The following is a 43434-nucleotide window of genomic DNA, read 5'->3' as shown; positions in this document are numbered from 1 at the left end:
TGCAGGAGTCGAAGCTGGAGAACCTGGGACACCTGGGTGACCGCAACGATCACGACTCGCAGGGCCTGTTCCAGCAGCGCCCGTCGTCCGGTTGGGGCACGGTGGAACAGATCACCGACCCCGAATACTCCACCACCGCGTTCCTGGACGGGCTGAAGCAGGTCGAGGGCTGGCAGGACATGCCCCTGACCGAAGCCGCCCAGACGGTACAGGTGTCGGCCTACCCGTTCCACTACGCCCAGTGGGAGACCCAGGCCGCCGACCTGGTCGCCGAGCACTGGACCAGCTGACCCACCGACACCCACAAATAGCCAAGCCCCCACCCACAGACCTAACCCACAAGGGGGAAGAAGCTGTTGGCCGGCACCCGAACCAGGGTGCCGGCCAACAGCGCTTTCGGCAGTTTCTGACCCGATTCTGCCTCAGCGGCGCCGGTCAGCATCGGCTAGCGTTCCGGCATGCCCATCGCGGTTGTCACCGACTCCACCGCCTACCTTCCCCCTGGGTTGCTCGCCATTCACCAGCTAACGGTGGTTCCCCTGACCGTCGTGCTCAACGGCATGGAAGGGCGGGAAGGGGTGGAGACCCTTCCCGCCGACGCTACCCAGGCATTGAGCGGGCGGCGGGTGTCAGTCAGCACCTCCCGACCGGCCCCCACGCAGTTTGTGCACACGTATCGCCGGCTTCTTGACGGCGGCGCCGATGGCATCGTCTCGGTGCACCTGTCCGCGGGGCTCTCCGGCACTGTCGAGTCCGCGCGCCTGGCCGCCGCGGAGTTCGGTGACCGAGTGGCGGTGGTGGACAGCCGCTCCTGCGGCATGGGCATCGGATTCCCCGCGCTGGCCGCTGCCGAGGCTGCGGCAGCCGGTGCCGACCTGACCGCGGCTCACGCTGCCGCCGAGCGGGCCATAGCGCGGACCACCGTCTACTTCTACGTCGACACGCTGGAGTTCCTTCGCCGGGGTGGCCGGATCAACGCGGCCTCGGCGTTGCTCGGTACTGCTCTGTCGGTGAAGCCGATCATGCATATGCCGGATGGCGTGATCGTTCTCCGGGACCGGGTGCGTACCGCCAGCCGGGGCGTCGCGCGGCTGGTAGACCTCGCTGTCGAAGCCGCCGGGGAAGCCGACGTTGACCTGGCTCTGCATCATCTCGCCGCGCCGCAGCGCGTCGAGGCACTCCAGGTGGCGTTGGCCGCGCGGTTCGGTGACCGTCTGCGGAGCACGTACGTCTCTGAAGCCGGTGCGGTGGTCGGCGCGCATGCGGGTCCCGGCTTGGCCTGCGTTGTCGTGCATCGCCGTCCGCCCACCGACGGCTGACCCAGCTGCTGTCCGCTCCGGCGGCAGGGCTGTCGGAGTCGCGATCGGTAGCACATCGAGAGCATGGTCAGGGGGCTGTCCACAGGCGCGCTCTCATCCACAGCGAAGCCTTGTGCGGAGGGCGTGCACCCCGTCCGTCGGCCTAGCGTCGCGCCGTGTCATACGACGAGGAGAGGGCGGTCCGGGACCGCCTGCACCGAGTGCTGCCAGCTGGTGAGCTGTCCGCCGTCGGCCAGCCGATGGGGGAGGCCCCGGTGGTGGTAACGCGGCCGGAGGTGCCGGACGGTCCACGACGCACCCCATCGGACGGATCGGAGGGGGCGCCGGCGTCCTCCGCCCAACTGGACGGAGAACCGTCGAGCCGAGTCTTGGCGGGGCCGGGTGCTTTCGATCCGGGTCGGCGTGGGGTGCGGGCATTGGCTCTCGTCGCCGTGCTGGTGGTGCTCGGAGCGGGCTTCTGGGCGTGGCAGTCCCGGCCTCAGGTCGAGCCGGTTGAGCGGATCGCCGCGGTGACACCGGTCGCTCCGTCCGCCTCCGTTGACCCGACGGAAGCGGGCGGTGAGCTGGTGGTGGCGGTCGCCGGTAAGGTCCGCCGACCGGGACTTGTCCGGGTGCCGGCCGGTGCCCGGGTCGCTGACGCGGTGCAGGCGGCCGGTGGGGCGCTGCCCGGCGTCGATGTCGCCCTGTTCAATCCAGCCCGGAAGGTAGCCGACGGGGAGCTCATCCTGATCGGTGTGACCGCGCCGCCGGGGGTGGTGGCCCCCGCCGGTGGGGAGGCGGGAGCGGTGCCCGGCGGCAAGGTCAACCTCAATACGGCCACCCTGGCGCAGCTCGACACGCTGCCCGGAGTCGGCCCGGTGCTCGCGCAGCGCATCCTCGACCACCGTCAAAAGCATGGCGGCTTCCGGTCGGTGGGCGACCTGCGCCAGGTCGGCGGCATCGGCGACACCCGGTACGAGCAGCTCAAGGACCTGGTGACGGTGTGAGAAGCCACCGCGGTGAGCAGCGCCCTGGTCCCGCTCGGTGGGCAGCTCCGCCGATCGATTCCGACCCGCCAGACCTGCGGCTGGCTGGCTTGGCCGTCGCCGCGTGGCTGGCCGCGTTGGCCGGCCTGTACCTGCCGGCCAGGGCGTCGCTGCTCGTCGCCGCGATCGCCGCTGTGGTGGCTGGCGGGGGTGGGGTCTACCTGTCCGGACTTCTCGGCCGGCCACCTGCGTCCGTCCGCCGGTACGGCTGGACGGCCATCGCCGTCTTGCTCGGGGTGGTGTGCGGAGCGGGCGTCACTGCCGCCCGGGTAGCCGTGCGGGACGCTACCCCGGTGCGTGCCCTCGTCGAGGAGCGGGCCACCGTAACCGTCGACCTGGTCGTCCGGGACGATCCCCGGCTGGTCCGGTCCGGTTCTGGGCGCCCCGCGACGTTCTTGGTGGCAGCGGAGTCGACCCGCATCAGCGGTCTCGACGGGCATCGGGTCGAGGCGCGGGTTCGGATGCTGGTCCTCGCTACCGAGTCGGCCTGGCAAGCGCTGCTGCCGGGGCAGCGGCTGACCGCCGAGGGTCGGCTTGCTGCTCCGCGGGGCGGCGATCTGACCGCGGCGGTCCTCTGGTCGACCCGGCCCCCGGTCCCGCACGGGTCGCCGCCGGGCTTGCAGCGTGCCGCCGGCACGCTCCGCGCCGGCCTCCAGGAAGCCTGCGAGCCGCTACCGGACGAGCGGGGCGGCCTGCTGCCCGGCCTGGTGGTTGGCGACACGAGTCAGCTCCCCGATTCAGTGCGGGAGGACTTTCTCGACACCGGGATGACCCATCTGACAGCGGTCTCCGGATCCAACGTCGCGATCGTTGTTGGTGCGGTGTTGCTGCTCGCTCGTTGGGGGCGGGCCGGTCCCTGGCTCGCTGCGGGGCTCTGTGTGGTCGCGTTGGTGGGGTTTGTGATCTTGGTGCGTCCGTCGCCGAGTGTGGTGCGGGCGGCTGCGATGGGTGCGATCGGGCTGGCTGCGCTTGCCGTGGGTCGTCCGCGGGCGGCGTTGCCGGCCTTGGCCGCGGCGGTCACTGTGCTGGTGCTTGTCGATCCTGAGCTGGCGGGGGATTTCGGCTTCGCACTCTCTGTGCTCGCTACCGGTGGATTGCTGTTGTTGGCGCCGCGGTGGCGCGATGCGTTGCGTCGTCGTCGGGTGCCGGTGGGGGTTGCTGAGGCGCTGGCGGTGCCGGCTGCCGCGCAGGTGGCCTGCGCGCCGGTGGTCGCGGGGATTTCGGGCACGGTCAGTTTGGTTGCGGTGCCGGCGAATCTGTTGGTGGCGCCGGCCATTGCGCCGGCCACGGTGCTTGGTGTTGTGGCGGCAGCGCTGTCGCCGCTCTGGCCGGCGGTTGCCGAGTTTTTGGCCTGGCTGGCCAGTTGGCCGGCGTGGTGGCTGGTCACCGTGGCGCACTACGGGGCGCGGGCGCCGGCGGGGGCGTTGCCCTGGCCGGCGGGGGTCGGGGGTGCGCTACTGCTGGCGGGGTTGACTGTGGCGTTGCTGGTGGCGGTCCGTCGTCGGGTGGTGCGGCGGCTGGTGGCGGTGACCGCGGTTGCGGCCGTGCTCGGTGCGTTGCCGGTGCGGCTGGTAGCTGCTGGTTGGCCGCCGCCGGGTTGGGTGGTCGTGGCATGCGCGGTCGGTCAGGGTGATGCGCTGGTCCTGTCGGCTGGTCCGGGGCGGGGCGTGGTGGTGGACGCCGGGGCGGAGCCGGGGTTGGTGGATCGCTGCCTACGTCGGGTCGGTGTCCGGGAAGTGCCGCTGTTGGTGATCAGCCACTTCCACCACGATCATGTGGGTGGGGTGGCCGGTGTCTTCCGGGGGCGGCGGGTCGCGGCCGTGCTTGCTCCGTCGTGGCCGGAGCCGGCGTTCGGCCGAGACTTGGTCCAGGTTGCGGCGGGTTCCACCGAGATGTTTTCCGCTCCAGCTGGTTGGGGCTACCGGGCTGGCGCGGTGGAGTTGACTGTTATCGGTCCACCGGCTCCGATGCGGGGCACCCGTTCAGATCCGAACAACAACTCGCTTGTCCTGCTGGCCACTGTCAACGGGGTGCGGATCCTGTTGACCGGAGATGCCGAGATCGAGGAGCAGCAGGCCCTGCTCGACCGTGCGCCGACCGGTGGGCTCCGCGCGCATGTGTTGAAGGTCGCCCATCACGGTTCGGCGTACCAGGACCCGGCCTTTCTTGACGCGGTCCGTCCGTTGGTGGCGGTGGTCCCGGTCGGCCAGGAAAACACCTATGGGCATCCGGATGCGTCGGTGCTGGATCGCCTTACCCGCGGCGGAGCCCGGATCCTCCGCACCGACCTTGATGGGGACGTTGCTGTGGTGACCCGACCGTCCGGGTTGGCCGTCGTCACCCGCGGCGCCGAGGATCCGACCAGGCGTTAGTTACGTGGGCAGTGTGGTGTTGGCGCCGCTGTGTTGGATGGTCTGGGCGGCGATGTGGGTGGCGGTGGTGATGGCGTCGGGTAGTGGGGTCTGTCGGGTGAGGTCGAGGGCGAGGGCGCCGAGGAAGGCGTCGCCAGCACCGGTGGTGTCGATGACGGACACGGTGGGGGCGGGGATGATTCCGGATTCGCGGGGGTAGATGTAGGCGGCGCCGTCGGGGCCGGCGGTGACGACGACGGCGCGGGGTCCGAGTTGCTGTAGGGCGGTGGCTGCGTGGAGGGGGTAGGTGGTGTTGGTACGCAGGATGGTGGTGGCTTCGTGGTGGTTGACCACGAGGAGATCGAGGTGGCGTAGCAGGTTGGGGTGGAGGTTGGTGTGGGGGACGAGGTTGCTGGCCTCGGGTCGAACAGGAGCACGGTGTGAGGGCTGTTCTGATTGGTGGTGTGCTGGCAGCCTCTGCCCGCGCGATCGTCGTGTGCAACGCCGCGGTACTGCTGTCCTCCGGGAGCTGAGAGCCCACCAGACGCTCGTTATGTCAGATTTCAAGATGAAACAGACGTAAAAGTCGGGATTTGCGCTGAGTGCGGGCTCTGACATCGGAGGGCGGATGACCGGGCTGGCGCGCTCGGCTGACCATGCGAATATGGGCGGCGTGACCGCCGCCAGCCTCGCTCCGATTCTGCTCGTCCTCGGTGACGAGGAACTTCTCGCTACTCGCGCGGTCACCGAGGCGGTCGCCCAGAGCCGGAGTGTGGATCCGGAGGTGGACGTCCGCGAGTATCAAGCCGGCTCCCTCACCGTCGGTGAGATTGCGGAGATGCTTAGTCCGTCGCTCTTCGGCGGACGGCGGTTGCTGATCCTGCGGTCCGGCCAGGATGCGCGTAAGGATCTGGCGGCGGCCCTCCTCGACTACGCGAAGCACCCCGACCCCGAGGTGCAGTTGGTCGTGCTTCACCTCGGTGCGGCCAAGGGCAAGGCGTTCGCGGACGGGCTGAAGGCGGCCGGTGCGACCGTGGTCCCGGCTGCTCGGCTGAGGGGGCACCGGGAGCGGGTGGCGTTCGTCCGCGACGAGTTTCGGCGGGCGGGTGGCCGGTGTACCGATGCCGCCGCCGAGGCGCTCATCGCGGCGGTCGGTAATGATCTGCGCGAACTCGCCGCCGCCTGCTCGCAGTTGATGGCCGACACCGACGGGAAGGTCAGCCCGGAGACGGTGGCCCGGTACTACCGGGGGCGGGTCGAGGTGTCTGGCTTCACCGTCGCCGATGCGACGATGGTAGGCGATGTGCCGGCTGCGTTGGAGGCACTGCGGTGGGCGCTGCATGTCGGTGTGGACCCGGTGCCGATCGCTGATGCGCTCGCCGATGGTGTGCGTACCGTGGCCCGGGTCGCCTCCGCCGGGCGGGGGAGCCCTTACCAGCTGGCCAGTACCCTCGGCATGCCGGCCTGGAAGATCGAACGGGCCCAGCGGCAGAGCCGCGGTTGGACGCCGGAGGGGCTGGTGCAGGCCATGCGGGCCGCGGCCGAGTGCAACGCGGCCGTGAAGGGGGGCTCGGACGACCGGGCGTACGCGCTGGAGCGGGCCGTCTTCTCGGTGGCAGCGGCGCGGCAGGGCGGCGCCCGGTGACCGGACCGAGGTCATGGGTCACCCTGGTGGCGGAGGAGGAGCGCTACCGGCCGTTGTACGCGCGCCTGCTGGGGCTGAGGTTCGTCAACCCCGGTGGGGTGCTCTGTTTCGTCTTCTTCGAGGGGGCCGTCGCACTGGCGGCACTACTGGCGCTCGCTGAACTGGTCAGCTGGTGGTCGGTGCTGGTGCTGCCGGCGATGGTCGCGGTGATGGTGAAAATCAACGACGTCGTGGCGGCGCAGGTCGTCCGCTCTGCGGCGCTCGTGCCCGACCAGGAGCGGGACCGTTTCCGCCACCAGATGGAGCCGGTGGTCGGCACCGCGCGGGTTGGCTGGATCTGGCACAGCGTGCCCGGCGTCGTCGTCTCGTCCGACCCTCCGGAGCGTCCCGGGAAGACGGCTTCAGCCGCAGCACGGGAGTTGCCCTCGACCGGAGTGCCCTCGGCCGAGCGCTGAGCTTCGGCAGCGCGACCGCTGCCCCGGATCCGCATCAGTAACGTACGGCGGGCAGCACGAAACCCCGGACCGGATCGGACCGGGGTTTCGTCCTAACCTGTTATGGCTGGGTCAGGCGGAGAACGACGCCACGCGCTTGGCGATAGCCGACTTGCGGTTCGCAGCCTGGTTGGCGTGGATAACGCCCTTGCTGGCGGCCTTGTCCAGCTTGCGGGCGGCATCGCGCATGAGAACCGTCGCCTTCTCCACGTCGCCGGTCTCGGCGGCCTCGTGGAACTTGCGGATGGCGGTCTTCAGCGACGACTTGACCGACTTGTTACGCAGCCGGCGCTTCTCGTTCTGCCGGTTGCGCTTGATCTGGGACTTGATGTTCGCCACGCGACAGCCTCGTCTGATAGCTCGGGTTGGTCTGCATCCGCGCGGCGAGCATGCGTCATCGTCGCGCGAAGTGCCAGGCTACCAGGTCGCTCGGGTAGCGCCAAAGTTGCCTCCTGGGTCACCCGACGGGCGCGGTGCGAGTGGTGGCGGGGCTCCGGCGGGCTCAGCTCCAGCCCTGGCGGCGGGCGAGCCAGTCGAGCGCGTACTCGCCGCTGCGGCGTTGGTGGGCCGCGAGCTGCGCGGTCGCGGTCTCCGGAACCGTGGCCGCGGTGGTGAGGAAGTAGCCGGCCAGCGCCGCCAGCGTGACATCCAGGGCGTCCGACGGGGCATCGGCGGCAGCCGGATGGGCCGCGAAGGCGGCGTCCAGCCAATCGGTGGTCAGGGCGGGCGTCGGTCCGGCGATGGCCTCCGGGAAGGGGGAGCTCGCTGGCTCGGCTGGGGATCCTGCGCCGCCGGTCCCGGCCAGCGCGGCGACAGTGACCTCCTGCTGCTCCACGGCAAGCCCCCCGAGGAGGAGCGTTACCAGGTCAAACCAGGCCGGACCGCGGCATAGCCAGGTCCAGTCACAGAAACACACCTGCCCGTGTGCGGTGAGTAGTACGTTGTCCGGCCGCAGGTCGCCATGGATCAGCCCGGTCGCCGGGGCGAGGTACCCCGGGAGTCGGGACTCGAGTCCGACCAGTTCGGGCAGCCGCTGCGTGACCCCGGCCGGCAGCGGCGGAGGGGCCTCCCGACCTGCTGCCACGTCATGCCAGCGGAGAATGTCGGCCTGGGCCAGGTCGGCCAGGTGCGGCGGATTGAGCGCGGCGAGGTCGCTCGGCGGTGGGTCCAGGGCGGCGGCTACCCCCGCGTACGCGGTCAGGGTGGTGGCCAGCTCCGACGGCTCCCACGGGTGTCCGGGTGGATAGCCGTCAACCGCGTCGAGGGCGACGGCGAACCAGCCAGACTCCGCCAGGGTCCAGCGGGTTCGGGGCGCCGGCAGCCCGGGCGGGAGCCGGTCGAGGACCGTCGCCTCTCGCCAGTACCAGTTGGCCAGGTGAGAATCGCGGGGGGCGGCCTTGACGAAGACCCGACCGCCATCGGCGGCGGACAGCACCCCGGCGAAGCCACGGGTGAAGCCGGCGGTCGCAGCGCGGGTGGCGACCACGGGGGCGCCGAGGCGGTCGGCGAGGGCTGCCCGCATACCCACTGGCAGGTCGGACCAGCCGGGCCGGCGGGTGGTCACGGGGCGCGGGGGTGAACTCGGCATCTTTCCAGTGTCGTACGGATTTGCTAGTCCACCGGGTAAAGCAGGCGATGTGTCGACGGCAAACCGGGCAATTTGCCGATGCAGGAACGACGGGTGTCGCCGGTCAGCCGTGATCGGCGAGTTCGGGAAGGTCGTCGGATGCTTCTGGTCGGGGGTTCGGGAAGGTCGTCGGACGTTTCCGGTCGGCGGGTTCTGGAAGACTGGCGGGTCATGCGGACCGACGACTTCTGGCAGCTGATTGACCAGGCCCGAGTAGGGGGTGGGGGCGAGCCGGACGCGGTCGCCATTCGGGCCGTGGCCTTGCTTGCGGCGCGGGAGCCGGAGGAGATCCTTGGGTACACGCGCCATCAGGCCCGGGTGCTGGCCGCCTCGCACCGAGTGGACCTCTGGGGTGCGGCGTACCTGATCAACGGCGGTATCTCCGATGACGGCTTCCAGCACTTCCGTGGCTGGCTGATGACCCAGGGACGCGAAGTGTTCGCGCGTGCCGTCGCCGAGCCGGACTCGCTGGCCGACCTGTCGCCGGTACGGACCGCGTCGTTGTCGGGTGAGGAGTTCGCCTGTGCCCCAATGCTGGCGGTGCCGTGGGAGGCGTACCGGAAGGCGACCGCGGCCGAGCTGCCGGCGCACCGGGATCTGGTTCCGGCGCCGGACTTGAACGACTTCTGGGACTTCGACGACGCGGATGAGGCTCGCCGCCGGCTCCCGAAGCTCGCCGCCCTCTTCGTCGAGCCGCCGGGCGAATAGTCGGGGCTCGTCCAGTTGCCGGTGTTTCGCCGGGCTGCCGGGCGAACAGTCCGGCTTGCCGCTGAGTAGGCCGGCCCAGTGACCGAGTCGCCAGGGCAGACGACCGGTTCATCGGCCGGGTGCGCTCGGGTTTGCCCGCGCAGCGGGCCCGCGAGCGTGGCGTGGGAGCATAGAGGGGGCCGGTGCCGCGCCGGCCCGCTCAACGTCAGTCGACCAGAACGGACCGCTGTGCCACCGACGCTCGATTCCGGCGCGAACACTCCTGGTGCCACCGAACCGGCGCGCATCCGGAACTTCTGCATCATCGCCCACATCGATCATGGGAAGTCGACCCTGGCCGACCGGATGCTGCAGCTCACCGGTGTGGTCGACCCCCGACAGATGCGGGCGCAATACCTCGATCGGATGGACATCGAGCGGGAGCGCGGGATCACCATCAAGAGTCAGGCCGTCCGGATGCCGTGGGCGATTCGGGAGGGGAAGCGGGCCGGCGAGAGTGCCGTGCTCAACATGATCGATACCCCTGGGCACGTTGACTTCAGCTACGAGGTCTCCCGTTCCCTGGCGGCCTGCGAGGGCGCAATCCTGCTGGTTGACGCCGCGCAGGGCATCGAGGCGCAGACCCTGGCCAACCTCTACCTGGCGCTCGAGAACGATCTGCACATCATCCCGGTGCTCAACAAGATCGACCTGCCGGCGGCGCAGCCGGAGAAGTACGCCGAGGAACTGGCCCACCTGATCGGCGGCGATCCGGCGGACTGCATCCGGGTCTCCGGCAAGACCGGCGAGGGCGTGCCGCATCTACTCGACGAGATCGTTCGGCAGTTCACCCCGCCGATCGGGGTGGCGGAGTCGTCGGCCCGGGCAATGATTTTCGACTCGGTGTACGACGTCTACCGGGGCGTGGTCACCTACGTTCGGGTGGTTGACGGGCAGATCAGTGCCCGGGACCGGATCAAGATGATGTCCACCGGCGCGGTCCACGAACTGCTGGAGATCGGTGTGATCTCCCCGGAGATGGTCAAGGCGGACGCCCTCGGTGTCGGCGAGGTGGGGTATCTGATCACCGGCGTGAAGGATGTCCGGCAGTCGCGGGTCGGTGACACGGTCACCATCAACGCGCGGCCGGCGGAGGAGCCCCTCGGCGGGTACAAGGACCCGAAGCCGATGGTCTACTCCGGCCTCTACCCGATTGATGGGTCGGACTACCCGAACCTGCGGGATGCGTTGGACAAGCTCAAGCTCAATGACGCGGCGCTGACCTACGAGCCGGAGACCTCCGGCGCACTCGGGTTCGGCTTTCGCTGCGGCTTCCTCGGCCTGCTGCACCTGGAGATCATCCGGGAGCGGCTGGAGCGGGAGTTCAACCTCGACCTGATCTCCACCGCGCCGAACGTGGTCTACCGGGCCATCAACGAGGACGGCGAGGAGGTCGTGGTGACCAACCCGAGCGAGTACCCGACCGGCAAGATCGCCGAGGTGTACGAGCCGGTGGTGCGCGCCACGGTGTTGACCCCGAACGACTTCGTCGGCGCGGTCATGGAGCTCTGCCAGGGCCGTCGGGGCACGCTGCTCGGCATGGACTACCTCTCCGCCGACCGGGTGGAGCTGCGCTACACGCTGCCGCTGGCGGAGATCATTTTCGACTTCTTCGACCAGCTCAAGAGCCGTACCAAGGGGTACGCGTCGCTGGACTACGAGCCCTCCGGCGAGCAGGCCTCCGACCTGGTCAAGGTGGACATCCTGCTGCACGGCGAGCCGGTTGACGCGTTCAGCGCGATCGTGCACAAGGACAAGGCGTACGCCTACGGCACCACCATCGCCGCGAAGCTGCGCTCCCTGATCCCCCGCCAGCAGTTCGAGGTGCCCATCCAGGCGGCGATCGGCAGCCGGGTGATCGCCCGGGAGACGATCCGCGCGATCCGCAAGGACGTCCTGGCGAAGTGCTACGGCGGTGACATCAGCCGTAAGCGCAAGCTGCTGGAGAAGCAGAAGGAAGGCAAGAAGCGGATGAAGATGGTGGGCCGGGTAGAGGTGCCGCAGGAGGCATTCATCGCCGCGCTCTCCTCGGACTCGGGGGGCGGCGGCAAGACGTCCGGCAAGAAGTGAGTACGGCTGCCGCGGCGGAGCGGGAACCCGGCGTCTGGCCGTAGTGGGCCGGTTTGGGGCTCCCCGGTTCGGGAACGGTGTACCGCCGGTCATCCGGACTCGCGCCGGTGCACCACCGCACCGCTGGTCATCCGGACTCGCCCTTCCCGGCAGAGGAGAACGACCGTGGAGCTGACCGTCTCCGGCATCCTCACCATCCTGATCGTCGGTCTGATCGTCGGTGCGCTGGGCCGTCTGGTCGTGCCCGGACGGCAGGATATGCCCGGCTGGCTGCACCTGTTGATCGGTGTCGGTGCCGCGCTGCTCGGGGCGATCGTCGCCCGATCCGTCGGCTTCGCCGAAGCGGACGGGTTCGACTGGCGTGAGCTGCTGCTCCAGGTTGTCTTCGCCGCCATCGCGGTGGCCGTGGTGGCGCGCCTGGGCTGGCGCGGTGGCAGCGCCCACCGGTGATCCGGCATCCGGTCGGACGGATCGCGGTCCACGACTACCCCGGACCTGACCATTGTCCGCGGCAACCCCGCGCAATGGTGCCCCCTACCGCAACGGAATCTTCCTTACCATTCGGCGCAGAAGCTTTGCGTCGGCGGTGCGAGGGAGAAATGGCGTGAACAGGTGGAAGCGGTTGGCCCCGGTCACCGCTGTGGTGGCTTCGGCCGCGCTGCTGCTGTCAGGTTGTGGTGGCTCGGACGCGGCAGCCGACCGCAGCGAGCTGGTTGTCTGGATGATGGGTGAGGGCAGCGAGGCGCAGACCACATTCCTCGATGGGGTCGAGGCCGAGTTCCGTCAGCTGCATCCGGAGACCGATGTGGTGGTGCAGTACCTCCCCTGGCTCGAGGCACCGAAGAAGTTTCAGGCGGCGCTCGCCGGTGGCGCGGGTCCGGACGTCACCGAGTTGGGCAACACCGAGACCCAGGGCTGGGCGGCGCAGGGCGCCCTGGCCAATCTTACGGAGCGCTTCGGTGCCTGGGACGAGGGCCAGGACATCCTTCCCGACCTGGTCCGCAACGCCCAGCTCGACGGGGAGCAGTACGGCATTCCGTGGTACGCCGGCGTGCGTGGCATCTACTACCGCACCGACTGGTTCGCCGAGGCCGGCGTCGCGGAGCCGCCGAAGACCTGGGCTGACTTGGTCGCTGCCGCGAAGGCCGTGCAGGCGAAGAAGCCGGACACCTACGGGATCGCGCTGCCGGGCAACTCGGAGCTGCCCTTCTACTCGTTCCTCTGGGCCGCCGGTGCACAGATCGCGACCAAGGAGGGCGACACCTGGACGTCCGGCTACCGCACGCCCGCGGCTCGGCAGGCGGTCAAGTTCTGGACCGACCTGGTCACCGTGCACAAGGTGGCTCCGCCCGCCGCCGCCGGCTGGAACGAGATCGACGCCCGAACCCAGTTCGCCACCGGCAAGGCCGCCATGGCCTTCGCCGGCAGCTGGCAACAGGGCGCTATCACGAAGGACAACCCCGAGATCGAACAGGTCTGGGGCACCTTTCCCATTCCAGGCCTCGACGGCGAGCCCGCACCCGTCTTCGCGGGCGGCTCCGACCTCGCGTTGTGGGAGGACAGCGAGCGCAAGGACCTGGCCTGGGACTACCTCACGGTGCTGCTGAGTAAGAAGAACGACGCGGCCTTCGCCGAGAGCCTCGGCTTCTTCCCGGTGTACCGGGATCTGGTCGGCGGTGACCGGTACACCAACGACAAGATCATGACCTCCTTCGCCACCGCGATGCGGAACACCAGACTCACGCCGCTGACTCCGAAGTGGGTGGAGATCAGCCGGACCAGGACGGTGACCCAGGCGATGAACAGCTCGGTCATCAAGGGGCAGAAGACGGTCGAGGAGGCTACCGCCGACGCGGCCGCGGAGATGGAAAGCATCCTCAACGCCCGGTGACCGAGCTGACCGAGGCACCGGAGGCGACCGCTGCGCGGGGCACCCCCGCGCAGCGGCGGCGTCGGCCGGACCGCCTCCCGTATCTGCTGCTCCTGCCCGGCTTGACGATCATCGGGGTGCTGCTGCTCTGGCCACTTGGCCAGGTGGTGGCGATGTCATTCTTCCGGCTGGACAACGTGCGCCAGCTCCGTGGAGACCGCGAGTGGCCGTGGGTGGGCCTCGACAATTACGCTCAGGTCCTCGCCGATCCGTTCTTCCGCACGGTGCTGCGTAACACGGTGCTCTTCGCTACCGCGAACGTGGTGCTGACGATGATTCTCGGCACCCTGGTGGGCCTGCTGTTGAATCGGCTCGGTAAGCGGATGGCGGCCGTTGTGGCGAGCTGCGTGCTGTTGGCGTGGGCAACTCCGACGCTCACCGGCACCATCGTCTGGAAGTGGATCTTTGACGACACCAGCGGGCTGGTCACCTGGCTGTTCAACGTGCTGCCGGACGGGCTGTCCCAGGCCATCTTCGGGCGCAGCGACTGGACCGGCTACGGCTGGTTCAACTCTCCGCTGCTCTTCTTCGCGATCCTCACCCTGGTGGTGGTCTGGCAGTCGTTCCCGTTCGTCGCGGTCTGCGTGCTGGCTGGGCTCAAGAGTGTGCCAAGCGAACTGCACGATGCGGCGCGGGTTGACGGGGCCGGACCGTGGAAGGTCTTCTGGAAGATCACCTTTCCGTTGCTACGGCCGGTCTTCGGGATCCTGGTCGTGCTCTCCACGATCTGGGACTTCAAGGTCTTCACCCAACAGTTCGTGCTCGCCGGTGGCACCCAGGATCGACCCACGTTCATGCTGGCGATCTACTCGTACGCGGAGGCGTTCTCGCCGCCGCCCAAGTACGGGATCGGTGCGGCGATCGCGGTGACTCTCACCCTGATCCTGCTGCTGGTCACCGGGTTGTACGTCCGGATGGTGCTCAACCAGGAGGAGTACGTGTGAAGCGGCTCGTTCGCAACGGCGCTGCCCTGCTGGTGGCGCTCTTCGCCGCTTTTCCCGTCTATTGGATGGTCGTCACCTCGCTGAAGCCGAGTTCGGAGATCTTCGCCAGTACCCCCCGGCCGGTTCCCGCGGAGCCGACCCTGGAGCACTATCGGGAACTTCTCACCGGGAACCTGATTCCCGGCGTGAGCTTCGCCGATTTCCTGCTCAACAGTCTCTTGGTCACGGGGGTGACTGTGGTTCTCAGCGGGTTGGTGGCGTTGTTGGCCGCGACTGCGGTCGCTCGGTTCCACTTCACGCTGCGTACCAGTTTCCTGATCATGCTGCTGGTGGTGCAGATGGTCCCGCTGGAGGCACTGGTCATTCCGCTGTTTCTGATGATCCAACGGCTTGGGCTTTACAACACGCTGCCCAGCCTGATTCTCACGTACCTCGCGTTTTCGCTGCCGTTCGCGATCTGGATGTTGCGCGGCTTCGTCGCGGCGGTGCCGAAGGAGTTGGAGGAGGCCGCCGCCCTCGACGGGGCCAGCCGGGCGCAGACCTTTCGGCGGATCCTCTTCCCGCTGGTCGCCCCCGGCCTGGTGGCCACCAGCATCTTCTCCTTCATTACCGCCTGGAATGAGTTGATCTTTGCGTTGACGTTCATCAACGACCAGAGTCGGTACACGCTGCCGGTGGCGATGACGTTCTTCTTTGGCCGGGACGACACCGCCTGGGGGTCGGTGATGGCCGCCTCCACGCTCTTCACCTTGCCGGTGCTTCTCTTCTTCCTGCTGGTGCAGCGCCGGATGGTCACTGGCCTGGTGGCCGGTGCGGTCAAGGGCTGACACCCGGCTGTGCCGCTCTGGTTTCCTGAGCGAGATCGGCTGCGCTGACTCCGTCTCCGGTTGACCTCAGGGCACGTCGAGGACTTCGGCGATCACTCGGGTGGGGCTTGGCTTGCCGGCTACCGGGGCCCAGACGCCCTCCGCTGCCGTCCACTGTAGTCCTTGGAAGTGGACTAGTTGGACCCCGTTCTCCTGGGCGTGTGACACCAGCCAGTGCGCGTACCGCCAGCCGCCCTGCTCGTCGTCCACCGTCACGGTCAGTCGGGTCGGGCCGGTCGCCGCGGCTTCGGGGGCGAGCCCCCAGTCCAGGGTGAGTCCCTGGGTCAGCGCCGCGGTCGCCGTGGCCCCGCGGTGCTGCGGATCGTCGCTGACGGCGCAGGCCACCGCTCCGCTGGCCTGACCGAGCAGGGCCCGGCTCAGCACCTCCGACTCGTCGGCCCACTTCTGGTACGCCTCCGGGAAAGCCGAGCGTTGCACCGTCTGGGCGGCATCGGTGACCCGCATCTCTTCCCAGTCGCGCACCTTCGCCAGCGCGGCGTAGAAGGTGTTCGTCGCGTACCGCGGGTCCCGGATCTGGGCCGGTGAGCCCCAGCCCTGACTGGGCCGTTGCTGGAACAGGCCCACCGAGTCCCGGTCGCCGCCGGCCAGGTTACGCAGCCCCGACTCCTGGTACGCGGTCGCCAGCGCCACCACGACCGCCCGTTCCGGCATCCCACGCTGCGCCCCGATGGCCGCGATCGTCGCCGCGTTGGCCATCTGACCGGCATCCAGCTCCACCTGGCCGTCTGCCTGCACCGTGCAGCTCCGTCCGGCGAACGGGAGCCGAAGCCCGTCCGCGAAGTGCCGGAAGGCGACGAAGAGCCCGACCATGGCGACGAGCACGAGAACGACGCCAGTCGCTACGACTGCCCGAGTCCGCACCTGCACCCCCTGTTTCAACGAGTCCGACAAGCGTAAGCCCCGTGTGCCCGGTGAGCCGCCGACCAGCCCGGGGCGGCTGCCCGGGCGCTCGGTCGGTTCGGTTGCCGGTGGGTTGAGCCGGCGGTGGGCGTCAGCGACTTCCCGTGCCGAGCTGGCCAGAAACCCGGGCTACTCGCCCGGTACCCAGCTCGCCGGCCGCTTCTCCCGGAATGCGGTCACGCCCTCCCGGCCCTCCGCGGAGAGGAAGTAGTCGGTGGAGAGCGTGGCCAGGTCGGCAAGTTCGCCCCGCAGCTCGGCGGTGGTGGGGCGGCGGAGCAGCTGTTTGGCCCCGGCCAGCGCCCCGGGCGCGCCCCGGACCAGCGAGTCGCAGTAGCGGGTCACGACGGCGTCCAGCTCTGCCAGCGGCACCGCCGCGGTGACCAGACCGATGTCGGCGGCCCGCTGCCCGTCGAAGGTGTCCCCGGTCAGGTACAGCTCGGCTGCGGCGCGGGGCCGCAGCCGGGGCAGCACCGTCGCCGAGATCACCGCCGGGATGACCCCGATCCGCACCTCGGTGAAAGCAAACGTCGCCTCCTGGGCGCAGACCGCCAGGTCGGCCGCGGCGATCAGGCCCAGTCCGCCCGCCCGCGCCGGCCCCGCCACCCGCGCCACCACCGGTTTCGGGCACTCCCAGACGGCCGCGAGCACGTCACCCAGCATCCCGGCCGGCACCGTCCCGCTGGCGTACGCGGCGGCGGTCTCCTTCAGGTCGGCGCCGGAGCAGAAGACCGGTCCGGCGTGGTCCAGCACAACCGCACGTACGGTGTCGTCGGCGACCGCCGCGGCGAGTTCGTCGAGCAGCTGGGTCATCAGCGGCGTGGAGAGCGCGTTGCGGTTGTGTGGGCTGTCCAGGGTGAGGGTGGTCACCCCGCCGGCCGTGACAGTTCGCACCAGCGCGTCGGGAGAGGTCATGCCGGGCACACTAGTGGCCATGCCCGGTCTCCTACCAGCAGGCGAGACCATCCCCGTGGATGGATCGCTGCCCACAACCGCCCTGACCTCGGTGGGAACGCGAGGATTTGGCGTGTACGTACACGTCCCCTTCTGCGCCAGCCGGTGCGGGTACTGCGATTTCAACACCTACACGGCGGCCGAGTTGGGGGGTGGCGCCAGCCGGGAGGAGTACGCCGAGACCGTACTCGCCGAACTCGCGTTGGCGGCCCGGGTGCTGCGCGACCACCGCCCGCCCCGGGTCGACACGGTCTTCGTCGGCGGTGGCACCCCCACCCTGCTGCCCGCCGCGGACCTCGCGCGAATCCTCGAGGCCATCGATCGCACCTGGGGCCTGGCCGCCGACGCGGAGGTCACCACGGAGGCCAACCCGGAGTCGGTCACCCCGCGATCCCTCGCCGCGCTGCGGGCCGCCGGCTACACGAGGATTTCCCTCGGCATGCAGTCCGCGTCGCCCGGAGTGCTCGCGATCCTGGACCGGCGGCACAGCGCCGGCCGGGCCGCCGCCGCCGCCCAGGAGGCCCGGGAGGTCGGGTTCGAACACGTCAACCTGGATCTGATCTACGGGACGCCGGGGGAGAGCGCGGCCGACTTCGCCGCCTCGCTCGATGAGGCGGTCGCCGCGGGGGTGGACCACGTCAGCGCGTACTCCCTGATCGTGGAGGAGGGGACCCGGCTCGCGGCGCAGGTGCGGCGGGGCGAGTTGGCGCAGCCCTCCGACGATGTCGCCGCGGACCGTTACCTGGCGGCGGAGGCGGCGCTCGACGCGGCCGGGTTCTCCTGGTACGAGGTCTCCAACTGGGCGCGGACGCTGGATGCCCGGTGCCGGCACAATCTCTTGTACTGGACTGGCGGCGACTGGTGGGGCCTCGGCCCGGGGGCACACAGCCACGTCGGCGGGGTGCGCTGGTGGAATGTCAAACACCCGACGGCGTACGCGCAACGGCTCGCGGTGGGGGCATCGCCGGGCTTGGCCCGGGAGGTGTTGACCGCCGACGAGGCGTACCTGGAGGACGTCATGCTGCGGCTCCGGCTCGCCGCGGGCCTGCCGCTGGAGGTGTTGGACCCTGCCGGTCGCGCCGGCGCCGATCGGGCGCGGGCAGCCGGTCTGCTGGCCGCGGCGGCGTACGGCGACGGTCGGGCGGTGTTGACCCTGCGCGGTCGGCTGCTCGCGGACGCGGTGGTGCGGGACCTGCTCGGCTGATCGGCGACTTCCGGTCTGCGCCGGCCAGTGGCCCCGAACCACCTGTATTTTTCGGTTCCTCCAGTCAGGGCGGGCAGGTCGGACGGATTGGTCGGTGCCGGCGTGGACCACGACGGCGGTGGCACCTGGCAGCAGCGGAACCGACCGGCCAGAACCCGGTCAGTCGGGATCCGGCCAGTCGGGATCCGGCCAGACGGGCTTCACTTGATGAGGCTGGCCGACATCGGGTAGCGGTACTGCTGGCCTTCATTCGCCCGCAGGGCGGCGATGATGCCGAACACGATCTGGATCACCACGACGGCGATGTTCGGCAGGAACAGCATGCACACGCCCACGAAGAGCAGGACGAAGGCGACCAAGGACCAGGTGATCTGGAAGTTGAGCGCCGCTTGGGCGTGCGCGCGGACGGTCGGTGACTGGTTGCCGCGGGCCAGGTAGGCGACCAGCGGGGCGACGAACCCGAGCAGACCAAAGCTGATCAGTGCGCCGATCGCGCCGCCGACGTGCGCGACGAGGACCCACATCCGGTCCTCGCTGTTTCCGTAACTGCCCGGCGGGCCGTACCCACCGCCGGGCGGGTAGCCGCCAGCGCCGGGTGGGTAGCCGCCGGGCGGGGGCATGCCGCCGGGGGGTGGGTAGCTGCCCGGTGGCGGATAGCCGCCCGAGCCGGGTGTTCCGGATAGCGGGGTGGTGGGGTCGTCGGGGCCCGGGCCGGGTGGCCCAGGCTCTCCGCTGGCGGGAGGGCGAGGTGGTTCCGTCATGGGGTCACCGTAGGCGCCGCGGACAACGGGCCCAGTACGCCACCGCCCTGGTTGTCCGGATGATCACTCTATGTCGGCACTCTCAGGCAGCAGGTCCGGCGTCGTCATCCGGTGACGGTACTCGATCTTTGTTGATCATCGCGTCGGCGGGCGTGCCGACGTAGACTGGCACTCGCTAGAGTCGAGTGCCAGGAAGCGCCTCGATGGCCGACGCGCTGTAGGAGGAGGGGGGAAGGATGAGTCTCGACGACCGCAAACTCGCGGTGCTGCGCGCGATCGTCGAGGACTACGTCGCCACGCAGGAGCCCGTCGGCAGCAAGATGCTGGTCGAGCGCCACCAACTCGGGGTCTCCCCAGCGACCGTCCGCAACGACATGGCGGTGCTGGAGGAAGAGGGCTACATTCGGCAGCCGCACACCAGCGCAGGCCGGGTGCCCACCGACCGTGGCTATCGGCTCTTCGTGGACCGGCTGTCCCGGGTGAAGCCGCTTACCCCGGCCGAGCGCCGGGCGATCGAGCGCTTCCTGGTCGGCGCGGTCGACCTCGACGATGTGGTGCACCGCACGGTCCGGCTGCTGGCCCAACTGACCCGGCAGGTCGCCGTCGTGCAGTACCCGTCGCTGGCCCGGTCTTCGGTTCGGCACCTGGAGCTGGTGCCCATTTCCACCACCCGGCTGATGCTTGTCATGATCGTCGATACCGGCCGGGTCGAGCAGCGGCTCGTCGAGCTACCTGGGCCGATACCTCCTGACGACGTGATCGATCTGCGTCAGCTGGTCAACGAGAAGCTGGTCGGTACCCGGCTCGCCGACACCCCGCCGCTCGTGCAGGCGTTGGTTGACGAGGTGAGCGGGGAACTGCGACCGGCCATGATCACCCTCTCCACCGTCCTGCTGGAGACGCTGGTCGAGCGGCACGAGGAGCGCATCGCCCTCGCTGGCACCGCCAATCTCACCCGCGGTGGCCTGCTCGATTTCCAGGGGTCGTTGCGGCCCATCCTGGAGGCGCTGGAGGAGGAGGTGGTCCTCCTCAAACTCATCGGGGAGGTCGAGCCGAGTGCGATGCGCGTCCGGATCGGCGACGAGAACGAAATCGACAATCTCCGCGCCACCTCCGTGGTGAGCACCGGTTACGGACCAGGGGTGACCATCCTGGGTGGTCTCGGAGTGGTCGGGCCGACTCGGATGGACTATCCCAGCACCATCGCCACGGTTCGGGCCGTGGCGCGCTACGTGGGCGACCTGCTGGCCCAGAACTAGGCATTACCGTCCGGCCGGATCGGGCCGGCGGTCGGCGCAAGCGAGACGAACATGAGGACACCGAACGCAGTGGCCAAGGACTACTACGGCATCCTCGGCGTGAGCCGGGAAGCCTCCGACGACGAGATCAAGCGCGCCTACCGCAAGCTCGCGCGCAAGTACCACCCGGACGTGAATCCGGACGTGGAGGCGCAAGAGAAGTTCAAGGACATCAACGCCGCGTACGAGGTCCTCTCCGACGACCGGAAGCGGCAGATCGTTGATCTCGGTGGCGACCCCCTTGCCCCGGGCGGCGGAGGTGGCGGTCCGGGTGGACCTGGCGAAGCCGGTCCATTCGTCGGCTTCCAGGACATCATGGATGCCTTCTTCGGGGGTGCCGCCGGTGGCGGCGGGCGGGGGCCACGCCCCCGGACCCGGCCGGGCTCCGACGCGATCCTGCGCCTCGAACTGGACCTGCCCGAGACCGCCTTCGGCGTGGAGGCGCCGATCACGGTCGACACCGCCGTGCTCTGCACCACCTGCTCCGGCGCGGGCACCGCCGCCGGCACCCATCCGGAGACCTGCGAGGCGTGTGGCGGGCGAGGCGAGGTGCAGTCGGTACAGCGCACCTTCCTTGGGCAGGTGGTCTCGGCCCGGCCGTGTACCGCCTGTCAGGGCTATGGCACCACGATTCCGAACCCTTGCCCCACCTGCGCCGGGGACGGCCGGGTGCGGACCCGGCGTTCGCTGACCGTCAAGATTCCCGCCGGGGTCGAGGACGGGATGCGGATTCGGCTGGCCCAGCAGGGCGAGGTGGGTCCCGGCGGTGGCACCGCCGGTGATCTCTACGTGGAGATCCACGAACGCCCGCACGATGTCTTCTCCCGCAAGGGCGACGATCTGCACTGCCGGGTGGCTGTCCCGATGACGACGGCGGCGCTCGGCACCCGCCTGACCATCAAGACGCTGGACAGCGAGGAGCCGGTTGACGTCAAGCCTGGCACTCAGCCCGGCAGCATGCTGCGGCTGCGCGCCCGCGGTGTGCCGCACCTGCGCGGGACCGGCCGGGGCGATCTGATTGTGCACCTGGATGTGCGGACGCCGACCAAGCTGGACGCCGATCAGGAACAGATGCTGCGCGAGTTTGCCCAGACCCGGGGTGAGGAGGTCGCCGAGCTGACCAAGCAGGGCGGCTTCTTCTCTCGGATGCGTGACGCCTTCAACGGTCACGCCTGACTCGACCGTCCCGGTGTCCCAGGCCAGCGGCCCGGGACACCGGGACGGTCGCTAGCCTGGCACCGTGTCCGCGCCGCTGTTCCTGGTCGAGTCGTTACCCACCGCCGAGACGGCGACCCTGGACGGGCCGGAGGGGCATCACGCCGCGACTGTGCAGCGGCTGCGGGCCGGCGAGGAGTTGTTGCTCGCTGACGGCCGCGGCGGCACGGCTGTCGCCGTGGTCACGGCGGTGCGAAAGGGCGTGCTGGACCTTCGGATCACCGCCCGGGACTACCTGGCCGCCCCCGCCCACCAGCTCGTCGTCGTTCAGGGGCTGGCCAAGGGGGAGCGGGGTGAGTTGGCAGTGCAGGCGATGACCGAGGTCGGGGTGGACGCGATCGTGCCCTGGGCGGCCGGACGTTCGGTCACCCAGTGGCGGGGTGATCGGGGGGCACGCGCCCGGGGGAAGTGGGTCGCCACCGTGCGGGAGGCCGCGAAGCAGGCTCGTCGGTCCTGGCTGCCGGTGGTGACCGGGGCACCGGCCGAAGCCACCGCCGAGGTGGCCCGCCGGATCGCCGGCGCTGCGGCGGCGTTCGTTCTGCACGAGCAGGCGGGGGAGCGGCTGGCCACCGCGGAGCTGCCCGACCGCGGCGAGATCGTGCTGGTGGTCGGCCCCGAGGGCGGGGTTGCCCCGGCCGAGCTGGCCGCCTTCGCTGACGCCGGCGCCCGGACGGTGCGTCTGGGCCCATCGGTGCTGCGTACCTCCACCGCGGGGGTGGCCGCGCTTTCGGTGCTCGCCGCCCGTCTGGGCCGCTGGTAGCGCAAGTTCTTCCGCTCTGGGCGGCGGCGATCGGAGCGTTTCCTTACACTGCCCCGGTGAGCACAACTGACTGTCTGTTCTGCCGGATCGTCGCCGGCGAGATTCCCGCCACCGTCGTCCGGGAGACCCGGACAACCCTCGCGTTCCGCGACATCGATCCGAAGGCTCCGGTGCACGTGCTGGTGATCCCGAAGGAGCACTATGCCGACGTGGCCACCCTGGCGGAGGGGGACCCGGGGCTCGCTGCCGACGTGCTCGCCACCGCCGCTGCGGTGGCCGAGGAGGAGGGGCTGCTCGGTGACGGCTTCCGGCTGCTCTTCAACACCGGGGCGTACGGGGGCCAAGAGGTCTTCCACGTCCACGCGCACCTGGTCGGCGGTGCGCCGCTCGGGCCGATGCTGATGGGTAACCTCAGCTGAACGGCGTTGGGATCGGCCGGCCGGTGCCGGGCAGGGGAATTGGGCGAGGTGCCCCGGCGGTTGAACCGATACGATGGGGGCAACGCCCAGCACGCCGCGGCGACCGGCCCGGCGCCGAGATCGAGAGCAGGTGGCTCAGGGCCACTCGGCCCAACCTATGACCAGCACCCCGCCTCCCGGCCCGACCCGGGTACAAACCAGGATCACCGTCCCGGAACCGAAGATTATGGTCAATCTCCTCGGTGCGGGGGACGAGATCCTGCGACTGGTCGAGCGCTCCGTGAGCAGTGACGTGCATGTTCGGGGTAACGAGATCACTATCACCGGCGCACCCGCGGACAACGCTCTCGCCGAGCGGATCTTCGGCGAATTAATCGAACTCATCGAGAAGGGTGAGACGCTGACCACCGATGCTGTTCGGCGCACCGTTGGCATGCTCGAGCAGGGCAGTGCCGAGCGGCCCGCCGAGGTCCTGACGCTCAACATCCTCTCCCGGCGTGGTCGCACCATTCGTCCCAAGACGCTCGGGCAGAAGCGTTACGTTGACGCCATCGATGCGCACACCATCGTCTTCGGCATCGGTCCGGCCGGCACCGGCAAGACCTACCTGGCGATGGCGAAGGCGGTCCAGACGCTGCAGGCCAAGCAGGTTAACCGGATCATCCTTACCCGGCCGGCGGTCGAGGCGGGCGAGCGGTTGGGCTTCCTACCCGGCACGCTGAACGAGAAGATCGACCCGTATCTGCGACCGCTGTACGACGCGTTGCACGACATGCTCGACCCGGAGTCGATCCCGAAGCTGATGGCGGCGGGCACGATCGAGGTGGCGCCGCTGGCGTACATGCGGGGTCGGACACTCAACGACGCGTTCATCATCCTGGACGAGGCGCAGAACACCACGCCGGAGCAGATGAAGATGTTTCTCACCCGGCTCGGCTTCGGTTCCAAGATCGTGGTCACTGGTGACATCACCCAGGTGGACCTTCCCGGCGGGACGACCAGTGGCCTGCGGGTCGTCCGGGAGATCCTCACCGATGTTGCGGACGTGCACTTCGCCCAGCTCTCCAGCTCGGACGTGGTCCGGCACCGGCTGGTCGGGGAGATCGTTGACGCGTACGCCCGCTGGGATGTGGAGCGGGAGAATCAGCAGGCGAAGAGCGTGCAGGCGGTGCCCGGGCGGCCCACCCAGGGTGGCCGCGCCGGTCGGCGCCGCTAACAAAGCAAAGGAAGACAGTGTCCATCGAGATTGCCAATGAGTCCGGGGTCGACGTCGACACCGACGCGATACTCGCCGTCGCCCGGCACGCCCTCGACGAAATGGGGGTCAACCAGCTCGCCGAGCTCTCCGTGCTGCTTGTCGATATCGACTACATGGCCGAGTTGAACCACCGCTGGATGGGCGGGGACGGCCCCACTGATGTTCTCGCCTTCCCAATGGATGAGGGCAGTGTCGACCATGGGCCGGGGGAGAACGCCACTGTCGGTGCCGAGCCGGCGTTGCTCGGTGACATCGTGCTCTGCCCCGAGGTGGCCGCTAAGCAGGCGGCGACCGCGGGCCACTCCACCGCCGATGAGCTGCATCTACTCACCGTGCACGGGGTGCTGCACCTGCTCGGCTACGACCACGCTGAGCCGGAGGAGGAACGGGAGATGTTCGCCCTCCAAGCTCGGCTGCTGGTGAGTTGGCGGTCGACCCGGTCACGATGATGGCCTCTCTTGCCGCAGCGACGGCCGGTGCATCCGGCCTCCCCGACGTGCAACTGGTAGTCCTCGCGGCCGGGCTGGTGGTCCTCGCCGGCCTGATCGCGATGACCGAAGCGGCGCTCGCCGCTGTCTCGCCGGCCCGCGCGGCCGAGTTGGTCCGCGACGGAGCCCGGGGCGCCCGAGCGTTGCAGTCCGTCGCCGGTGACGTGGTCCGGCACCTCAACCTGCTGCTGCTGTTGCGGCTGCTCGCCGAGTTGAGCGCGACCACCCTGGTAGCCCTGGTCGCGGTCGACTCGCTCGGCGCCGGCTGGCTGGCCGCGGTGGTGACCGCCGGGGCGATGACCGTGGTCAGCTTCGTGGTGGTCGGTGTCGGACCGCGGACCATCGGCCGGCAGCACGCCTACGTGGTGGGCCGCGGGGTGGCGCCGCTGGTGCGCTGGCTGGGTCGGGCGCTCAACCCCCTCGCCTCGCTGCTGATCCTGATCGGTAACGCGGTCACCCCGGGGCGCGGCTTCCGGGAGGGCCCTTTCGCCACCCAGGTGGAGCTGCGCGAACTGGTCGATCTGGCGGAGCAGCGCGGCGTGGTGGAGCACGGCGAACGGCAGATGATCCACTCCGTCTTCGCGCTCGGTGACACCATCGTCCGCGAGGTGATGGTGCCGCGCACCGAGATGGTCTGGATCGAGCGGCACAAGATGCTCTCCCAGGCCCTGGCGCTCTTTCTGCGTTCCGGCTTCTCCCGCATCCCGGTCATCGGCGAGAGCGTTGACGATGTGCTCGGCGTGCTCTACCTGAAAGATCTGATTCGGCGTACGCAGGGCGGCGCCCCGGAGGATCGGCGTCTCCCGGTGGCCGAGCTGATGCGCCCGGCTACCTTCGTGCCGGAGTCCAAGCCGGTTGATGACCTCCTCTCGGAGATGCAGGCTGCCCGGAACCATCTGGTGATCGTCGTTGACGAGTACGGCGGGACCGGCGGGCTGGTCACCATCGAGGACATCCTGGAGGAGATCGTCGGCGAAATTACCGACGAGTACGATGTTGAGCGTCCGCCAGTCGAGCACCTCGACGACGATGCGGTGCGGGTCACCGCGCGGCTACCCGTGGAGGACCTCGGCGAGTTGTTCGACACCGAGCTGCCCAGCGATGAGGTGGAGACGGTGGGCGGCCTGCTCGCGCAGTCCCTGGGCCGGGTACCGATCCCCGGCGCCCAGGTTGAGGTGGCCGGTCTGCGGCTGCTCGCTGAGGGCACCACCGGGCGGCGCAACCGGATCGACACGGTCCTGGTGCGCCGGGTGGAGCCGGCCGACCAACAGCACGATCCGGGGCGCGGCGAATCCACCGCCGCCCCGGGCGACACCGACCAAGCCGAGGAGAGGCAACCCGCCGATGCCTGAGTCACCCGCCGTACCGACTACCGGGTCCACCCCGGTGGAGCTGACCGCCGAGGACGCCAAACTGGTCGTCCTGGCCCGGGGGGCGCGGGGCCGGGTAGGCGCCGCCGAAGGTGCCGCCGTCCGGGACCAGGATGGCCGGACGTACGCCGCGGCGAGCGTCTCGCTGCCTTCGTTGGCGTTGACCGCACTTCAGCTCGCTGTGGGCTCGGCAGCGGCGGCTGGCTGCACCCGGCTGGAGGCCGCGGCGGTGGTGACCGAGGCGTCAACGCTGGACGGTGCTGGCCATGCGGCGGTCCGCGACCTCGCCGCCGACGCGCCGATTCACGTGGCGGCCCCGGACGGCACGCTCCTCGGGACGGTGGCCGAGTGACTTCCGAGAACCTTCGGCAGCCGTACCGGGCGGGCTTTGGCTGCTTTGTGGGACGGCCAAACGCCGGCAAGTCGACGCTGACCAACGCGATCGTCGGGCAGAAGATCGCCATCACCTCGAGTAAGCCGCAGACAACCCGGCACGTCATCCGGGCGGTGCTGCACCGGCCCGAGTCGCAGCTCGTGCTGGTCGACACGCCGGGCCTGCACCGGCCCCGGACATTGCTCGGCGAGCGCCTCAACGATCTGGTGCGGCAGACGTGGAGCGAGGTTGATGTGATCGGCCTCTGCATTCCGGCGGACGAGCCGATCGGGCGGGGCGACCGCTTCATCACCGGTGAGCTGGCCGAGCTGAAGGCGACCGTGCTCGCCGTGGTGACGAAGACCGACCTGGTCGACCGGGAGCAGTTGGCCAAGCAGCTGGTCGCGGTGAGTGAACTGGCGGACTTCGCGGAGGTCGTGCCGGTCAGCGCGGTCTCCGGGCACCAGGTCGACACGCTGGTGGAGGTGATGACCCGCTACCTGCCGGAGTCACCGCAGCTCTACCCGGACGACATGCTCACCGAGGAGCCGGAGCAGGTGCTGGTCGCGGAGCTGATCCGGGAGGCGGCGCTGGAGGGTGTGCGCGACGAGCTGCCGCACTCCATCGCGGTGGTGGTGGAGGAGATGATTCCCGCGGAGCGGGTCATCAAGATCTACGCCGATGTGTACGTCGAGCGGCCGAGCCAGAAGGCGATCGTGATCGGGCACCGGGCCAGCCGGCTCCGGGATGTCGGCATCCGGGCGCGGCGGCAGATCGAGGAGCTGCTCGGTACCCGGGTCTATCTGGACCTGCACGTCCGGGTGGCGAAGGACTGGCAGCGGGACCCGAAACAGCTCCGTAAGCTCGGTTTTTAGCCGTACCGCCCGACGTGTCGCGACCGTTCCAGGTGACTTGTCGGCTTCGACGAGTTGATGAGGAAGTTCACTTTTTCTTCCAGCGGGCTCGCGCTTTTCAGGTCGCCAGCGGAAGGTAGGGGACTGTTGCCCTCCCCTCACCGGAAACAGTTGCGAGCTGATGCGAAATCGTTACCTGGACTTGCTGCGCGCCCTCGCCGTCGTACGGGTCGTGGTTTACCACGTAACAGGGTGGGCCACCATGACGCTGGTCTTTCCCGCGATGTCGGTGATGTTCGCGCTGGCCGGCTCGCTGATGGCGGCGTCCCTGCATCGGTTCGGGACGGCGGCGGTCGGTCGTCGGCTGCGGCGGCTGCTGCCATCGCTCTGGATGCTCGCCGCGATCTTCGTGCCGGCCATGCTGCTCACCGGGCTGCCGCTCACTCCCAAGGTCCTGCTCTGGCTCTTCCCGGTGTCCGACCCGCCGGCGAACCACTGGGGCGCCCTGGCGCTGAGCCCGATCTGGTACCTGCGCAACTACCTCTGGTTTGTGCTCGTCTCGCCGCTGGCGCTGTGGTTGTTCCGCCGGTTCCCGCTGCCCACCCTGATCGCCCCGTACGCGTTGACTGTGGCGATCGAACTGGGGCTGTACCCGAATCCGCCGATGGTGGTGCAGCAGTTCGGCCTGTACCTCGGGGCGTGGATGTTGGGCTTCGCCCACCAGGAGGGGATGCTGCGTCGACTCGCCAACCGCGTCCTGTGGCCGACCGCGATCGCCCTGGTCGCCGTCGGCGGCTGGTGGAACCTGACCCAGCCCGGTACCAAGGGGCTCGACCTCAACGGCAATCCACTCGCCAACGCCCTCTGGTCGGCCGGTGTCATTCTGGTCGTGCTCGGACGGGAGCCGGCGAGAACGGCGTGGATCGACCGCAACGCGATCTTCAGTCGGGTGGTCACCCTGATCAACCGGCGCGCACTCACCGTGTACCTGTGGCACATGGCCTTCGTGGTCGCGCTCACCCCGTTGGTGGATGTGGTCGGTTGGTCGCACCAGAATCTGCTCGGCCTGGCTATCCGGGTCGTGCTGGTCTTCGCTCTACTCGGGGTCGTCGTCCTGCTCGTCGGCTGGGTTGAGGACATCGCGGCCCAGCGCCGACCGGAGTTGATCCCCGGCTTCGGACGGCGAGCGGCTGCTCCGCCCGAGGGGGCGACGGAGCAGACCGCAGCCACTTCGGCGGACCAGGCCGGGACGGCTCGGAAGCAGTCGACGGTGCCGGCACCCCGGTCGCCGGAGTACGAGCGCCTGCAGACCAGGAACGTGGACAGCAACGCACGATGACCAGCCGGCCCCGCGGCCACCCCGAGCCGACCCAGGGCTGTCACCCTGAGGGAGAATGATCCGATGGCCGGGTACCGTCGACAGCTCTACCGCGACGACGCGGTGGTGCTGCGTGTGCAGAAGCTCGGCGAGTCGGACCGCATCATCACCCTGCTCACCCGCCGGCACGGGCGGCTGCGCGCGGTGGCCCGCGGGGTGCGCCGGATCACCAGCAAGTTCGGAGCCCGGCTGGAGCCCTTCGGTCACGTCGACCTGCAACTCGCCGGCGACCCGAAGGGCCAGCAGGGCAGCTCGCTGCACACGGTCAGCCAGGTCGAGGGCATTGACCTGTACGGCAAGCGTCTCCTCGGCGACTACCCCCGCTACACGGCGGCGAGTGCGGTTTGTGAGACCGCGGAGCGGCTCACCCCGGTCGAGCGGGAACCCTCGCTGCGGCTGTTCCAGCTCACCCTGGGGGCGCTGCGCGCGCTGGCCGGCGGGGAGCACGCCGCGACCCTGGTGCTGGACGCGTACCTGCTGCGCGGCATGGCCCTGGCCGGGTGGGCGCCGGCGCTGGCCGGCTGCGCGGTCTGCGGCACGCCGGGGCGGCACCGGGCCTTCTCCGTCCCGGCCGGCGGCGCCGTCTGCCTGGACTGTCGGCCGCCCGGCGCGGCTCACCCCGCGCCGGCCACCATTGACCTGATGACCGCGCTCACCAGTGGCGACTGGCGGGTTGCCGACGCCGCCGAGAACGGTGTTCGCCGGGAGTGCAGCGGGCTGGTCGCGGCGCACCTGCAGTGGCATCTGGAGCGCGCGCTACGCTCGCTGCCGCTGGTGGACCGGGGCGGTCCGGCCGCCGGCGCGGTCGGGACGCCGGCCGGCGGAGTCGGGCCGGCCGCGGCCGGCGTGGACAGGGAGTAGACCGAGTGATCCGATCGACCAGGCGAACCGGCCGTACACCGGTGCCGCCCACCCCCCACCCGTCTGGCGCCCGGCCACCGGCGCTGCCCGCCGAGGCGTTGCCGCGGCACGTCGCGGTGGTGATGGACGGCAACGGCCGGTGGGCCAAGGAGCGCGGGCTCCCGCGTACAAAAGGGCATGAGGCGGGAGAGTTCTCCCTCTTCGACGCCGTCGAGGGCGCGATCGAGCTGGGCATCCCGTACCTGTCGGCGTACGCGTTCTCGACGGAGAACTGGCGGCGCTCGCCGGACGAGGTGCGCTTCCTCATGGGCTTCAACCGGGACGTGATCCGCCGCCGCCGGGACCAACTGGTCGACCTGGGCGTACGGGTCGTCTGGTCGGGCCGGTCCGGGCGGCTGTGGAAGAGCGTCATCTCGGAGTTGCAGGCGGCCGAGGAGATGTCCCGCGGCAACTCGACGCTCACCCTGCAGTTCTGCGTCAACTATGGCGGGCAGGCCGAGATCGCCGACGCCGCCGCCGCGATCGCCCGGGAGGTCGCGGCCGGCCGGCTCGACCCGGCCAAGGTCACCGAGAAGACCCTGGCCCGCTACCTCTACCACCCGGAGGTCCCCGACGTGGATCTCTTCCTACGCCCCTCCGGAGAGCAACGCACCTCGAACTTCCTGCTCTGGCAGAGCGCCTACGCCGAGTTGGTCTTCCTGGACACGCTCTGGCCGGACTTCGACCGGCGGCACCTCTGGTACGCCTGTGAGCTCTACGCCCAGCGGGACCGCCGGTTCGGCGGAGCACTGCCGAACCCGGTGGCGCCTACCGCCTGACCCTGGGCACTCGGGGTCAGGCTTCAACCTCACTGCGATCGCCCGCCCAGAGCGTGTGGAAGGAGCCGTCGCGGTCGACCCGGCGGTAGGTGTGGGCGCCGAAGTTGTCCCGCAGGCCCTGGATCAGGGCCGCCGGTAGTCGGTTCGCGCGCAGCGCGTCGAAGTAGGAAAGGGACGAGGCGAACGCGGGGGTGGGCACGCCGGCGTGGGCAGCCTCGGCGACCACGCGCCGCCACCCCGACAACCCGGCGCGTACGGTGTCGGCGAACCACGGTGCCACCAGCAGCGTGGGCAGGTCGGGCCGGTCGTCGTACGCCTGCCGGATCCGGTCCAGGAAGTGCGCCCGGATGATGCACCCGCCCCGCCAGATCGTGGCGGTGCCGCCCAGGTCGATGTCCCAGTCGTACTCCTGGCTGCCGGCCCGAATGTGGTCGAAGCCCTGCGCGTAGGCGACGATCTTGCTGGCCAGCAGCGCGCGCCGGACGTCCTCGATGAAGCTGCCCCGCTCCTCGACCCGCCAGGTCGGTCCCGTACCGGCGAACGCGCGGCGGATGGCCGCACGCTGGTCGGCGTGTCCGGAGAGGGAACGCGCGAACGTCGCCTCGGCGATGCTGGTGATCGGGATGCCCAGGTCCAGGGCGTTCTGCACGGTCCAGCGTCCGGTGCCCTTCTGCTCCGCCTGGTCGAGCACGATGTCCACGAAGGCCTGCCCGGTGCTGGCGTCGGTGTGCCCGAGCACCTCAGCGGTGATCTCGATGAGGTACGACTCCAGCTCGCCGGAGTTCCACTCTCGGAAGATCTCCGCCAGCTCGGTCGGTGTCGCGTCCAGACCAGCCCGCAAGAGGTCGTACGCCTCGGCGATGAGCTGCATGTCGGCGTACTCGATGCCGTTGTGAACCATCTTGACGAAGTGGCCGGCTCCGTCCGGCCCGATATGCCGGCAGCAGGGCTCGCCGTCCACCTGCGCCGCGATCTGTTCGAAGATTGGCCCCAGCTTCTGGTAGGACTCGGCCGAGCCGCCCGGCATGATGCTCGGCCCCCACAACGCGCCCTCCTCGCCACCGGAGACACCGGTGCCGACGAAGTGCAGCCCCTGCTTGCGCAGCGCCTCCTCGCGCCGCCGGGTGTCGGCGAAGTGGGCGTTGCCACAGTCGACGATGATGTCGCCGGCATCGAGCAGCGGCACCAACTCGTCGATGACGGCGTCGGTCGGGGCGCCGGCTTTGACCATCGTGATGACCGCCCGGGGCCGCTCCAACGCGCCGACCAGGTCGGCCAGCGAGTCGGTGGGGACGAACTGCCCCTCCTCGCCGTGCTCGGCGACCAGCCGGCGGGTCCGTTCCGGGGAGCGGTTGTGTACCGCCACGACGAAGCCGTTGCGGGCCAGGTTCCGGGCGAGGTTTCGCCCCATCACCGCCAGCCCGGTAACGCCGATCTGTGCCTTCCCGCTCATCCGTGCCACCCCTCCGCCTCGATCTCCGTCTGTGACCGTATCGCGCTCCACGTTCGGCCGGCCCGCACCCACCTCACTCGGCGCTGCGCTGGGCCCGGCGGTCAGCCGATCAGGGGGCGGAACGCGCCGACGGCGACGCTGACTGTGAGCGCGGCGCCGGCCAGTACCGCCGCACCGGCGATCAGGAGACCGTCGGCGCGGCCGAAGTGTTGGCGGCGGGCCATCGACCGGGGGGTCATGGCGTCGAAGCCCCGCGCGTCCATCGCCACCGCGAGTCGGGTTCCGCGGCGGATCGCACCGACCAGTAGCGTGAACGCGGTCGATCCAAAGATCCGCAGCCGGGCCAGCGGATTCCGGCCGGCGTCAACGCCCCGGGCCCGCCGCGCCATGCTGATCATTTGCCACTCCTGGGCGAGTAGCGGCACCAACCGGAACGCCGCTAGCGCCCCGTAGGCGAAGCGGGCGGGCAGTTTGGCATTTTGTACCAGCGCGTCGGCCAGGTCGGTCGGGTCGGTGGTTGCCACCACGATCAATCCCGGCAGGGCCACCGCGAACATGCGCAACACCAGACCGAGCGCGGTGATCAGCACGCCGGAGGTGATCAGGAATGGGCCGGCCTCGGCGAGGATACGTCCGGAGCGCTCGGCGGCGAAGAGCACCAGCGTGACGAGGACGCCGACGGCGCTGAACAGCAGCGGCATCGCCCGGCGGGCGAGCACCCGGAGCCGCACGCCGAACAGCGGTAGCAGGGCCAGTTCGAAGGCGATGGCGATGGCCGGCGTCACCGGGTCGAGGGTGGCGATCAGGATGAACGAGCAGAGCAGCGCCGCTGCCAGTTTCGCCACTGGGTTGCGTCGGGCCAGCGGGGCGTCCGGTCGGGTCACCGGTTCGAGGTTGATCACAGCGCGCTCCGCGGATGGTCGAGCCGTACCTGGCGGTCGGCGAGCGCGGCGATGAACTCCGGGTCGTGGGTCACCGTGACCAGACCGTGCCCGTTGTCGCGCAGCTCGGCGAAGAGCTCCACCAGCTCCCGCCACGTCCGCCGGTCCTGGCCGAAGGTGGGCTCGTCGCAGACGAGCAGGCGGGGCGCGGTGGCCAGGGCCGTCGCCACGCTCAGTCGCCGTGCCTCGCCACCGGAGAGGGTGTACGGGTTCGCCTCGGCGAGCGCCGTCAGGCGGAGCCGGTCGAGTAGCGCGTCCACGGTGGTGCGGACCTGCGCCTCGGTTCGGCCGGTACGGCGTGGGCCCAGCGCCAGCTCATCGGCGACGGTGGTGGTGACGAACTGGTGTTCCGGGTCCTGGAAGACCGAACCGATCCGGCCCACCAGTGCCGGCGCCCGCCATCGGTGCGGTGGGGTGCGGGCGTCCCTGCCGGCCAGCTCTGGGGTCGCGGTGACTTGGCCCGCCGTCGGTGCGAGCAGCCCACCCAGCAGGAGGGCCAGGGTGGACTTCCCGGCCCCGTTGGGTCCGTGGACGGCGAGCGCCTCGCCGGCCCGTACGGTGAGGGAGACGCTGGCCAGCCGGGGCGGCAGGGCGAGTTCGTCGGCGGCGAGCAACTCCGTCCCGGGGGCGGTGGTGGCCCGCCGCAGGGGCGTCGGATGGCCCGGCACCCAGACCCCCTCAGCGGCGAGCGCCTCGCCGTGCGCGGCGAAGACCGCTTGCGGGGCACCGTCGGCTTGGACGCCGCCGCCCGGCGCCAGCACGACCACCCGGTCGACCAGCGGCAGCGCCTCGGCGAGCCGGTGCTCGACGAGGAGCAGGGTGGTGTCGGTGTCGAGCGCCATGGCGACCGCGTCGCGGATCAGCGTCGCACCGGCCGGGTCCAGGTTGGCGGTCGGCTCGTCGAGCAGCAGCAGGCTCGGGCGGAGCGCGAGCACCCCGGCGAGGGCGAGACGCTGCTGTTCGCCGCCGGAGAGCGCGGCGGTCGATCGGTCCCGGCCGTAGCGGAAGCCGACCCGGCGCAGTGCCTCGTCCACCCGGGGCCAGATCTGCTCGGTGGGTAGCCCGCGGTTTTCGGGGCCGAAGGCGACGTCGTCGCCGCAGCGCGCCATCACCAGCTGGGCCTCCGGGTCCTGGAAGAGCAGGCCGACCTCTTCTCGGGCCGTGCGCGGGTCCCGGCCGTCAACCTCGACGGTGCCCTCCTGCTCGCCGGAGTCCTCGGGGAGCAGCCCGGCCAACGCGGCGAGCAGGGTGCTCTTACCCGCCCCGGAGGCCCCCAGCAGGAGGACCCGTTCGCCGTGCTCGATCCGCAGGTCGAGCCCGCGTACGGCCCACCGCTTCCGCCCCGCGTGCCGCCACCCGAAGCCTCGCAACCGGACCGCGCTCACCGGCCGCCGCCCCGGAGCCGGGTGCTGATCCTGGGCACGCCGCGCCGGGCGCTGTTGGCACGCCCGGGCGCGGTCTGCGGCGACGACCTTGTGCCTGCCACGGTGCTCAGATGGTGAAGCGTTCGCGGCCGGCGGGGAACCGGTCCAGCACGCCCGTCTTGGCCAGGGCTTGGGTCAGACGCCGGGCGCCGATCCCGGCGATGGCGGCGGCGCTGGCGATCGTCAGCAGCGCGTACGGGATTCGGTAGCTGAACATTGCGTAAAAGTGGGTCCAGACGAAGAAGTCGAAGATAGCCGCGCCGAGGCCGGCCAGCGCACCCGCGAGCAGCGCCGTGGGCAGTCGGAAGGAGCGGTAGCGGAAGGCGGCGAAGGCCAGTTCGGCGCCGAGCCCTTGGACCATGCCCTGAGGGATGGTGGTGCTGCCCCACTCGTTGCCGAGCAGTGTGGACACCACTGCGGCCACCGCCTCGCAGAAGAATGCCGCGCCGGGGCGGCGGATCACCAGGCCGCCGAGCACCGCCGGGAGCAGCCAGACGCCGTACATGAGGGCCTGCGCCGCCGGGAAGAAGGCGAACGCCGGGGTGGCGACGTTCCAGAGCAGCCCCCAGGCCCAGAAGATGACGCCGAAGGTGACGGCGATAACGGCGGCGACGACGACATCGACGGTGCGCCAGCGGTCGGCTTTTGATCTGATTTTGGTCATTGGTCTTCCCTGTCTGCTCCGGGGAACAGGAGGGGCGCGTCCATGTCCGGTGCGGCCGGACGATGGCACGACTGGAGGCCGACCGAACTCCCTGCGCTGGCATTACCCAGATCAGGTTCGAGGGTCTGTGGGGTGTTACCCACACTCTCAGCGCTGTGCGCTCCCCTGTCGGAGGTGAAAATGTGCGACCGACGCTAGCACCTCCGAAAACATTTCAACAAAGTGGCATTGGTGCAGTTCGGCGGGGGTTCTTCCGGTACACCCCGAGTAGGCTGCCGATCATGCGTATCGATGTCCGAGGTTTCGCCTTCGATCTCCACGTTGGTGGCCCGCCGGCCGGCCCGCCGGTGCTCCTGCTGCACGGCTTCCCCCAGCACAGTGGGGAGTGGTCCGACGTGGTGCCGCTCCTGCACCGCGCCGGGCTGCGCACGTACGCACTCGATCAGCGTGGCTACTCGCCCGGCGCCCGGCCGGCGGCGGTCTCCGCGTACCGCCTCGGTGAGTTGGTCGGCGACGCGGTGGCGGTGCTGGACCGCCTCGGTATCGCCGCTGCGCACGTAGTCGGGCATGACTGGGGCGCCGCGGTCAGCTGGGCCCTCGCGGCGGACCATCCGGCCCGGGTGCGGTCCCTGACCGCGGTCTCCGTGCCGCACCCGGGGGCCCTGGCCCATGCCCTGCGCGCCGACCGGTCGCAGCGGGCCCGCTCGGCGTACATGCGGTTGTTCCGGCGGGAAGGTACGGCGGAGGCGGTGTTGCTGGCCCTGCGGGCGACCGGGCTGCGCCGGATGCTGGCCGGAGCCGGCGACGCCGACCGGGTGGCCACGTACGTCGAGCCGATGCGCGCTCCGGGCGCGTTGACTGCCTTGAACTGGTACCGGGCGATGTCCCACGGTGATCTGGCGGCCGTCGGGCCGGTGTCGGTGCCGACGACGTACGTCTGGAGCGACCGGGACATCGCCCTTGGCCGCACCGCCGCCGAGGCCTGCGCCAGCCACGTGACTGGGGACTACCGCTTCGTCGAGTTGATTGGGGTCAGCCACTGGATTCCGGACCGGGCACCAGCGCCGCTCGCCGACGCGATCGTGGCGCTGGTCCGCGACTCGCGGTGAGCCCTCAGGTGGGGGTGGTGTGCTCGCCGGCGTGACTGACCGCGTCCGCCACGATGTGTGCGACGTGTTCGTCAACCAGCGTGTAGGCGATCTCCCGCCCGCGCCGGGAGCCCCGCACCACCCCGGCGCCGCGGAGCACCCGCAGGTGCTGGGAGACCAGCGGCTGCGCGGCGCCGAGCTGGTCGACCAGCTCGTGTACGCACCGTTCGCCCTCGGCGAGTTGGTTGACGATGGCTAGCCGGATCGGGGCGGAGAGGGCACGCAGCAGCTCGCTCGCCCCCTCGAAGGCGTCGTAGCCGGACTCGCTGCTCACAGGGTTAACGATAACCAGTCCCAGGATTGCGCCGTTGGTTAGGACTGGCTGAGTACCACCTCGTGCGGCTCGGGGGTCGGTGCGTCCGCCGTGGCGACCCGCCGTCGTCGTAGCGTCCGCCAGCCCGCGCCGCCGAGCGCCACCACCGCGAACGAGGCGATCGCCATCAGCACCACCGACGCGCCAGGGGCGGTGTCGGCGTTGGCCGCCACGTAGACCCCGGACCCGGCGGCGAAGAGGCCGAGCGCCATGGCGGCCGTCATCGTGCTGCGGAAGCCGCGGGTGACCTGTTGGGCGGCGGCGACCGGCACCACCATCAGCGCGCTGATCAGCAGGACGCCCACCGCGCGCATCGCGATGGTGACGGTGACCGCGGTGGCGACCGCGAGGAGCAGGTTGAGGGCGCGGACGGGCAGCCCGGAGACTCGCGCGTACTCCTCGTCGTGGCAGATCGCGAAGAGTGCTGGGCGCAACGCCAGCATGGTGACCAGGATCGCCGCACCGAGTACCGCGATCGTGGCCAGGTCGGTGGGGGCGATGGTGGAGAGCGAACCGAAAAGGTACGCGTTGAGACTCGTGCTGGTGCTGTCGGAGAGCCCGACGAGCATCACGCCGCCGGCGATGCCCCCGTAGAAGAGCAGGGCGAGCGCCAGGTCGCCGGAGGTGCGACCGCGGGCCCGGACCAACTCGACGGTGATCGCGCCGAGGCTGGCCACGATCACCGCCACCAGGACCGGGGAGCGGTTCAACAGCAGGCCGGCGCCGACGCCGGTGAGCGCCATGTGCCCGACGCCGTCGCCGATCAGGGCCAGCCGCCGCTGTACCAGGTAGATGCCGAGAGCCGGGGCGGCCAGGCCGATGACCAACGCGCCGATCAGCGCACGCTGCATGTACGGGTACTGGAAGAGTTCCATCTCACGCGCTCCAGAGACCGGCGGGCTCGTTGGGACCGTGCGGGTGCACGTGGTCGTGGTCGGGGTCGGCGTGGTGACCGGCCGGTTCGGGCACCATGCCGTCGTGAGCGATCCCCCCGGCGTGTACGACGACGGCTCGGGAGATCAACGGCCGCAGCGGCCCCAGCTCGTGTGCGACCAGCAGGACGGTACCGCCGCCGACAACGAATTCCTGGAGCGCTCCGGCGAACGCCTCCTGGCTCGCCGCGTCCACACCGGCGGTCGGCTCGTCGAGGACCAGCAGCTCCGGCTCGCCGGCCAAGGCCCGGGCGATGAGGACGCGCTGCTGCTGGCCGCCGGAGAGGGTGGAGACCGGATCACCGGTCCGGTCGGCGAGACCGACCGCCGCCAGCGCGGTCGCCACCGCCCTCCGGTCCGCGCGGCCGGGGGGCCGCAGGATGCCGCGGCGGGCCAGCCGGCCCGCCGCGACCACCTCGCCGACGGTGGCGGGTACGCCACCGCCGGCGCCGAGGCGTTGCGGGACGTACCCGATGCGGTGCCACTGACGGAATCGCCGCGCCGGCTGGTCGAAGAGCTCGACCGAGCCGGAGCTGAGCGGGACCAGCCCGAGCACGGCCCGGGTCAGGGTGGACTTGCCGGAGCCGTTGGCGCCGAGCACGGCCACCACCTCACCGCTGGTCACGGTCAGCGAGATGTCTCGCAGTACGGCCCGGCCCTCGTAGCCGATCGTCGCCCGCATGACGGTGATGATGGGCGTGCTCATGCGCAGTCCAGCCCGGTTTGCAGCGTCGCGAGGTTGGCCCGCATCACCGAGAAGTAGTCCCCGTTGTTGTCGGCGGCGAGCCCCTCGAGCGGGTCGAGCACCGCGGTCTCGGCCCCGACCTGGGCCGCGATGGTCTCGGCGACCTTCGGGCTGACCAGCGTCTCGAAGAAGATCGTGGTGGCCTGGTGCTCCTTGGCCTCCTCGATCACCTCGGCCAGCCGCTGCGGCGATGGCTCGTGCTCCGGGCTCAGCCCGGTGACGCCGATCTGCTCCAGCTGGTAACGCGTGGTCAGGTAGCCGAAGGCGGTGTGGCTGACCACAATCTCCCGCCGTTGGCAGTTCTTCAAGCCGGCGGCGAACTCTGCGTCGAGCTGGTCCAGCTTGCCGCGGAGCTCGGTCGCGCGGGCGGTGTACTCGTCAGCGTGCTCGGGGTCGGCCTGGGCGAGCCGGTCGGCGAGCTGGTCGCCGACGGTGGCGAGCCGGGTGGGGTCCAGCCATAGGTGCGGGTCCTTGCTGCCGGCATCCGCCGCGTGGTCCGGGTCCGCCGGCGTCTCGGCGCCGCCCTCACCCTCGTGTCCGCCTTCGCCTTCGCCTTCGCCTTCGCCTTCGTGGTCGTGGTCGTGGCCGGCGGCGGTGGCGTCGAGCAGCGGCTCGACGGTGGTGACATCGAATGCCCGGTCGGCGGCGTTCTGCTGCACGGCCTCGTCGACCTGCGGCTGGAAGCCCTTGAGGTAGACGATCAGCTCGGCCCCGGCCACCTCCCCGACCTGGCCCGGGCTCAACTCGACGTCGTGCGGCTCGGCGCCGGGCTTGACCAGATTACTGACGGCTACCGCGTCTCCGCCGATCTGCTCAGCCAGGAACTGCAGCGGGTAGAACGCGGCGACGACCTCAACCCGCTCCGGATCGGCATCGGCCGGCTTGTCGGAGCAGGCGGCGGCGCCGAGGGCGAGCAGTGCGGCGGAGGTGGCAGCCAGGGCGCGTGGAGCACGGCGGTTGTTCATGAAGGCAACTGTCCGCAACAATGATAATGATTGTCAAAAACGCATGAGTGCATGTCAGAGAAGCTTGACCAGCCCGGCGGTGATCAGCAGCGTCAGCACCAGGAGCCGGACCACCCGCAGCCGGGCCGGCTGGCTCGCGCCCGTGGTGACCACCAGCGTGGCCACGACCGCCGCGAGAGCGAGGGTGAGTAGCCCGCCGATCACCCCCGGAGTGAAGAGAGCCACCAGCACCACCACCAGGGTGGCCAGGAAGACTGCCGTCGGGTTTGCCCGGGCCAACCAGCTTGCAATCCGGTGCTGCGTACGCTGCATCCCACAGACTTTACGAGGAGGTAGCCGGTGTTGGTCACCAACCGGTTCGTGGTCGAGGCCGATGTCGTTGACGATTTCACCGTGCGGGCACACGCCGCGCTCGCGGCGCTCGCGGCCCGCCCCGGGTACCTGCGCGGGCAACTCATCCGCGCTCTGGACGATCCGCGCTACTGGTGCCTGCTCACCGAGTGGGAGTCGGTCGGCACCTACCGGCGAGCGCTCGGTGGCTTCGATGTCAAGGTCACCGCGGTTCCGCTGCTCGCCGAGTCGGTCGACGAACCTTCGGCCTACGAGGCCCTCGCCACCGCGGCACCCGGTGCCGACGTGGTCGTGACGGCGAGCGATCGGGCGGCCGATCCGTACCGGTGAGCGATACGCACTACATTGATCCCATGACCGCTCCCGGACCGGCCGCTCCCGCACCGCACCCGTCGGTGCCCGGCCCGCCAGACGGCGCCGCACCCCCTGCCGTGCCCGGCCCATCAGACGGCGCCGCACCTCCTGCCGTGCCCGGCCCGCCCCCAGGGCCGGGAGTGCCGAACCCGCCCGCCGGCCCCGGTGTCGTGCCGCCGTTCGCGGCGCCGCCGGTCGAGGGCCGTCGCACCCGGCTCTGGCTGGGGCTCGGCGCCGGGGCGCTCGCACTGGCGCTCTGCTGCGGCGGCGGGGGCGCGGCGGTGATCGGGCTCGTGGTGACCGGCGTGCAGGCGATCGACGAGCAGGGACGGTCCGCCTCCACCGACTACTACCAGGCGCTGATGGAGCGGGACTACGGTGCCGCCTACGACCAACTCTGTGCCCAGGTGCGGCGGCAGGAGTCGCGGCCGGAGTTTGAACGGCGGGTCGCCAGTGAGCCGCAGGTGGCCTCGTTCCGGGTCGGCGAGGTCGACCAGAACACTCTGACCGTGCCGGTCGAGGTCATCTTCAGCGGCGGTGGCCACGATCGCCAACAGGTGAACCTGGAGCAGAACCAGCAGACCGGCGAACTGGAGGTGTGCGGGGTCAGCTGAACCGCCCCCGGTATTCTCCTTGGCTCAGGACGTCGCCGGTCGTGCCGTTGTCCCGAGCCTCGCTCCATCCCGTACTGTCCCCGCCGACCGCCAGCCGGCGTAGGAGGAAAAATGCCTGCAGACCGTATCGACGCCGTCGTTAGCCTCGCCAAGCGTCGGGGTTTTGTCTTCCCGTCCAGCGAGATCTACGGGGGTACCCGTTCGGCGTGGGACTACGGCCCGCTCGGGGTGGAGCTGAAGGAGAACGTCCGCCGACAGTGGTGGCGGAGCATGGTCCAGCAGCGCGACGACGTGGTGGGCCTTGACTCCGCGGTGATCCTGGCCCGTGATGTCTGGGCCGCCTCCGGCCACCTGGACGCGTTCGTGGACCCGCTGACCGAGTGCCAGTCCTGCCACAAGCGGTTCCGGGCCGACCACCTGGAGGAGGCGTACGAGGCCAAGCACGGTCGTCCGCCAGCCTCATTGACCGAGCTGAACTGCCCGAACTGCGGAAACAAGGGCACCTTCACCGAGCCGCGGATGTTCAACGGTCTGATGAAGACTCACCTGGGCCCGGTAGAGAGCGACGAGGGTCTGCACTACCTGCGACCCGAGACCGCCCAGGGCATCTTCGTCAACTACAAGAACGTCGAGACGGTGGCGCGCAAGAAGCCGCCGTTCGGCATCGCCCAGACCGGCAAGTCCTTCCGCAACGAGATCACCCCGGGGAACTTCATCTTCCGGACCCGCGAGTTCGAGCAGATGGAGATGGAGTTCTTCGTCGAACCGGGCACCGATGAGGGCTGGCACGAGTACTGGCTCGCCGAGCGCTGGAACTGGTACCTCGACCTCGGCCTCAGCGAGCGTAACCTGCGTCGCTACGAGCACCCGCAGGAGAAGCTCTCCCACTACTCGAAGCGCACCGTCGACATCGAGTACCGGTTCCAGTTCGGTGGCACCGAGTTCGCGGAGTTGGAGGGCATCGCCAATCGCACCGACTTCGACCTCGCCACCCACAGCAAGCACTCCGGGGTTGACCTGTCCTACTTCGACCAGGCCAAGGGCGAGCGCTGGGTCCCGTACGTGATCGAGCCGGCGGCCGGCCTCACCCGTGCGGTGCTGGCGTTCCTGCTCGAGGCGTACGACGAGGACGAGGCGCCGAACACCAAGGGCGGCGTGGACAAGCGCACGGTGATGCGCTTCGACCCGCGGCTCGCCCCGGTGAAGGTGGCGGTGCTGCCGCTGTCCCGCAACGAGGCGCTTTCGCCGAAGGCCCGGAAGCTCGCCGCTGACCTGCGTAAGCGCTGGGTGGTGGAGTTCGACGACTCGCAGGCCATCGGCCGCCGCTACCGCCGGCAGGACGAGATCGGCACCCCGTTCTGCGTGACGGTCGACTTCGACACTCTCGATGACGACGCGGTGACCATACGGAACCGGGACACGATGGCCCAGGAGCGGATCTCCCTGGACCAGGTCGAGCGGTACCTGATCGAGCGCCTCCCCGGCTGCTGAGCCACGGAGTTACTCCTCCCCCCGCTGGTAGGCCAGCGGGGGGACGGCCAGGGCCTCCTTACACTGGAGTAGTGACCACGACGAAGGCCGTCCCGCCCCGCCCGCTGACCATCGGGCGGCACCAGGTGTGGCCGCCGGTGGTCCTGGCGCCGATGGCGGGCATCACCAACGTCGGGTTCCGTCAGCTCTGCCGGGAACAGGGCGGTGGCATCTACGTCTGCGAGATGATCACCACGGTCGCGCTGGTCGAGCGGAACCCCAAGACGCTTCGCATGATCGCCTTCGGCTCCGGGGAGTCGCCGCGCAGCCTCCAGCTCTACGGCACCGACCCCGACACCACCGCCGCCGCCGTGCGGATCATCGTCGAACGCAACCTCGCCGACCACATCGACCTCAACTTCGGTTGCCCGGTCCCGAAGGTCACCCGCAAGGGCGGCGGCTCCGCCCTGCCGTGGCGGCGTCGGCTCTTCGCCCGGCTGGTGCGGGCCGCGGTGGACGCCGCCACACCTGCCGGGGTGCCGGTCACCGTGAAGATGCGCAAGGGCATCGATGACGATCACCTGACGTACGTGGAGGCGGGCCTCGCCGCCCAGGATGCTGGTGTCGCGGCGGTGGCGCTGCACGGGCGTACGGCTGCCCAACGGTACTCCGGGACCGCCGACTGGGACGCTATCGCGACGCTGAAGGCGGCGCTGGACGTGCCGGTGCTGGGTAACGGCGACATCTGGGAGGCGGACGACGCGCTGCGGATGGTGGCGCACACCGGAGTCGATGGGGTCGTGGTGGGGCGGGGCTGCCTGGGCCGGCCGTGGCTCTTCGCCGACCTGGAGGCTGCTTTCACCGGTTCGTCGCACCGGCGGCTGCCCACGCTGGGGGAGGTGGCCACGACCATGCGCCGGCACGCGGAGCTGTTGGTCGAGCAGTTCACTGTCGGGGCCCGGGACGCCGCGCGCGGTGAACGGGATGGCTGCACCGACTTCCGGAAGCACGTCGCCTGGTACCTGAAGGGCTTTCCGGTCGGCAGTGAGCTACGTCGGTCGCTCGCGATGATTGACAGCCTGGCGCAGCTCGACGATCTGCTCGGCAAGCTCGACCCGGCGGCGCCGTTCCCGGTGGAGACGTTGGGCCAGCCCCGGGGCCGGACCAACTCGCCGGGCAAGGTGTTCCTGCCGAACGGGTGGTTGGACAGCCGGGACGACGACACGGTTCCGCAGGGCGCGGAGTTGGCCGACTCGGGCGGCTGAGCTCGGCCTCGGCGGACAACGACGAGGGCCGGCCCCTGGTGGGGCCGGCCCTGGTCTGGTGGTGGTCAGCTGGTGGAGTAGCCGCGGGTGGCGATCCAGTCCGCGAGGGCTTCGGTGGTGATCCAGTACTCGGCGGTGTTCGGGTTCGCCGAGTCGGCGATCTTCACTTCGTTGCCGGCGTCGCGGTAGCCGTTGACGGTGATGTAGTGGCCGCCGGCGAAGGAGTGGCTCTCGCCGTTGGTGTCGGTGGCGGTGCCGGCGATGTTGGCTACGACGGCGCGGCCGTCGTCGACGGTGCGGATGATGTCTTCGCGCAGGGTGTCGGTCTGCTTGTCGTCGGCTGCGGGGGTGGAGATCTCGACGCTGCGGTACACGTCGCTGCCGGTTTCGGTGTTCAGCACTGGGGTGATGTCGTTGATGGAGTCGGTGCCGGATTCGGTGGTGCCCATCCGCTTGGCCATCGTGTCCATGTCGATTTCCTTGTCCTGTACGGACAGGGCGTTGCGGGCGGCGGCGGGGCCGCAGTAGTAGAAGTTCGGCTGGGCCTCGTAGTCGACCGGGAGTACGCGGGTGCCGTCGCGCTCGCTCTGCGCGGTGGGCTGCGCGGTGGGGGCGGCGAAGGCGGCGCTGGCGGGGGCGGCGATGGCGCCGCCGGTGGCGATCAGGCCAGCAGCGGTCAGGGCGGTCTTGCGNAGGATGTCGGTACGCATGATGATCGAAGCCTTCCGCTCGGGGGTGCCACGGACGCAAAGAGGGGGGTGCGCCGGTGGGTCGCAAGGGGTGGTTCGAGAAGAGATCGAACAAAGGGGGGGTCTCGCCCGGAGGGGGTGCTACTCGGGCGGCCCGGG

Annotated in this window: 45 protein-coding genes, 1 pseudogene and 1 riboswitch; of the genes and pseudogenes, 30 read left to right on the top strand and 16 right to left on the bottom strand. The window is 70.1% G+C overall.

Annotation, left to right across the window (positions count from 1 at the left end; genetic code table 11):
- From B116_RS0117130 to B116_RS0117110, 4 genes and pseudogenes are all read left to right on the top strand, one after another.
- A pseudogene (locus B116_RS0117130) lies at window positions 1–290 on the top strand (hypothetical protein); the annotation flags it as partial.
- Window positions 291–458: 168 nt separating this feature from the next.
- Window positions 459–1319, top strand: coding sequence for a DegV family protein (locus B116_RS0117120; protein ID WP_027660774.1), 861 nt, complete (start codon window positions 459–461; stop codon window positions 1317–1319).
- Window positions 1320–1474: 155 nt separating this feature from the next.
- Entirely contained in the window at window positions 1475–2305 is an 831-nt protein-coding gene (locus B116_RS0117115) for a ComEA family DNA-binding protein (protein ID WP_027660773.1), read from the top strand.
- Window positions 2306–2358: 53 nt separating this feature from the next.
- Entirely contained in the window at window positions 2359–4716 is a 2358-nt protein-coding gene (locus tag B116_RS0117110) for a ComEC/Rec2 family competence protein (protein WP_082312829.1), read from the top strand.
- On the opposite strand, the gene B116_RS25295 is transcribed toward B116_RS0117110, so the two are convergent.
- Window positions 4717–5313, bottom strand: coding sequence for a PfkB family carbohydrate kinase (locus tag B116_RS25295; protein ID WP_223874603.1), 597 nt, complete (start codon window positions 5311–5313; stop codon window positions 4717–4719).
- Between the two features lie 46 nt (window positions 5314–5359).
- On the opposite strand from B116_RS25295, the gene holA reads away from it, so the two are divergent.
- Window positions 5360–6340, top strand: coding sequence for a DNA polymerase III subunit delta (gene holA / locus B116_RS0117100; protein WP_027660771.1), 981 nt, complete (start codon window positions 5360–5362; stop codon window positions 6338–6340).
- Entirely contained in the window at window positions 6337–6795 is a 459-nt protein-coding gene (locus B116_RS0117095) for a hypothetical protein (RefSeq protein ID WP_027660770.1), read from the top strand. The genes holA and B116_RS0117095 overlap by 4 nt, the downstream gene beginning before the upstream one ends.
- Window positions 6796–6906: 111 nt before the next feature.
- Here the strand turns inward: B116_RS0117095 and rpsT are convergent, their stop codons facing one another.
- Both rpsT and B116_RS0117085 read right to left on the bottom strand, forming a co-directional pair.
- Window positions 6907–7173, bottom strand: coding sequence for a 30S ribosomal protein S20 (gene rpsT, locus B116_RS0117090; RefSeq protein WP_012014671.1), 267 nt, complete (start codon window positions 7171–7173; stop codon window positions 6907–6909).
- 163 nt (window positions 7174–7336) lie between these two features.
- Window positions 7337–8398, bottom strand: coding sequence for a phosphotransferase family protein (locus B116_RS0117085; RefSeq protein WP_027660769.1), 1062 nt, complete (start codon window positions 8396–8398; stop codon window positions 7337–7339).
- 234 nt (window positions 8399–8632) lie between these two features.
- Here B116_RS0117085 and B116_RS0117080 point away from each other — a divergent pair, with 234 nt between their 5' ends.
- From B116_RS0117080 to B116_RS0117055, 6 genes are all read left to right on the top strand, one after another.
- Window positions 8633–9169: a DUF4240 domain-containing protein gene (locus B116_RS0117080; RefSeq protein WP_027660768.1), complete on the top strand. Its 537-nt coding sequence runs from the start codon at window positions 8633–8635 to the stop codon at window positions 9167–9169.
- A gap of 228 nt (window positions 9170–9397) precedes the next feature.
- Entirely contained in the window at window positions 9398–11278 is a 1881-nt protein-coding gene (lepA, locus tag B116_RS0117075) for a translation elongation factor 4 (protein WP_027660767.1), read from the top strand.
- A gap of 165 nt (window positions 11279–11443) precedes the next feature.
- Window positions 11444–11728, top strand: coding sequence for a GlsB/YeaQ/YmgE family stress response membrane protein (locus tag B116_RS0117070; protein WP_018723928.1), 285 nt, complete (start codon window positions 11444–11446; stop codon window positions 11726–11728).
- Between the two features lie 154 nt (window positions 11729–11882).
- Entirely contained in the window at window positions 11883–13169 is a 1287-nt protein-coding gene (locus B116_RS0117065) for an extracellular solute-binding protein (RefSeq protein WP_027660766.1), read from the top strand.
- Window positions 13166–14152 carry a carbohydrate ABC transporter permease gene (locus tag B116_RS0117060; protein ID WP_018723926.1) on the top strand — a complete coding sequence of 329 codons (987 nt, stop codon included), beginning with the start codon at window positions 13166–13168 and terminating at the stop codon, window positions 14150–14152. The genes B116_RS0117065 and B116_RS0117060 overlap by 4 nt, the downstream gene beginning before the upstream one ends.
- Entirely contained in the window at window positions 14149–14979 is an 831-nt protein-coding gene (locus B116_RS0117055) for a carbohydrate ABC transporter permease (RefSeq protein ID WP_027660765.1), read from the top strand. Before B116_RS0117060 ends, B116_RS0117055 begins: the two co-directional genes overlap by 4 nt.
- A gap of 66 nt (window positions 14980–15045) precedes the next feature.
- On the opposite strand, the gene B116_RS0117050 is transcribed toward B116_RS0117055, so the two are convergent.
- Together B116_RS0117050 and B116_RS0117045 are read right to left on the bottom strand one after the other, a co-directional pair.
- On the bottom strand, window positions 15046–15906 hold the full coding sequence (locus B116_RS0117050) for a hypothetical protein (protein WP_018723924.1): 861 nt from the start codon (window positions 15904–15906) through the stop codon (window positions 15046–15048).
- A 162-nt stretch (window positions 15907–16068) separates the two neighbouring features.
- Window positions 16069–16851, bottom strand: a complete 783-nt coding sequence (locus tag B116_RS0117045) for an enoyl-CoA hydratase-related protein (RefSeq protein ID WP_027660764.1) — start codon at window positions 16849–16851, stop codon at window positions 16069–16071.
- A 19-nt stretch (window positions 16852–16870) separates the two neighbouring features.
- On the opposite strand from B116_RS0117045, the gene hemW reads away from it, so the two are divergent.
- Window positions 16871–18094, top strand: a complete 1224-nt coding sequence (gene hemW, locus B116_RS0117040) for a radical SAM family heme chaperone HemW (protein ID WP_188116041.1) — start codon at window positions 16871–16873, stop codon at window positions 18092–18094.
- A gap of 200 nt (window positions 18095–18294) precedes the next feature.
- Here hemW and B116_RS26830 read toward each other — a convergent pair whose 3' ends face one another.
- Entirely contained in the window at window positions 18295–18855 is a 561-nt protein-coding gene (locus tag B116_RS26830; RefSeq protein ID WP_188116040.1) for a DUF4870 domain-containing protein, read from the bottom strand.
- A gap of 236 nt (window positions 18856–19091) precedes the next feature.
- Here B116_RS26830 and hrcA point away from each other — a divergent pair, with 236 nt between their 5' ends.
- The 12 genes from hrcA to B116_RS0116975 all read left to right on the top strand — a co-directional run bounded on the left by hrcA (window position 19092) and on the right by B116_RS0116975 (window position 29947).
- Complete coding sequence (gene hrcA / locus B116_RS0117030; protein WP_018723920.1) at window positions 19092–20114, top strand: heat-inducible transcriptional repressor HrcA; 1023 nt, start codon at window positions 19092–19094, stop codon at window positions 20112–20114.
- A 69-nt stretch (window positions 20115–20183) separates the two neighbouring features.
- Window positions 20184–21329 carry a molecular chaperone DnaJ gene (gene dnaJ / locus B116_RS0117025; RefSeq protein ID WP_018723919.1) on the top strand — a complete coding sequence of 382 codons (1146 nt, stop codon included), beginning with the start codon at window positions 20184–20186 and terminating at the stop codon, window positions 21327–21329.
- Between the two features lie 64 nt (window positions 21330–21393).
- Window positions 21394–22128 carry a 16S rRNA (uracil(1498)-N(3))-methyltransferase gene (locus tag B116_RS0117020; protein WP_027660762.1) on the top strand — a complete coding sequence of 245 codons (735 nt, stop codon included), beginning with the start codon at window positions 21394–21396 and terminating at the stop codon, window positions 22126–22128.
- 56 nt (window positions 22129–22184) lie between these two features.
- On the top strand, window positions 22185–22547 hold the full coding sequence (locus B116_RS0117015) for a histidine triad nucleotide-binding protein (RefSeq protein WP_018723917.1): 363 nt from the start codon (window positions 22185–22187) through the stop codon (window positions 22545–22547).
- Between the two features lie 157 nt (window positions 22548–22704).
- The gene (locus B116_RS0117010; RefSeq protein WP_018723916.1) at window positions 22705–23763 is read left to right on the top strand and encodes a PhoH family protein; all 1059 of its coding nucleotides are present in this window, start codon (window positions 22705–22707) and stop codon (window positions 23761–23763) included.
- Between the two features lie 17 nt (window positions 23764–23780).
- Window positions 23781–24254 (top strand): rRNA maturation RNase YbeY, encoded by a 474-nt coding sequence (gene ybeY / locus B116_RS0117005; RefSeq protein WP_018223033.1) that lies wholly within the window; start codon window positions 23781–23783, stop codon window positions 24252–24254.
- Complete coding sequence (locus B116_RS0117000; protein WP_027660761.1) at window positions 24230–25645, top strand: hemolysin family protein; 1416 nt, start codon at window positions 24230–24232, stop codon at window positions 25643–25645. The genes ybeY and B116_RS0117000 overlap by 25 nt, the downstream gene beginning before the upstream one ends.
- On the top strand, window positions 25638–26015 hold the full coding sequence (locus B116_RS0116995; RefSeq protein WP_018723914.1) for a cytidine/deoxycytidylate deaminase family protein: 378 nt from the start codon (window positions 25638–25640) through the stop codon (window positions 26013–26015). The genes B116_RS0117000 and B116_RS0116995 overlap by 8 nt, the downstream gene beginning before the upstream one ends.
- On the top strand, window positions 26012–26911 hold the full coding sequence (gene era / locus B116_RS0116990; protein ID WP_018723913.1) for a GTPase Era: 900 nt from the start codon (window positions 26012–26014) through the stop codon (window positions 26909–26911). The genes B116_RS0116995 and era overlap by 4 nt, the downstream gene beginning before the upstream one ends.
- 160 nt (window positions 26912–27071) lie before the next feature.
- Window positions 27072–28229 carry an acyltransferase family protein gene (locus tag B116_RS0116985; RefSeq protein ID WP_027660760.1) on the top strand — a complete coding sequence of 386 codons (1158 nt, stop codon included), beginning with the start codon at window positions 27072–27074 and terminating at the stop codon, window positions 28227–28229.
- A gap of 63 nt (window positions 28230–28292) precedes the next feature.
- The gene (recO, locus tag B116_RS0116980; RefSeq protein WP_018723911.1) at window positions 28293–29129 is read left to right on the top strand and encodes a DNA repair protein RecO; all 837 of its coding nucleotides are present in this window, start codon (window positions 28293–28295) and stop codon (window positions 29127–29129) included.
- A gap of 41 nt (window positions 29130–29170) precedes the next feature.
- Window positions 29171–29947, top strand: coding sequence for an isoprenyl transferase (locus tag B116_RS0116975; protein ID WP_018723910.1), 777 nt, complete (start codon window positions 29171–29173; stop codon window positions 29945–29947).
- 16 nt (window positions 29948–29963) lie between these two features.
- Here B116_RS0116975 and gndA read toward each other — a convergent pair whose 3' ends face one another.
- From gndA to B116_RS0116955, 4 genes are all read right to left on the bottom strand, one after another.
- Entirely contained in the window at window positions 29964–31400 is a 1437-nt protein-coding gene (gene gndA, locus B116_RS0116970; RefSeq protein ID WP_018723909.1) for an NADP-dependent phosphogluconate dehydrogenase, read from the bottom strand.
- A gap of 101 nt (window positions 31401–31501) precedes the next feature.
- On the bottom strand, window positions 31502–32302 hold the full coding sequence (locus tag B116_RS0116965) for an energy-coupling factor transporter transmembrane component T family protein (RefSeq protein WP_018723908.1): 801 nt from the start codon (window positions 32300–32302) through the stop codon (window positions 31502–31504).
- On the bottom strand, window positions 32299–33726 hold the full coding sequence (locus B116_RS0116960) for an ABC transporter ATP-binding protein (protein WP_027660759.1): 1428 nt from the start codon (window positions 33724–33726) through the stop codon (window positions 32299–32301). The genes B116_RS0116965 and B116_RS0116960 overlap by 4 nt, the downstream gene beginning before the upstream one ends.
- 106 nt (window positions 33727–33832) lie before the next feature.
- Complete coding sequence (locus B116_RS0116955; protein ID WP_018723906.1) at window positions 33833–34429, bottom strand: ECF transporter S component; 597 nt, start codon at window positions 34427–34429, stop codon at window positions 33833–33835.
- Between the two features lie 70 nt (window positions 34430–34499).
- Window positions 34500–34606, bottom strand: a riboswitch (TPP riboswitch).
- Between the two features lie 104 nt (window positions 34607–34710).
- On the opposite strand from B116_RS0116955, the gene B116_RS0116950 reads away from it, so the two are divergent.
- Entirely contained in the window at window positions 34711–35538 is an 828-nt protein-coding gene (locus B116_RS0116950) for an alpha/beta fold hydrolase (RefSeq protein ID WP_027660758.1), read from the top strand.
- Between the two features lie 4 nt (window positions 35539–35542).
- Here B116_RS0116950 and B116_RS0116945 read toward each other — a convergent pair whose 3' ends face one another.
- From B116_RS0116945 to B116_RS0116925, 5 genes are read right to left on the bottom strand one after another with little or no spacing between them, the layout of a single operon-like run.
- The gene (locus B116_RS0116945; RefSeq protein WP_018723904.1) at window positions 35543–35851 is read right to left on the bottom strand and encodes an ArsR/SmtB family transcription factor; all 309 of its coding nucleotides are present in this window, start codon (window positions 35849–35851) and stop codon (window positions 35543–35545) included.
- Between the two features lie 38 nt (window positions 35852–35889).
- Window positions 35890–36765: a metal ABC transporter permease gene (locus B116_RS0116940; protein WP_018723903.1), complete on the bottom strand. Its 876-nt coding sequence runs from the start codon at window positions 36763–36765 to the stop codon at window positions 35890–35892.
- 1 nt (window position 36766) lies between these two features.
- Window positions 36767–37528, bottom strand: coding sequence for a metal ABC transporter ATP-binding protein (locus tag B116_RS0116935; RefSeq protein WP_027660757.1), 762 nt, complete (start codon window positions 37526–37528; stop codon window positions 36767–36769).
- Complete coding sequence (locus B116_RS0116930) at window positions 37525–38532, bottom strand: metal ABC transporter substrate-binding protein (RefSeq protein WP_027660756.1); 1008 nt, start codon at window positions 38530–38532, stop codon at window positions 37525–37527. Before B116_RS0116930 ends, B116_RS0116935 begins: the two co-directional genes overlap by 4 nt.
- Window positions 38533–38586: 54 nt before the next feature.
- On the bottom strand, window positions 38587–38844 hold the full coding sequence (locus tag B116_RS0116925) for a hypothetical protein (protein WP_027660755.1): 258 nt from the start codon (window positions 38842–38844) through the stop codon (window positions 38587–38589).
- 27 nt (window positions 38845–38871) lie between these two features.
- On the opposite strand from B116_RS0116925, the gene B116_RS0116920 reads away from it, so the two are divergent.
- The 4 genes from B116_RS0116920 to dusB all read left to right on the top strand — a co-directional run bounded on the left by B116_RS0116920 (window position 38872) and on the right by dusB (window position 42586).
- Entirely contained in the window at window positions 38872–39213 is a 342-nt protein-coding gene (locus B116_RS0116920) for an antibiotic biosynthesis monooxygenase family protein (RefSeq protein ID WP_027660754.1), read from the top strand.
- Window positions 39214–39377: 164 nt separating this feature from the next.
- A complete protein-coding gene (locus B116_RS0116915) occupies window positions 39378–39851 on the top strand; it encodes an Rv0361 family membrane protein (RefSeq protein WP_026322014.1) in 474 nt (157 codons plus the stop codon).
- A 111-nt stretch (window positions 39852–39962) separates the two neighbouring features.
- Window positions 39963–41342 (top strand): glycine--tRNA ligase, encoded by a 1380-nt coding sequence (locus B116_RS0116910; RefSeq protein ID WP_018723897.1) that lies wholly within the window; start codon window positions 39963–39965, stop codon window positions 41340–41342.
- Window positions 41343–41413: 71 nt separating this feature from the next.
- Window positions 41414–42586, top strand: coding sequence for a tRNA dihydrouridine synthase DusB (gene dusB / locus B116_RS0116905; RefSeq protein ID WP_027660753.1), 1173 nt, complete (start codon window positions 41414–41416; stop codon window positions 42584–42586).
- A 65-nt stretch (window positions 42587–42651) separates the two neighbouring features.
- Here the strand turns inward: dusB and B116_RS0116900 are convergent, their stop codons facing one another.
- Window positions 42652–43296, bottom strand: a complete 645-nt coding sequence (locus B116_RS0116900; RefSeq protein WP_027659178.1) for a C39 family peptidase — start codon at window positions 43294–43296, stop codon at window positions 42652–42654.
- Window positions 43297–43434: the final 138 nt, after the last annotated feature.

The organism is Salinispora fenicalii (assembly GCF_000514815.1).
In the GTDB taxonomy this organism is placed as follows: Bacteria; Actinomycetota; Actinomycetes; order Mycobacteriales; family Micromonosporaceae; genus Micromonospora; species Micromonospora fenicalii.
Note: the sequence above shows the minus strand (reverse complement) of the source record. Positions and strands in the feature narration are given on the sequence as shown.

Excerpts from the sequence above, each read along its gene's own strand:
- B116_RS0117120 (WP_027660774.1), top strand. The coding sequence starts at position 459 with ATGCCCATCGCGGTTGTCACCGACTCCACCGCCTACCTTCCCCCTGGG.
- B116_RS25295 (WP_223874603.1), bottom strand. The coding sequence starts at position 5,313 with ATGTCAGAGCCCGCACTCAGCGCAAATCCCGACTTTTACGTCTGTTTC.
- holA (WP_027660771.1), top strand. The coding sequence starts at position 5,360 with ATGGGCGGCGTGACCGCCGCCAGCCTCGCTCCGATTCTGCTCGTCCTC.
- B116_RS0117080 (WP_027660768.1), top strand. The coding sequence starts at position 8,633 with ATGCGGACCGACGACTTCTGGCAGCTGATTGACCAGGCCCGAGTAGGG.
- B116_RS0117045 (WP_027660764.1), bottom strand. The coding sequence starts at position 16,851 with ATGACCTCTCCCGACGCGCTGGTGCGAACTGTCACGGCCGGCGGGGTG.
- hemW (WP_188116041.1), top strand. The coding sequence starts at position 16,871 with ATGCCCGGTCTCCTACCAGCAGGCGAGACCATCCCCGTGGATGGATCG.
- B116_RS26830 (WP_188116040.1), bottom strand. The coding sequence starts at position 18,855 with ATGACGGAACCACCTCGCCCTCCCGCCAGCGGAGAGCCTGGGCCACCC.
- hrcA (WP_018723920.1), top strand. The coding sequence starts at position 19,092 with ATGAGTCTCGACGACCGCAAACTCGCGGTGCTGCGCGCGATCGTCGAG.
- B116_RS0117010 (WP_018723916.1), top strand. The coding sequence starts at position 22,705 with ATGACCAGCACCCCGCCTCCCGGCCCGACCCGGGTACAAACCAGGATC.
- B116_RS0116995 (WP_018723914.1), top strand. The coding sequence starts at position 25,638 with ATGCCTGAGTCACCCGCCGTACCGACTACCGGGTCCACCCCGGTGGAG.
- B116_RS0116985 (WP_027660760.1), top strand. The coding sequence starts at position 27,072 with ATGCGAAATCGTTACCTGGACTTGCTGCGCGCCCTCGCCGTCGTACGG.
- recO (WP_018723911.1), top strand. The coding sequence starts at position 28,293 with ATGGCCGGGTACCGTCGACAGCTCTACCGCGACGACGCGGTGGTGCTG.
- gndA (WP_018723909.1), bottom strand. The coding sequence starts at position 31,400 with ATGAGCGGGAAGGCACAGATCGGCGTTACCGGGCTGGCGGTGATGGGG.
- B116_RS0116955 (WP_018723906.1), bottom strand. The coding sequence starts at position 34,429 with ATGACCAAAATCAGATCAAAAGCCGACCGCTGGCGCACCGTCGATGTC.
- B116_RS0116950 (WP_027660758.1), top strand. The coding sequence starts at position 34,711 with ATGCGTATCGATGTCCGAGGTTTCGCCTTCGATCTCCACGTTGGTGGC.
- B116_RS0116940 (WP_018723903.1), bottom strand. The coding sequence starts at position 36,765 with ATGGAACTCTTCCAGTACCCGTACATGCAGCGTGCGCTGATCGGCGCG.
- B116_RS0116935 (WP_027660757.1), bottom strand. The coding sequence starts at position 37,528 with ATGAGCACGCCCATCATCACCGTCATGCGGGCGACGATCGGCTACGAG.
- B116_RS0116930 (WP_027660756.1), bottom strand. The coding sequence starts at position 38,532 with ATGAACAACCGCCGTGCTCCACGCGCCCTGGCTGCCACCTCCGCCGCA.
- B116_RS0116925 (WP_027660755.1), bottom strand. The coding sequence starts at position 38,844 with ATGCAGCGTACGCAGCACCGGATTGCAAGCTGGTTGGCCCGGGCAAAC.
- B116_RS0116910 (WP_018723897.1), top strand. The coding sequence starts at position 39,963 with ATGCCTGCAGACCGTATCGACGCCGTCGTTAGCCTCGCCAAGCGTCGG.